Raw genomic sequence first — 50435 nt, forward strand, 5'->3', positions numbered from 1 at the left:
CGCGTTTCCCGCGTGGGCGGCGCTCGCGCCGACCGAGCGCCGCCGGCGGCTGCTCGCGGCGGCCGACCGGATGGACGCGCGCGCCGGCGAATTCATCGAGACCGGCCGCGCGGAAACCGGCGCGATGGCGAACTGGTACGGCTTCAACGTGATGCTCGCGGCGAACATGCTGCGCGAGGCCGCCGCGATGACGACGCAGATCGACGGCGCGGTCATTCCGTCCGACGTGCCGGGCAACCTCGCGATGGCCGTGCGCCAGCCGTGCGGCGTCGTGCTCGGCATCGCGCCGTGGAACGCGCCGGTGATCCTCGCGACCCGCGCGCTCGCGATGCCGATCGCGTGCGGCAACACGGTCGTGCTGAAGGCGTCCGAAGGCTGCCCGGGCGTGCACCGGCTGATCGGCAGCGTGCTGCACGACGCGGGGCTCGGTGATGGCGTCGTCAACGTGATCACGCATGCGCCGCAGGACGCACCGGCGATCGTCGAACGGCTGATCGCGAACCCGGCGGTGCGGCGCGTCAACTTTACCGGGTCGACGCGCGTCGGCCGGATCGTCGCGACGCTCGCCGCGCAGCACCTGAAGCCGGCGCTGCTCGAACTCGGCGGCAAGGCGCCGGTGCTCGTGCTCGACGACGCGGATCTCGATGCGGCGGTCGACGCGGTCGCGTTCGGCGCATTCTTCAACCAGGGCCAGATCTGCATGTCGACCGAGCGCGTGATCGTCGACCGGAACGTCGCCGATGCGTTCGTCGAGCGGCTCGTCGCGAAGGCGCGTACGCTGAAGGCCGGCAACCCGGCCGCACCGGGCGTCGTGCTCGGCACGCTGGAAAGCGCGTCGGCCGCGCAGCGCATCGCGGCGCTGGTCGCCGACGCGCGCGCACACGGCGCGGCGTTGCCGCTCGGCTGCGAAGTCGACGGCGCGGTGATGCAGCCGACGATCGTCGACGGCGTCACGCGCGACATGAAGCTCTATGCGGACGAATCGTTCGGGCCGGTCGTGACCGTGCAGCGCGTCGATGGCGACGAAGCGGCGCTGGCGGCCGCGAACGACAGCGAATACGGGCTGTCGGCCGCGGTGTTCAGCCGCGACATCGCGCGCGCGATGCAGGTCGCGAAACGGATCGAGTCGGGCATCTGCCATATCAACGGCCCGACCGTGCACGACGAGGCGCAGATGCCGTTCGGCGGCGTGAAGGCGAGCGGCTACGGCCGGTTCGGCAGCAAGGCGTCGATCGCCGAATTCACCGACCTGCGCTGGATCACCGTGCAGACCGCGCCGCGCCACTACCCGATCTGAGCGGGCCGCGTCGCGGCAACGACAACGACACAATGAAGTTCCCGCCGCGCGCCGCCAGCGCGCCGGCGGAACCGACTGGAGACAGACCTTGGATGCGGATCCGACCCAACTGCACGGCATCGCCACCGCGCAGCCGGCCCCCGCCGGCTACCGCCCCGTCGCGATCGGCGCGGCGCCGCCCGACATCGCGCAACGCGACGGCTGCTGGACCCTGCGTGCATCGACCGCGCTCGGCGCATATCCGCGCCGGCTGACCGACCGGCTCGTCAGCGGCGCGCAAGCGCACCCGGACCGCTGGCTCGTCGCGCGGCGCGGCCCCGACGGCGCGTGGATCGGCATCAGCTATGCGCAGATGCTCGAGCGCGCACGCGCGATCGGCCAGGCGCTGCTCGATCGCGGGCTGTCGGCCGAGCGGCCGGTCGCGATCCTGTCCGGCAACGATCTCGAACACCTGCAGGTCGCGTTCGGCGCGCTGTGGGCCGGCATTCCATATGCGCCGCTGTCGCCCGCGTATTCGCTCGTGTCGAGCGACTACGGCAAGCTCCGCCATGCGCTGGCGCTGCTGACGCCGGGGCTCGTGTTTGCCGCCGACGGCGATGCGTTCCGCGCCGCGCTCGATGCGACGGTGCCGCCCGACGTCGAGCGAGTAGTCGTGTCGGCGGCGGACGGGATGCGCGGCGTCACGCGCCTCGCGTCGCTGCTCGACACCGCGCCGGGCAGCGTCGACGCCGCGCACGATGCGATCACAGGCGATACGATCGCCAAGTTTCTCTTCACGTCCGGTTCGACGCGGCTGCCGAAGGCGGTGCCGACCACGCACCGGATGCTGTGCAGCAACCAGCAGATGCTGCTCGAAACGTTTCCGCAATTCGGCATCGAGCCGCCGGTGCTGGTCGACTGGCTGCCGTGGAATCACACGTTCGGCGGCAGCCACAACGTGGGGATCGCGCTGTACAACGGCGGCACGCTGTATATCGACGACGGCAAGCCGGTCGCCGGCAAGTTCGACGAGACGCTGCGCAACCTGCGCGAGATCGCGCCGACGGTGTACTTCAACGTGCCGAAAGGCTGGGAGGAACTGACCACCGCGCTCGAAACGGACGCGGCGCTGCGCGCGACCTTCTTCTCGCGTGTGAAGATGTATTTCTTCGCGGGCGCGGGGCTGTCGCAGGCCGCGTGGGACCGGCTCGAACGCGTGACGCTCGCGCACTGCGGCGAGCGCATCCGGATCATGGCCGGCCTCGGGATGACCGAGGCCGCACCGTCGTGCATGTTCACCACCGGGCCGATGTCGGGCGCCGGCTACATCGGCCTGCCCGCGCCCGGCTGCGACGCGAAGCTGGTGCCGGTCGACGGCAAGCTCGAGGCGCGCTTTCGCGGGCCGAACGTGATGGCCGGCTACTGGCGCGCGGGCAGCGACGACGCGCGCGAGGTGTTCGACGACGAAGGCTATTACCGCAGCGGCGATGCGGTGCGCTTCGTCGACCCGCAGCGTCCGGAGATCGGGCTGATGTTCGACGGCCGGATCGCCGAGGATTTCAAGCTGTCGTCGGGGACCTTCGTGAGCGTCGGGCCGATGCGCGCGCGGATCGTGTCGAACGGCGCGCCGTATGTGCAGGACGCGGTCGTGACCGGAATGAACCGCGACGACGTCGGCGCGATGATCTTTCCGCGCATCGACGATTGCCGCCGCCTCGCGGGCGCGGGGCCGGACGCCGACGTGCGCGCCGTGCTGCAGGCGCCGGCCGTGCGCGCGTTTTTTGCGGACCTGCTGCAGCGGTTGAACCGCGACGCGACCGGCAGCGCGACGTTCATCACGCGGCTGTGTCTGCTCGATACGCCGCCGTCGCTCGATCTCGGCGAAATCACCGACAAGGGTTCGATCAACCAGCGTGCGGTGCTGACGCAGCGCGCGGCGCTGATCGAGGCGATGTATGCGCGCGACGCGGCCGATGCGGGCGTGATCGTCGCCGGTGCGGCGCACTGATGTCGAGCGTCGTGCCGCACCGCCATGCGGCGGCGGTGCGGCACGCGGTCAGCACGGCAGCGCGGCGGCGTGCTCCTGGTCGATCAGCGGGTAAACCCCGATCGAAACCGCCGAATCGGGTCTGTGTTGTATACGGTGCTCCGGACGCCGCGATGCGGGCGATGCGAGCGTGCCCGCCATGCGGGCCGCGTGAGGTAAGATGGCCCGCGATCTTCCTCCCGACACCTTCATGAGTTCGACACCCGTCAAACCGGCCGGCGCGAAACGCGCTGCCCGTGCCACCGAGGCCAGGCCGCCCGTGCGTGCCCAGCAGCGGCTGACCTACCTGATCGGCAATCTCGATCGGCTGCTGCGCCGCCTGATGAGCGATGCGCTCGCACCGCTCGGCGTGACGCTCGCGCAATACACGGCGCTGTCGGTGCTCGAGGCGCGCGGCGCGCTGTCCAATGCGCAACTCGCGGTGCGCTCGTTCATCACGCCGCAATCCGCGAACGAGGTGATGGTCGCGATGGCGGCCCGCGGCTTCGTCACGCGCGAGGCCGATCCGAATCATGGCCGCGTGATCCTGCTGCGCCTGACCGACGAAGGTTCGGCGATCCTGCGCGAATGCGAGCGGGTGCTGCGGCCGCTCGAGCGCCGGATGCTCGGCGACGACCTCACCGCTGCCGACGCCGCGCAGGTCCAGCGCACGCTCGAACTGTTCGTGCGCAACCTGCGCGACTGAACGACACTTTCGTTTCATTCGTCGCGCCGCCCGGCCTTGCCCGGCCGGCTTCCGCGCGCGTTGCGGGTTAACACCGGCGCGCAACACACTTGAAATATCAGGTTACCTGTTATTAAATCATTCCATCCTTCGATGGGATGACGGTCCGCACGACCGGCTGGTCGCGCGGATTTTATTTCGGACAATGAATCAGGCTACCTGATAATGTCTGACGCATGGTCCGATCACGACAAAGACACCGCGCATGCGTTTCGGCATGACGCGCAGTACAAGGTTTGGAGACGACATGGACACTTCCGTTGCCGAGAGGCCGGCCGTCGCGACGACGCTCGGTCTGTGTTTCGCGATCGCGCTGCTCGAGGGGCTCGACCTGCAGTCGGTCGGCGTCGCCGCGCCGCGCATGGCTCACGAGTTCGGGCTCACGGTTTCGCAGATGGGGCTCGCGTTCAGCGCCGGCACGTTCGGCCTGCTGCCGGGCGCGATGCTCGGCGGGTGGCTCGCCGACCGGATCGGCCGCAAGCACGTGCTGATCGCGTCGGTCTGCCTGTTCGGGCTGCTGTCGATCGCGACCGCGCACGTGTCGAGTTTCGCGATGCTGGTCGTCGTGCGTGCGCTGACCGGCCTCGGCCTCGGCGGCGCGATGCCGAACCTGATCGCGCTGTCGTCCGAAGCGGCCGACGCGCGCTCGCGCAGCAGCGCGGTCGCCGTGATGTACTGCGGCATTCCGTTCGGCGGCGTGATCGCGTCGTTGATCGGCGTGCTGCTGGCCGGCGACACCGAATGGCGGCACATCTTCTACGTCGGCGGCATCGGGCCGCTGCTGCTCGCTCCGCTGCTGTTCGCGCTGCTGCCGGAATCGCGTGCGTTCCTCGACGTCAGCGCATCGGGCGCCGCGCGCCCGAGCGTCGCGCACACGTTGTTCGGCGGCGCTCGCACGGGCACCACGCTCGCGCTCTGGCTCAGCTATTTCTGCACGCTGATCGTGCTGTATTTCCTGCTGAACTGGCTGCCGTCGCTGATGGCGGCGAAGGGGCTCGCGCGCAGCCAGGCCGGGATCGTGCAGATCTTCTTCAACATCGGCAGCGGCCTCGGCGTGCTCGGCATCGGCATGTCGATGGACCGGATGCGGCCGTCGCGGGTCGTCGGCGGCATGTACGCGGGGATCGTGCTGTCGCTTGCCGCGCTCGCGATCGCGCCCGGGCTCGTATGGCTGTCCGCCGCGGCGTTCGCGGCCGGGATGTTCGTCGTCGGCGGCCAGTCGGTGCTGTATGCGCTGGCCGCGATGTACTACCCGACCGCGATGCGCGGCACCGGCGTCGGCTCCGCGGTCGCGGTGGGCCGGCTCGGCTCCGTGGTCGGCCCGCTCGCGGCGGCCGAGCTGCTCGCGATGGGCCGCAGCGCGTCGGTCGTGATCGGCGCGAGCATCCCCGTCACGCTGGTCGCCGCCGTCGCGGCGCTGGTGCTGATCCGCAGGCCGCAGGCACACGACTGAGTTTGTTTACTTTCACCCACGAGCGCCGGCAGAGCGCGATATCGACGCAGGTCTGGAGACACTAACCATGAAGCACACCAAAGCCTTGCTGGCAGCCGGCGCATGCGCGCTGGCCGCGACGAGCGCGCACGCGCAATCGAGCGTGACGCTGTACGGGATCATCGACACCGGCGTCGAATACGTGTCGCACGCGAACGCGGCCGGCGATCACGTGGTGCGGATGCCGGGCGTGACCGGCGAGATGCCGTCGCGCTGGGGCCTGCGCGGCAGCGAGGATCTCGGCGGCGGCTACCAGGCCGTGTTCGTGCTCGAAAGCGGCTTCAACGTGCGCGGCGGCGATCTCGGCCAAGGCGGGCGGTTGTTCGGGCGGCAGGCATTCGTCGGGCTGAAGGGCGGTTTCGGCACGCTCGCGTTCGGCCGCCAGTACACGATGACCTACCTCGCGCTGCAGGGCGCGGACATCATTGGTCCCGACATCTACGGGCTCGGCTCGTTCGACGCGTACGTGCCGAACGGCCGCGCCGACAACGCGGTGACCTACATCGGCACGTATCGCGGCGTGACGCTCGGCGCCGCCTATTCGTTCGGCCGCGACGGCGCCGGCACCGGCAACTCGCCGGGGCAGGGCACGTGCGCGGGGCAGGTGCCGGGCCACGCGGTCGAGTGCCGCAACTGGTCGGCGATGCTCAAGTACGACAGCGCGTATTTCGGCGCGGCGGCGTCGTACGAGGAGCAGCGCGGCGGCACCGGCGCGGCCGCGAACTTCTTCGACGGCGTCGCGCCGGTCGCCTTCACGAGCAGCGCGGGCAAGGACGCGCGCGTGCACGTGAGCGCGTATGCGCAGGCGGCGGGCGCGCGGATCGGCGCGGGCTGGATCGGGCGGCGCGTGTCGACCGGTTCGCCGGCCGCGCCCGGCGCGCATTCCGACCTGTTCTTCGTCGGTGCGTCGTATGCGGTCAAGCCGGACTTCATCGTCGACGGCGAAGGCTACCGGATCGTCAACAGCGCGCACGACACGCGCGCGACGATGGCGACGCTGCGCGCGACCTACCTGCTGACGAAGCGCACGTCGGTCTACGCGCAATCCTCGTATCTGTGGAACAGCGCGCACGCGCGCTACGCGGTCAGCGGCGGCGGCCCCGGCACGACGCCCGGCGCGGGGATGGGGCAACTCGGCGCGATGGTCGGCGTCAAGCACATGTTCTGATCAGTCAGCCTGACGAACGGGAGATATCTTGAACAGAAAATCTGCATTCCTCTGCATTGCACCGCTGTCCGCGGCGATGCTTGCCGGTTGCGGCGGCGACGATTCGGTCAGCTCCGCGCCCACGCACCTGAGCGCCGCGACGCCGGCCGCGATGGCGCAGACCTGCGACGCGCTCGCCGCGAAGCTCGCGTATGCGAACACGTCGTTCACGTCGGTTGCGACCGCGGCTGCCGGCGCGCTGACGGTGGCCGGCAAGCCGATCGCCGAGCACTGCGTGATCGAAGGCAAGATGAACGAGCGCGTGAGCACGGTCGACGGCAACACCTATGCGATCGGCTTCGAGATGCGCTTGCCGAAGGCGTGGAACGGCCGCTTCTTCTACCAGGCGAATGGCGGCCTCGACGGCAACGTCGTGACCGCGACCGGCGAGATCGGCGGCGGCGGGCCGCTGACCGATGCGCTGAACCAGGGTTTCGCGGTGATCAGCTCGGATTCCGGGCACAGCGGCGCGCAGAATCCGCTGTTCGGCCTCGATCCGCAGGCGCGGATCGACTACGGCTATGGCGCCGTCGATGCGCTGACGCCGATGGCCAAGCAGGTGATCCGTCTCGCCTACGGGAAGGCGCCCGACCGCAGCTACTTCGGCGGCTGCTCGAACGGCGGCCGTCACGCGATGGTCACGGCGGTGCGCAACCCGGGCGACTACGACGGCATCATCGCGGGCGATCCGGGCTTTCATCTGCCGAAGGCGGCGATCGGCGAGATGTACGGCGCGCAGCAGTTCGCGAAGATCGCGTCGGCGACCGGATCGAACGGGCTGCCGGATATCCGCAGCGGCTTCACCGACACGGAGCGCCGGTTCGTCGGCGCGAAGATCCTTGACAAATGCGATGCGCTCGACGGCGCGGCCGACGGGATGGTGCAGGACGTCGCCGCGTGCCAGGCGCACTTCAGCGTCGAGACGGATGTCCCGACCTGCGCGAACGGCACGCGCACCGGCGCATGCCTGACGACCGCACAGAAAACCGCGCTCGAGAACGTATTCGCGGGTGCGCGCAACAGCGCGGGCACGGCGCTCTATGTGAGCTTTCCGTACGACCCGGGCGTGGCCGGCGGCGGCTGGGCCGCGTGGAAGCAATCAAATTCCATCACGCTCGATCCGGTCGCGATGGCGTTCACGTTCATGTCGCCGCCGAAAAGCGCCGCGACGCTTGCGAACCTGCCCGGTTTCGCGCTCGGCTTCGACATGGACAACGACGCGCCGGCGATCTTCGCGACCAGCGGCGTGTACGCGCAATCCGCGTGGTCGTTCATGACGCCGCCCGACGAGACGAACCTGTCCGCGCTGAAGTCGCGCGGCGCGAAGCTGCTCGTCTATCACGGCACGGGCGACCCGGTGTTCTCGTCCAACGACACGAGCGACTGGTACCAGCGGGTCGCGCAGGCGAACGGCGGCGATGCGTCGAGCTTCGCGCGCTACTATCCGGTGCCCGGGATGAACCACTGTGCAGGCGGGCCGGCGGCCGACCAGTTCGACATGCTGACGCCGCTCGTCGCGTGGGTCGAGCAGGGGCAGGCGCCGGCCGCGATCGTGGCTGCCGCGCGCGATGCGACGAACGCGGTGCCGAATGCGGATGTGCCCGCGTCGTGGGGCGCGGGACGCACGCGGCCGCTGTGCGCATATCCGCAGGTGGCGCGCTACAACGGCTCGGGTGACGTGAATTCGGCGGCGAGCTTCAGTTGCCGTTGACGTAGCCGTGGATGGGGTGCGGCCGGCGCATGCAGTCGCGCGCCGGCCGTTTCGTTAGCGTACTCATTCGCCGGGTTCGACCGGCACCTCCAACCCCACCTTCACGCGGCTCATGCTCACCAGCGTCTTGAACCGCTTCACGTTGTTGTTCGCGAAGAACAGCTCGCGCGTGAGCGCGTTGTACTGATCCATGTTGCGCACGGCGAGGATCAGCACGAAATCCCATTCCCCCGTCACGTAGTAGCACTGCTGGATCTGCGGGCAGCGCTCGAAGGTCCGCTTCATCGCGTCGAGCAGGTCGATCTGCTCGCTTTCGACCTCGACGTTCACGACGATCGTCAGCGGATGATCGACCTTCTCCGGCGCGACGACGGCCGTATAGCGCGCGATCACGCCGTCTTCCGCGAGACGCTTCAAACGCCGGTTCACCGCCGCCGTCGACAGATTCACGCGTGCGCCGAGTTCGCTTTGCGGCGTCTGCGCGTCGCGCTGGATTTCCATCAGCAGCTTGCGATCGAACGCATCGAGTGGGGTCGTCATGATGGTGCGTGAAACCTCGAAAGAATGAGAAATTTTTGCGTTCAGGCGGCCAATTCGGCGATTTTATTGACCGGCATGCGCAATATTATTTTTCGGACCGACGGCGAACGCAACCCGCGCTTGCCCGATCCGAACCACCCGACGGACCGCCGGCGCGGTCCTGCTCCAGAGCCTTTCGCCATGCTGATCGCCAACCCCCGCGCATCGCGCGCCGCCTATCCCGACGCGCTGCGCCGCGTGATGAACATCGCGTCGGCCGACGAAAGCGGCGCGTGGCTGTCGCACTGGCCGCTCGTCGGCAACGCGCGTACGCCGCTGCGCGCGTTGCCGGACCTTGCCGCGCGGCTCGGCGTCGCGAGCGTCAGCGTGAAGGACGAGTCGTGCCGCTCGCCGCTCGGCAGCTTCAAGGCGCTCGGCGCGCCGATCGCGCTGGTGCGGCTCGTGAGGCGCCTGCGGCGCACCCACGATCTCGATCCGCAAGGGCTGATCACCGGCCGCTACGCAGCGCAGCTGGCCGACCTGACGGTGATCAGCGCGACCGACGGCAATCACGGCCGTGCGCTGGCCGCCGCCGCGCGCGCGATCGGCTGCGGCTGCGTGATCGTGCTGCACGCGAATGTCGACGCCGAGCGCGAACGCGCGATCTCGGCATACGGCGCGCGGATCGTGCGCATCGCGGGGAACTACGACGAGTCGGTCGTATGCGCGGCGCAGCTTGCGCAGGCGAACGGCTGGTATGTCGTGTCGGATACGTCGTACGACGGCTACGAAGCGATTCCCCGCGACGTGATGCAGGGTTACGGCGTGATCGCCGCCGAGGCCGGCGCGCAGGCGGCGCAACACGACGGAAGGCCGTTCACGCACGTGTTGCTGCAGGGCGGTGTGGGCGGCCTTGCCGCGGGCGTGGCGAGCTACCTGTGGGAGCGCGATGGCGCGCGGCGGCCGCATTTCATCGTCGTCGAGCCGCGCCAGGCCGACTGCCTGTACCAGAGCGCGCTCGCGGGGCGCGCGGCGAAGGCGGCCGGCAGCGTCGATTCGGTGATGGCCGGGCTCGCGTGCGGCGAGGCGTCGCCGCTCGCATGGGATTTCCTCGAGCTGTGCATCGACCATTTCATGCTGATCGACGATGAAGATGCCGTGCGCGCGATGCGCGGCCTCGCGGCCGGCAGCGAACGCGACGTGCCGCTCGTCGCCGGCGAATCGGGCGCGGCCGGCATTGCGGGGCTGGAAGCGCTGATGCGCGACCCTGCGCTCGCGCGGCAGGCGGGGCTCGACGCAAGCTCGCGCGTGCTGGCGATCAATACGGAAGGCGCGACGGCGCCGTCCGTGTACCGGCGCTGCGTCGGCGACACGGCCGACGCCGTGCTCGCGCGGCAGCGCGACTGGCTGAACCGCGCGGCGGTAGCGGCCTGAACGACCAAACGACCGACGAGGCAAGCGCAATGGACGCAATCGACGCAATCGAAGAAAGCACGCTGCAGGGGCAACTGAAGACCTGGCGCCGGCATCTGCACCAGCATCCGGAGACGGGTTTCGAAGAGGTGAACACGTCCGACTACGTCGCGCGCATCCTGACGACGCTCGGGCTCGACGTGCATCGCGGCATCGGCGGCACGGGGCTCGTCGCGAACCTGACGGTCGGCACCGGCACCCGCGCGATCGGCATCCGCGCGGACATGGACGCGCTGAACATCGCCGAGCACGCGCCGGGCCGCGAACATGCGTCGCGCACGCCCGGCAAGATGCATGCGTGCGGGCACGACGGCCACATGTCGATGGTGCTCGGCGCCGCGCAGTTGCTGGCCGAGCGGAAGGACTTCGACGGCACGGTGCGCTTCATCTTCCAGCCGGCCGAGGAGCATGGCCGCGGCGCGAAGGCGATGATGGCCGACGGACTGTTCGAGCGCTTTCCGGTCGACGCGATCTTCGGCGCGCACAACATGCCGGGCATGCGCGCGGGCACGTTCTCGACGCGCTCGGGCGGCATCATGGCGAGCGAGGATAATTTCATGATCCGGATCGACGGGCGCGGCACGCATGCGGCGCGCCCGCACATGGGCATCGATCCGATCGTGATCGGCGCGCAGATCGTGCTCGCGCTGCAGACGATCGTGTCGCGCAATCTCGATCCGGGCCAGCAGGCCGTGATTTCGTGCACGGAGTTCATCACCGACGGGCTGCGCAACGTGCTGCCGTCGACCGTGACGATCAAGGGCGACACGCGCAGCTATTCGCGCGATGTGCAGGCGCTGCTCGAAACGCGGATGCGAGAGATCAGCGAAGGGATCTGCCGCACGCACGGCGCGACCTGCACGTTCGACTACACGCACGAGTTCGCGCCGACGGTGAATTCCCCGGAGTGGGTCGACACGGCCGTGCAGGCCGCCGCGCATATCGCAGGCGCCGGCGCGGTGAACGCCGACGTGCAGCCGATGATGATCTCCGAGGATTTCGGCGCGTTCCTGCAGGCCGTGCCCGGCAACTTCGTGTTCATCGGCAACGGCGACGCGGCCGATCGAGGCGGCGTGCCGCTGCATAACGCGACGTACGATTTCAACGACGAGATCCTGCCGGTCGGCGCGCGTTATTTCGCGGAGGTGGCGCGGCGCGCGTTGCGGGCTGCGTAGCGCACGGCGCGGTGGGTGCGCCGGCCGTGGCCGCTGCGCCGCACCGCGCGTCAGCCCATCACACCAGTTCGCCCAGGCACGCGTCGAACTGCGCGACGAGTTTGTCGACATCGTCGCGCGTCGTCTGCGGGCACACGAGCATCATGTTGTGGAACGGCGTGATCAGCACGCCGCGATTCAGCAGGTACAGGTGCACGATGTGTTCGAGTTCGCTGTCGAGTTGCGCACCGGCAAGCGTGCCGTTGCGCGGCGGCTCGGGTGCGAACTGGAATTCGGTGCGTGCGCCGATGCGCGTCACGCACCACGGCAGCCCGTGTTTCGCGATCGCCTGTTCGAGCCCGGCGGCCAGCCGCGCGGCGAGTTCGAACATGTGCGCATACGCGGCGTCGGTCGCGACTTCGGCCAGCGTCGCGCGCATCGCATGCATCGCGAGCATGTTCGCGCTGAGCGTCGTGCCGATGCCCGAATGGCCGGGCGGCGCGTTCAGCTTCGCCTGCTTCGCGCGTTCCGCGAATTCGGCGCTGAAACCGTACACCGCGCACGGCACGCCGCCCGCGATCGGCTTGCCGACCACCAGCATGTCCGGTTCGAGATCGTGCGCGACCGCGTAGCCGCCCGGGCCGCTGCTGATCGTGTGCGTCTCGTCGATCACGAGCAGCGTGCCGTAGCGGCGCGTCAGTTCGCGCGCCGCATCCCAGAAGCCCGGATCGGGCAGCACCATGCCGATGTTCGTCATCGCGGGCTCGGCGAGCACGCATGCGACGTCGCCGTCCTTCAGCGCCGCTTCGAGCGCGTCCAGATCGTTGAATTCGACGACGCGCGTGTTCGCGAGCAGGTCGTACGACTGCCCGAGCAGGCTGTCGCGCTGCACGGGGCGGCCGTCGACGAGATCGACGAACACATCGTCGACCGTGCCGTGATAACAGCCGTTGAACACGACGATCGTGTTGCGGCCGGTGGCCGCGCGCGCCCAGCGCAGCACGAAGCGGTTCGCGTCGCTCGCGCTCAGCGCGAACTGCCAGACCGGCAGCCGGAAGCGGCGCGCGAGCTCGCGCGCGACCCACACGGCGTCCTCGCTCGGCAGCATCGTCGTGTAGCCGCGCGTGGCCTGCTCGACGAGCGCGCGTGCGACGGGTTCGGGCGCATGGCCGAACATCGCGCCTGTATCGCCGAGGCAGAAATCCACATAGCGATGGCCGTCGACGTCGGTGAAGGTCGCGCCGCGCGCTTCCTTCACGTACAGCGAGAACGGCGTCGACCAGTCCTGCATCCAGTGCAACGGCACACCGAACAGCAGGTGCTCGGACGCTTCCGCGGACAGTGCGCGGGACGCCGGCATGGCTTCGGTGAACGCACGGCGCTCGCGATCGAACAGCGCGCGGGCGTGGATGAGGTCGACTCCGTGGCGGGAAGGCAAGTGGGGCTCCGGGGCAGTGAAGATGAGGAAACGATAGCGCGGGCGGCGGGGGGCTGAACAGGGGCGGAATTACCGAGGCGAACGGAAGCGCGACTATCCGTTGCGACTGACGATGACATTGCCGCGCCTGAAAGCAGGCGTTTTGCGCACGAGTGTTATTTGATTTGGAGATGGCGCTGGTGAATGGAAGTTGAAAAGAACCGTGAAGGTTTCCATGGATATTTATCCGGACTTTCGTGGCCTATCGTTATTGCACGCCGTGGCGCGAGGTGTTCGTCAGAGTCGGTCGTTGCTGGCTGACGGGGGAATCTGATACGCGGTTGAGAATGCATCCGGTCGACTCGATCGGTCGCGCATGCGGCTGGGCATTTCGAATTCCGCGGGGATTTGCTTGTTAATTTCGAGATAAGCGAATATCGGATTTTCCTGCAATGGCGGGATCGTGAGCTCGAAGCAGGCCGGTTTTTCGGCGATCGGATTTCAATCATCCAGAATGCGGAGCAACACAATGAAGATCGGAAAACATCTTGCCGCACTCGCTGCGTGCGGCGCATTGACCGGCATTGCTCACGCAGGCCCGGCGTCGCCGCAAGCGGTCGTCAAGAAGATCACGCTGACGGCGCATATCGGCGACAGCCTGTTCGTGTCGAAGCCGGACAATTCCGCGTGGTACGACGTGGTCGAACTGAACGCGACGGACCGTGCGCGGCAGAACTTCGCCACGACGCTGCCGATCCGCGTGCGTACGACGAACCCCGATATCAACGTCACGCTGCTGCAGCCGCTGCGGCTGTCGAACGGTCGCGACGAGATGGTCAACGCGAAGGTCGTGCTGACGGGCAAGGCAGGCGATGCGGAAATCGCGTCCGGCGCGGCTCGCACGCTCACGCTGGTCAAGCCCGGTCACGACGGCTTTGACGGCTACGACGAAACGCGCAACCTGAAAGTCAGCGCCCATGTGCCGGCCGTCAGTGGGGCAGCCGCGACCAGCGGGAGTTACCACGGCGATCTGGTGCTGATGTTCGAACCGGCCGCTTCGGCCGGGCGTGAGCCGGCAACTGGTGTGGTAGCGGCGACTGGCGAGTAGGTCGTTGCCCCGGCGGCCGTCGTCGGCCGGGGCGTTTCAGTTGAAGTTTTTGCGCATAAACATACGACAACAGATCTCTAGCGACGCATTCTCTGATGTGAGTGGGCGCACACATCAAGGGCATTGGCTCGGTAAAAACAGGGTAAACGACAGATACGTGTGCGGCTTCGATCGCATTTAGACTGCGCGTTGTAGTACGACGACGTATAAATAGCGATCCGCCGTCCGGCGCGTCGATACCCCCATACACTGGAGGAGTGCCCATGGCCGCAAACAGCCGCCGTTCGTCTTCGTCTGCCCGATCGCCGTCGTCGAGGCCGGTGTCGCGCCGCGCATTCATCGGCTGGAGCGGCGCGCTCGCCGGCGGCGCCGTGCTCGGCGGACCGCTCGCGGCGACCCGGGCGTTTGCGGGAGGCCACATGCCCACTGTGTCGGCGGTCGACCTCGTCTGGGGCGAGCATGGCGCGGCGGCGCGCATCGCCGCGTCGCTCGCGCACGTGTCGCGGCTCGCGCTGCGCGGGCGCGACTTCGACGTGACGCACTACGGCGCGCGCCCGTGTGCGACGGTCGCGCAAACGTCGCCGTACACGAACGTCGCGAAATCGCCGGTGAGCCCGGGTTCCGAACTGACGACCGCGCCCGGCGCGTTCGATTCGCGCCCGGCGTTTCTCGCGGCGATTGACGCGTGCCGTCGCGAAGGCGGCGGGCGCGTGGTCGTGCCGTCCGGCAACTGGTACTGCGCGGGGCCGATCGTGCTGCAGAGCAACGTCACGTTCCACCTGAGCGCGAACTGCACGATCTACTTCAGCCCGAACCCGGCCGACTACGCGAAGGACGGCCCGGTCGATTGCGGCGCGAACGGCCGGCTGTACTACAGCCGCTGGCAGGCGAACGATTGCCTGAACTACGGCGCGCCCGTCTACGCGCGCAACGCGACGAACATCGCGCTGACGGGCGAAGGCCCGACGTCGGTGCTCAACGGGCAGGCGATGACGCCGTTCTCCGGCAGCAGGGCCGGCAGCGTCTGCTGGTGGACCTACAAGGGCTCGTCGGGCGCGTACGGTGCAGGCGCGTCGGTGCCGAGCCAGGCCTATGCGAATCCGAACAACGTCGATCTGCGGATCGTCGCGCCCGCGATCCCCGACGCGCTCTACGCGCTGCTCACGTCGCCGGTCACGCCGTGGCGGCAGGACCAGAACTACCTGCCGGCGCTGTCCGAGGCCGGCGTGCCGGTCGAGAAGCGCATCTTCGGCCTCGGCCACTACCTGCGGCCGTGCATGGTCGAATTCATCGGCTGCACGAACGTGCTGATGGCGAACTACCAGACGCAGAACACGCCGTTCTGGCAGCACCATCCGACCGCGAGCCGCAATGTCGTGATTCGCGGCGTGACGACCAATAGCATCGGCCCGAACAACGACGGTTTCGATCCGGACGCGTGCGCCGACGTGCTGTGCGAGGACTGCACGTTCAACACCGGCGACGACTGCATCGCGATCAAGTCCGGCAAGGATCGCGACACCGAATACGGGCCCGCGAAGCGGCACCTGATCCGCAACTGCACGATGAACAGCGGGCACGGCGGCATCACGCTCGGCAGCGAGATGGGCGGCGGCGTCGAGCAGATCTATGCGACCAACCTGTCGATGCTGAACGCGAACTGGCAGATCAACCCGCTGAACATCGCGATTCGCGTGAAGACCAACATGAATCGCGGCGGCTACGTGAAGGACTTCCACGTGAAGGGCGTCACGCTGCCGAACGGCGTGACGCTGAAGGGCGGCGGCTACGGCAGCGCACTGCTCGCGGGCAGCCCGGTCAACGCGAGCGTGCCGCTCGGCGTCGTCACGCCGTCGGCCGGCAACCCGTCGGCCGCGCAGGGCGGCATCGTCACGTTCGATTGCGATTACCAGCCCGCGAACGATGCGGTGCGCACGCGCGCGCCGGTCGTGCAGAACGTGACGATCTCGGACGTGAAGGCGAGCAACGTGACGCTGAACGGCGTGACCGCGTCGTGTTTCCAGGCGATCGTCGCGCAGGGGCCCGTTGCGTTCGACTACAACGGCACGCCGCCCGCGCCGGCCGTGCAGCCGATCTCCGGCGTGACGATCAGCAATTGCGACTTCGGCACGCCGGTCGCGTCGGGCACGCCGACGGTCACGTCGCCCGGGCCGATCTATGCGTTCAACGTGAGCGCGCTGACGCTGACGGACGTGACGATCGCCGGGCAGATCGTCAACACGACGATTACCGACAAGCGGTGACGTGAGGTGAAGTGAAGGGCGTTCGCGTGCGGCGGTCGATGCACGCGAACGCAAGCTTGATTGAACGCGTCAAGCCAGCGTCTTGACCATGTGATGCTCGTCGTAGAACCGCCCGTCGACGAACAGCGAACGCGGTTCCGTTCCGAACCGGACGAACCCATGCGACGCATACAACCGCTCCGCGGTGCCGTTGACCTCGTTCACGCACAGCATCAGCTGCTTGCACTGCCACGCTTGCGCCGCATGCGCGGTCGCGCTTTCGAGCAGCGCTTGCGCGATGCCGCGCCCGCGATACGCGGGATCGACGAACACGCCCCAGATCGTTGCCTTGTGCGCGACCTTCGCGCGCGCATCGCGGCGCACGCCCGTGATGCCGACGAGCGTGTCGCCGTCGAACGCGCCGAACACGGCCTGCGCGTGCGTCGGCGTGATGCGCGCTGCGAATTCGCCGACCGGCACTTGCGATTCTTCGTCGAGCGTGGGCAGGAAAGACGTAGGCGCGGTGTCGACCGCGCGCAGGCGAAGGGTCTGGAAACGGGCGGCATCGGCCGCGTCGAGCAGGCGGGTCGTGATCGTCATCGAGAGGATTCCGGTGGCGGGGGCTGTGCATGCCGGCGCGGGTTGCCGCGGCCGCGCGATGCATCGTGCCTATGCTAATCGGAATCCGGATGACGTGTGGCGGCGTTCGATGCGTCGTGCATCCCGGCCGCGCCTTGGTCTCCAGATCGCGTCGCGCGGTTAACGCGCATCGCGTTCGGTGCGGAGCGCATGTGATTGCGACGCGATTGAACCGTGCCGGCGAGCGGTGAAACTGCCGTGCGACGTGCCCCGGAGGCGGACGCGAATGTGGACGGACTGCGAAAGTACCGGCGGCGCGTCATGCGCGCCGCGTCGACACGAGAAGGATGAGGATGACGTAAAACAGGCGCGCCGTCGCGCCGCACCGGCACACGACATCGAGCGCACCGGATGCGCCCGCTCAGGTCAGGCGCACCGAATCGGCATCAATACCGCGACAACTGATTGCCGTTGATCTGCACGCGATCGCCCGGCCGCAGGTTGCCCGGCGACTGCACGTCGAACGAGCGCGTCGAGCCGTCGCTGACCTGCACGTCGATCCGGTAGCTGCTCGGCGGTTGCGCCGCGCCCATCTGCTGGCCGATCTGGTTGCCCGCGACCGCGCCGCCGAGCGCGCCGATCACGGTGGCCGCCTCGCGGCCGTGACCGCGGCCGACCTGGTTGCCGAGCACGCCGCCGATCAGCGCGCCGACGACGGTGCCGGCGACGCCCGACGGGCCGACCGAGCCGCTGACCGGCCGGATGTTCGCGACCGTGCCGTACTGCGTGCCGTAGCCGTTGCCATACTGATTGCCGTATTGCTGCTGATTGCCGTATTGATCATACGGCTGCGACCCGTATTGCGGCTGGTTGCCGTACTGGTCGTACGGCTGCTGCTGCACGTAGCCGGGTTGCGAATACGCGGGCTGCGCATAGCCAGGCGTTGCGTATTGCTGCTGCGGATAACCCGGCTGCGCGCCGTAATAGCCGGGCGCGACGCAGGCGGTCAGCGGAAGCGCCGCCACGGCGACGAGCGAGGCGAACAGAACGGTCTTCGTGGAAGGTATGCGCATCATGATGGTTCCTGCATCGGCAACGTGTTCGCCGACGGATTCCGGGACGGGTGGCGAACTCGGCGTGAGTATAAGGAATGGCCGGATGCGCGTCCGGTGCGGCCGGGTAACAACGTGTAAAGTCTGTTGCCGCGTAAATCGCGGCTTGCGCGGGGCGGTCGCGCAATGGCCGGCAAGGGCGGCGGCGCTCGTTCGGCAGCTTCGACGGCGCGCATCGGTAGCGGTCCGGCGGAGTGTCTTTCGACGCAGTCGGCGCTTCGATGCAGGCGCCCGAAACCTCGGCTTCCGCGACGTCGCCTGACGGGCCAATGCAGGTCGTCTCCGACGAGATCGGACCCCGCCGCCGCACCTTGCCGGCGTGGCGTCTGCGCCGCCCATCGCGAAATCGAATGCGCGGCATCGCGACATTTAATTGGCCCCGGGCGGTGGCGTCCGATATCGTGACCGGATTCCCTGCCAACGGTCGCGCCGCGCTGGCTGCGGTGCCTTCCCCTGTCCGCGCCGGTGTCGCGCAGCGACCGCCCCACAGACTCCGAGCCATGACCGATCGTATCTTCATCAACGCCGTCGACGCCGGCGGACAGCCCATCAACCTCGTCGTCCGCGACGGCCGCTTCACCGCAATCGGTACCGATTGCGCGCCCGCGCCCGGCGCACAGACGATCGACCTCGACGGCCGCGTCGTGCTGCCCGGCTTCGTCGATGGCCACATCCACCTCGACAAGAGTTTCGTCGGCGATCGCTGGGTGCCGCACGAATCGGTCGGCTCGCTGCGCGAGCGGCTCGCGGTCGAAAAGCGCCAGCTCGCGGCCGCGCCGCCGATCGTCGAGCGCGCGAACGCGCTGATCGCGCAGGCCGCCGCGTTCGGCACGGTCGCGATGCGCAGCCACGTCGACGTCGATGCGACGACCGGCCTGTCGAACCTGCAGGCCGTGATGGCCGCGCGCGAGCAATGGCGCGGGATCGTCGACATCGAACTCGTCGCGTTCCCGCAGGCCGGCGTCGTGTCGTGCCCGGGCACCGCCGACATCCTCGACGCGGCCGTGCGCGAAGGTGCAGACGTGATCGGCGGGATCGACCCGACGACGCTCGACGGCGACGCGGACGGCCAGCTCGACATCGTGTTCGGCATCGCCGAGAAGCGCGGCGCGAAGATCGACATCCACCTGCACGAGCCGGGCGAGACGGGCATCGCGCAACTGCTGCGGATCGCGGCGCGCACGCGCGCGGCGGGGCTCGGCGGGCGCGTAAACGTGAGTCATGCATACGCGCTCGGCGAAGTAGGCTACGACGATGTTCAACGCACGGCGGCGGCCCTCGCCGAAGCCGGCGTGTCGATCCTGACGAACGCGCCGGGCGACTGCGCGTTTCCGCCGGTGCGGCAGTTGCGCGACGAGGGCGTGCACGTGTTCGCGGGCAACGACAACATCCGCGACGCGTGGTGGCCGTACGGCAACGGCGACATGCTGCAGCGCGCGATGATGGTCGGCTATCGGTCGGGCTTCTACACCGACGAAGCGCTCGGCATCGCGCTCGACATGGCGACGCACGCCGGCGCGCGCGTGATCGGCAAGGAGAACTACGGAATCGCGGTCGGCTGCGACGCGACGTTCGTCGCGGTGCGTGCGCCGAATGCGGCGGCGGCCGTCGCAGGCGTGCCGGCCGAGCGCTGGGTGTTCCGCCGCGGCGAAAGCGATACGGGCGCACCGTTCGCCCCCGCGCTGCGCTTCACGCGCTGACCGACCCGACCGCGGGCAGCGCGTGAAGCGCCGTGCCCGCCTCGCACTGACCGACCACACCGGAACCGACATGACGAACCTGCTGATCCGCAATGTCCGCACGAGCGCCGACGCTGCGCTCGACATCCTGATCGAAGGCGATCGCATCGCGCGCGTCCGCCCGTCGCTCGACGCGCCCGCCGGCTGCGCGATCGAGGACGGCGCGGGCGCGCTCGCGCTGCCTGGCCTCGTCGAAGGCCACACGCACCTCGACAAGACGCACTGGGGAATGCCGTGGTATCGCAACCAGGTTGGGCCGCGCCTCGTCGACCGCATCGAGAACGAACGGCACTATCGCGCGACGAGCGGCCATGACGCGGGCGCCGCATCGCTCGCGCTGGCGCGCGCGTTCCTCGCGGCGGGCACGACGCGCATCCGCACGCACGTCGACGTCGATACCGAGGCCGGGCTGCGGCACCTGCACGGCGTGCTCGCGACGCGCGAGACGCTGCGCGGGCAGGTCGACATCCAGATCGTCGCGTTTCCGCAATCGGGCGTGCTCAAGCGGCCGGGCACCGACGCGCTGCTGTCCGACGCGCTCGGCGCGGGCGCCGATCTGCTCGGCGGGCTCGACCCGTGCGCGATCGAAGGCGATCCGGTCGAGGCGGTGGGCGTGCTGTTCGCGATCGCCGAGCGCCACGGCCGCGGGCTCGATATCCACCTGCACGAGCGTGCGTCGATGGGCGCGTACTCGCTCGACCTGATCCTGCAGCGCACGGCCGCGCACGGCATGCACGGGAAGGTCGCGATCAGCCACGGGTTCTGTCTCGGCGATATCGCCGAACGCGAGCGCGATGCACTGCTCGCGCGGATGGCCGAACTCGGCGTCGCGATCGTCACGACCGCGCCCGCGGCGGTGCCGGTGCCGCCGGTGGCCGCGTGCCGCGCGGCGGGCGTGACCGTCATCGGCGGCAACGACGGCGTGCGCGACACGTGGACGCCGTACGGCTCGCCCGACATGCTCGAGCGCGCGATGCTGATCGGCATGCGCAACGATTTCCGCCGCGACGACGCGCTCGAAGTCGCGCTCGACTGCGTGACGCACAGCGCGGCGCGCGGTTGCGGTTTCGCCGACTACGGGCTGCAGCCGGGCAGCCGTGCGGACGTCGTGCTCGTCGATGCGCTGACGTTCGCCGAGGCGGTCGTCGCGCGGCCGGTGCGGCGTCTCGTCGTGTCGTCGGGGAAGATCGTCGCGCGCAACGGCGCGCTGGTCTGAGCGTAGCGTCGCGCCGGTATGATCCGGTTTTCAGCCGGATTTCCCGGGAGACGACGATGCGACGCACGACAGCGGCACGGGCCGCACGATGGATGGCGGCGGCCCTGTTCGCCGTGACCGCCGCGCATGCGGTGGCGGCCGGCCCGAACGACGCGCAGCAGGAAGCCAATCGGCGGACGGTGCTCGCGTTCTACGAAAAAGGCCTGAACGAGAAAGACGCGGACGCCGCGCTCGCGTATGTCGGCGAGCGCTACGTGCAGCACAACCCGAACGCGGCCGACGGCCGCGACGGTTTTCGCAAGTTCGTCGCATTCCTGCGCGACAAATATCCGCAATCGCATAGCGAGATCAAACGCTCGTTCGTCGACGGCGACTACGTGATCCTGCACGTGCACGCGGTGCGCGAACCCGGCACGCGCGGCAGCGCGATCATGGACATCTTCCGGCTGGAGAACGGCAAGATCGTCGAGCACTGGGACGTCAACCAGCCGGTGCCAGAACAGGCCGCGAACGGGAACACGATGTTCTGAGTTGTCCGGAGCGTGCAGCCCCCTTCCTCGTTCCTGAACGAACCCCGCCGCGCGACTATTCCTCGTGCTCCAGCATCGCCGCGAGCGACTTCGTCAGTTCGCTGACCATCGGGTCGGCCGTCGGCCGATGCAGGATGGCGATGTCCATGTGCTCGATCGGCGCGAAACCCTGCTTCGCGGTCAGCACGGTGTGCTCGTCCGTCACCACGCGCGCCGGCAGCACGCTGATGCCGAGCCCGTCCGCGACCGCGGCCTGGATGCCGCTCAGGCTCGACGTCGTGAAGCTGATCCGCCAGCGGCGGCCGCGCTCCTCGATCGCCTTGATCATGTCGTCGCGATAGAGCCCGCGCGGCGGAAACACGACGATCGGCACCGGGTCGAGATCGATCGACGGATGCTTCGCGCTGTCGATCCAGCGCAGCTTCTCGGGCCATCGCACGACGGCCTCGCGGCTGTCGCGCCGTTGCTTGATCAGTACGAGATCGAGCTCGCCGCGGTCGTATGCCGCGCTGACGTCGCGGCTCAGCCCGCACGTCACTTCGAGCTTGACCTGCGGATGCGTGCGATTGAACGCGGCGAGCGCATGGGTCGTGCGGCCCGCCGCGAAATCGTCGGGCACGCCGAGCCGGATCGTCAGCGCGACCGTCGCACCCGACAGCGCTTCCAGCATCTCGTCGTTCAGCGCGAGCATGCGCCGCGCGTAGCTGAGCACCGTCACGCCCGCGTCGGTCGGCCGCACGTCGCGCGTGCCGCGGTCGAGCAGACGGTGCCCGGCGATTTCCTCGAGCCGGCGCACCTTCTGGCTGACCGTCGACTGCGTCGAGTGCAGGCGCGCGGAGGCGGTCGTGAAACTGCCGCAGTCGGCGACCATCACGAGCGCACGCAGCAGGTCGAGGTCGAACAGGGGTCTATTCATTTATGCACTTTTGCGGATCCGAGCATTTCATTTCCTAATGCGTGCGACGACTTTTAACATGGCCGGACGCCGCGGGCAATCGCGGTTTCGCCGGACCCCGCGTGGCGCCGCGTGGACGCCTGACGCATCGCATCGGCCGCGCATCGGCGAGCGCGGCGGCGCGGGTATGGGGAGATCGAGCGGGTGCTGGTGGGGGCGGGGGCGCGGTAGGTTTTAGTGCGAGATGGTGTCGCGGCCGAGTTGTGGATTCATTGGCACCGATGCGGTATAGGACGCGTCGCCAATACTGGTCAAGCAGTGCCGGACAAGGCTTTGCTTCGCTTACCTGTATAGACATTGCCATCTCGTAGATATCCGTAAAAACACACTCTGTGGCAGGCGTGCGTCGCGCAGGGTAAACACCAAAAAAACCGCGAAAATCCCGCCACGAAGCCGTATTTCAAGTGCCATCCCTTCCTTTTCGCCCCCACCTGGCCTCACCCCACCTCGTCCCCGCGTGTTCCCGCTTGCGCTTGAAAATTGAGCAGTCTAGACTGCATCGCAGTTTCAACGAAGTCCCCGTCTTTCGCGCACCGCACCACGCCGCCATCCCGGCACCGTGCCATCCACCGGACGCCGGCGCTCGCCCGCCGCGTCGAGACCTTCAAGGACACGTCATGAACCGCACTGCAAAGCTCCTCGTTACCGCGCTGGCGTTCGCGCCGCTCGTGTCGTTCGCGCAGGACACGTCGACGATCCGCTGGGGCATCGATCCCACGTATCCGCCGTTCGAGGCGAAGCAGCCCGACGGCTCGCTCGCCGGCTTCGACATCGACCTGCGCAATGCGATCTGCGAGGAACTGCGTGCGAAGTGCGTGTGGGTCGAGCAGGGCTTCGACGGGATGATTCCGGCGCTGCGCGCGCGCAAGTTCGACGTGATCATGTCCGCGATGACGGCCACCGACGAGCGGCTCAAGCAGATCGACTTCTCGAACAAGCTGTATGCGTCGCCGGCCGCGCTCGTCGCGCCGGTCGGCTCGAAACTGCTGCCGACAGCGGCGTCGCTCGCGGGCAAGCGCATCGGGATCGACCAGGGCACGACGCAAGAGGCGTACGCGAAGGCCGAATGGGCGACCAAGGGCGTGACGATCGTCTCGTACCAGAACCAGGACCAGGTGTACCAGGATCTCGTCAACGGCCGCCTCGACGCGACCTTCCAGGACAAGACGCAGGCCGGCTACTCGTTCCTGAAGACGCCGCGCGGCAAGGGCTACGCGTTCGCGGGCCCCGACGTGACCGACGCGCGCATCACCGGCTACGGCGTCGCGATGGGGCTGCGCAAGGGCGACGCCGACATGAAGAAGCGGCTGAACGACGCGATCGTCGCGATCCGCGCGAACGGCACGTACCAGAAGATCGCCGCGAAATACTTCGACTTCGACATCTACGGCGCGAAGCCGTGAGCGCCGCACCGTGACCCCGTGATCCATTCAATCGACAGGCAAACCATGACGAGTATCCAGGACCGCGTCGCGCAAGCCGTGACGCCCGAACTGATCGCCGCGTTCCGCGAGGAAGGCGCGGTCTGCATCAAGGGCATCTTTTCGCCCGACGAAGTGGCCGCGCTCCGGGCCGGCATCGACGCGAATCTCGCGCAGCCGAGCGAGCGCGCGAAAGTCGCGAGCCGGCCCGACGATCCGGGCTGGTTCTTCGAGGATTTCTGCAACTGGCAGCACAACGACGCGTACCGCGACTTCATCGTGCGTTCGCCGGCGCCGTCGGTGGCCGCCGCGCTGATGGGCACGGAGCACGTGCGGCTGCATCACGACCACCTGCTCGTGAAGGAACCCGGCACGCGGCAGCGCACGCCGTGGCACCAGGACCAGCCGTACTACAACATCGAAGGCGACGACAACGTCAGCATGTGGATTCCGGTCGACCCGGTGCCGCTCGAATCGACGCTGGAATTCGTCGCGGGCTCGCATCGCGGGCCGTGGCTGATGCCGCGCACGTTCATGGACAAGGAGGCGAAGTGGTTCCCGGAAGGCAGCCTCGCGGACCTGCCCGACATCGAAGCCGATCGCGCGGCGTTCCCGATCCGCCACTGGGCGCTCGAGCCCGGCGACATGGTGTGCTTCCGGATGCTCACGCTGCATGCGTCGGGCGGTACGCAGAACCGCCGGCGCGCGTTCTCGATCCGCTTCGTCGGCGACGATATCCGTCACGCGCCGCGCCGCTGGAAAACGTCGCCCGATTTCCCCGGGCTCGCGGAGCAACTGCTCGACGGCGCGCCGCTCGAACACCCGCTGTTTCCGGTCGTGTGGTCGCGCGGCGCGGGGCAGGCCGGCGCGATCTGACCGGCGCATGTAACGAGCGCGGGGGGCTTTTCCGGACGAACCGGCCGCCGCGCGTTTTTGTGCGTGTCTGCGTGTGACGAAGGTTCAGGTCGGGTGGCGCCCGGCGCCCGGCTTGAAGCGCGAGCCGAGCCGGTAGCGGTTGCCCGGATGCAGGAAATGCACGAACGTGACGGGCAGCCCGTCCGTCCAGGTGCGGCGCGTGAGCGTGAGGCACGGCTCGTCGGCGCGCATGTCGAGCAGCCGCGCCTGTTCGCCGGTCGGCAATGATGCGTCGACGACGTGCTCGATTTCCAGTTCGTAGTGCGACACGTTGTTGTACAGGTACTCGGACGGCGGCTCGACCTGGAAATCCTGGTCGATGAAACCGGGCGCGGCGGCCGGGTTCACGTAGCGGTCCTCGAGCTGGATCGGGCGGCCGTTTTCCTCGTGCACGCACACCACATGAAAGACCGGCGTGTTGACCGGCAGGCCGAACGCGGCCGCGACGTCGAACGATGCGGGCTCGCTCGACCGGCTCAGCACGCGGCAGCGGTATTCGTGCCCGCGCGCGCGGATTTCGTCGCGGATATGCGCAATCATCAACAGGTTCGACTGCGGCTTCGCCTCGGCGACGAAGGTGCCGACACCCGCGATGCGCTTCAGCACGCCTTCCTCGGTCAGTTCGCGCAGCGCGCGGTTGACCGTCATGCGCGCGACGCCGAACTGCGCGGCGAGATCGAGCTCGGACGGAATGCGGTCGCCGGGGCGCCAGTCGCCCGATTCGACGTTCTGGCGAACGAGCGTCTTGATCTGCTGGAACGGTGCGGTGGCCTTTGTGACCATCGGAAGATCCTTGCGCGGAAAAGTGACGAGTCTAGTCGTCGTGGCTGACGATGACCAGGATCTCCGCCTGCGCGACGCCGAGGCTGCGCGTGCGGTGCGGGATGAGTGCGTTGAAATAGACTGAATCGCCGGTCTTGAGTTGCACCGTCTCGTTCGGAAACTCGATTTCGACGCGCCCCTTGTGCACGAACAGGAATTCCTCGCCTTCGTGCTCGCGGAACGTCGACGCGACGAACTCGTGCGGCGGATGCACGGCGAACGGCAGCATCTTCTTCGGCGCGACGCCGGCCGCGATGCTTTCGAAGCGGTGCGCGTGGCTGTCGGCCGCAGCGCCCATCGCCGTGCGCTCGCCGGCGCGCGTGACGGTGATCAGCTCGCGATTGCGGCTTTCCGAGAACAACTGCTCGACGTCGACATTCAGCGCCTTCGACAGCTTCAGCGCGACCGCGATCGACGGCACGCTCAGGCCGCGCTCGACTTTCGACAGATAGCTCTTGGTGAGGCCGGTCTCGTCGGCAAGCACATCGAGCGTCCAGCCCTTCTGTTTTCTGAGCAGCTTCAGGCGAATCGTCATGGGGCGCCAGGTGTCCTTCGAAAAACCGATTGTAACGCATGACACAATGTGTCATATAATGGATCGAGTGTCACGGATCCGGCGGAAACGGCTGCGGACGACGCGATACATCCGACCCATTCAGGAGGCGAACATGGCGGAAACGCTGAATTTGACGAAAGAGGCGCTGGTCGCGCTGGCGGAGCGGCGTCTTGAAAACGAGGTGGGCGACAGCGGCTGGTCCGCGCGGCAGAAGCTCGCACTCACGTGCCGGATCCTGTTCGACGCGGGCCACGATTCCGGCCTGGCCGGGCAGATCACCTGCCGTGCGGGCGACGCCGGCACGTACTACACGCAGCGGCTCGGGCTCGGTTTCGACGAGATCTCGGCCGCGAACCTGCTGCGCGTCAACGAGGATCTCGACGTCGTCGACGGCGCAGGCATTCCGAACCCGGCCAACCGGTTCCATACATGGATCTATCGCGAGCGCCCGGACGTGAACTGCATCATCCACACGCATCCGGCGCATGTCGCGGCGCTGTCGATGCTCGAGCAGCCGCTCGTCGTGTCGCACATGGATACCTGCCCGCTGTACGACGATTGCGCGTTCCTGAAGGACTGGCCCGGCGTGCCGGTCGGCAACGAGGAAGGCGAAATCATCTCGAAGGCGCTCGGCAGCAAGCGCGCGATCCTGCTGTCGCATCACGGCCAGCTCGTGGTCGGCAAGACGATCGAGGAGGCGTGCATCCTCGCGCTGCTGATCGAGCGGGCCGCGAAGCTGCAACTGCTCGCGATGTCGGCCGGCGAGATCAAGCCGGTACCGCCGGCGCTGGCGCGGGAAGCGCACGACTGGATTTCGAAACCGAAGCGCGATGCGGTGACGTTCGACTATTACGCGCGCCGCGCATTGCGCACGCATCGCGACTGCATCGCTTGAACGAGCGCATCGTTTTCGTCGCGTTCACTCATCATTGAGGAATACACATCATGTCTATCCTGCTGCAAGGCATCATTGCCTACCCGGTCACGCCGTTCTCCGTCGACGGCGGCGTCGACCTGAAAACGCTCGATGCGCTGATCGAGCGCCTGATCGCCGACGGCGTTCATGCGATTGCCCCGCTGGGCAGTACCGGCGAGAGCGCGTACCTGTCCGACGCCGAATGGGAGGCGGTTGCCACCGGGTCGATTCGCGCGGTGCGCCGGCGCGTGCCGACCGTCGTCGGCATCTCCGATCTCACCACGGCGGGCGCGGTGCGCCGCGCGCGCTTCGCCGAACAGGCCGGCGCCGATGCGGTGATGGTGCTGCCGGTGTCGTACTGGAAGCTCGGCAACGACGAGATCGTCGCGCACTACCGCGCGATCGGCGACGCGATCGGCATTCCGATCATGCTGTACAACAACCCTGCGACGAGCGGCGTCGACATGTCGCCCGACCTGATCGCGACGATCTGCCGGACCGTCGACAACGTCACGATGGTCAAGGAGAGCACCGGCGACATCGGCCGGATGCACCGGCTCGCGCAGTTGAGCGACGGCACGATCCCGTTCTACAACGGCAGCAATCCGATGGCGCTCGCCGCGCTGGCCGCGGGCGCGGCCGGATGGTGCACGGCCGCGCCGAACCTGAACGCCGCGTTGCCGCTCGCGCTGGTCGACGCGATGCGCGCGGGCGACCTGACGCGCGCCAGGTCGGCCTTTCATGCGCAGTTGCCGTTGCTGCAGTTCATCGTCAACGGCGGGCTGCCGGTGACCGTGAAGGCAGGATTGCGCCTGCGCGGCTTCGACGCCGGCGAACCGAGGAAGCCGTTGCTGCCGCTTGGCGAAACGCGCGCGCGCGAACTCGAACGCCTGCTGGCGGCACTGCAGGATGGTGTACCGGCATGAGCGATGAAGCACGGCCGGCGATCGCGGTTGCCGTCGGTGCGGTGCGGATCGGCACGAGCCGACCGCTGGCCGGCACGCCGCACGCGAGCGCGATCGACAAGCGGCCGGTCGATTCGCGTCTGTGGCTGGGCGCGCTCGGCTTTGCCGGCGACGAGCATGCCGATGCGCGGCATCACGGCGGGCCGGACAAGGCGGTCCACCACTATGCGCACGATCACTATGCGTGGTGGTCCGCGCAGATCGGCGCGCGCGACGTGCTCGCTCGACCGGGCGCGTTCGGCGAGAACCTGTCGACGCATGGCGTGACCGAGCACGACGTGTGCATTGGCGACGTGTTTGCGCTGGGCGGCGCCGTGCTTCAGGTGACGCAATCGCGGCAGCCGTGCTGGAAGCTCAACGCGCGCTTCGATCATCCGCGGATGGCCGCGCTCGTGCAGCAAAGCGGCCGGACCGGCTGGTACTACCGCGTGTTGCACGAAGGCTGGGTGGCGCCTGGCGACGTGCTGGCGCTGCATGAGCGCAGCTTTCCGCGATGGCCGCTGTCGGCGGTGCTCGATGTGCTGTACCGACGCACACTCGACATGGCCGCGCTCGATGCGCTGTGTGACGTCCCGGTGCTGCCGCCCGGCTGGCGCAAGATGCTTGAAAAGCGCCGGACGGAGCGGCAGGTCGAAGACTGGACGAAACGGCTCGAGGGATGACGGGCCGTGGCCCGCGGCTCACGGCTTATCCGGCCGGCAATTCCCGCACGTCGGCCGTCGGCGTGGAGCCGAACGCATCGCTCAGCGCATAGCCGATCAGTTGACGTGCGGCCGCTTCGGGCGTCGCGAGCGCGCCGCTCGACTTCAACTGGTCGAACTTCTCGCGCATCGGGAAGTTGTCTTCGCTGGTCGAGCGGATCGTCGCCTGCATGCCGGTGTTGACGACACCCGGCGCGACGCTGCAGATCCGCAGCGCTCGGTTCGCATCGAGCGCGACCGCGCGCGCATGGTGATCGAGTGCGGCCTTGGTCGCGCAGTAGATGCTCCAGCCCGCGTACGCGTTGCGCGCCGCACCGCTCGACAGGTGCAGGATCCGGCATTCGGTCGTGGCGGATGCCGCCTGCGCGAGCGCGGCCGACAGCATCAGCGGCGCCGCGACGTTCAGGCCGACCGCGCGCGCGACGATCGCCGGGTCCTGCGCGGCGAGCGGGCCGATCGGATCGACAATGCCCGCGTTGTTGAACAGCAGCACGATCGACGCGCCGTCGACGAAGCTGCGCAGCGTGTCGCCGGCCAGCCAGGTCGCGACGGCCGACGTGTCCGACAAGTCGAGTTCGACTTCGGCGAAGCGGCCGCCGGCTTGCGACGCGAGCGACGGATGGCGGCTGCGCGACACGCCGAGCACGGCGATGCCTTCCTGCAGCAGTTGTTCGGCGAGCGATGCGCCGAGACCGCGCGTGTGTCCGGTGACGATGGCGCGCACGTGCGGCGAGGTTGAGGATGCAGTCATGGTGGCGAACGGGTGATTGGGTGAAAAGGTGAACGGTGTCGACGAGCGGCGCGCAGGCGCGGCGGCAGTGTGTGTTGGGCGGGTGATGCGTGGTATTGATGTGCAGAGGTGTGCAGAGGCGGTTGCGCGCGGCGCCGCGGATGTCCGCATGAACGCATATCGTAGCGTCGGCATGCGTGCCGCGCAAACGCGGGCATGATTCCGCCGTGCATGCGCCGCAGGGTGCAGCGTGTGTGAAGTGCGAATTCGCGAGTGCCGTGCGCGTGCATCGCCGCGCGGCATCGGGCGGCAGATACGTTGGACGAAAGGCAACTGCGGCAAGTGCGCGCCCCGGCACGGCGAGTAGCGCCGGGCCATGCGTCGCGAGCTATCATATGGCTCGCCCGTGCGCGATGCCGGACGGGCCGCGACCGTTTCCCCTCACCTGCTGCACGCTGCGAAGCCACCATGAACACCACGCCGGATACGCCCACGCCACGCGCCCTTCGCGAACTCACGCCTCTCGAGGCTCGCATTCTCGGTGTGCTCGTCGAGAAACAGCACACGGTGCCGGACACCTACCCGCTGTCGCTGAATGCGCTGACCGCGGGCTGCAACCAGAAAACCGCGCGCTCGCCGGTGATGAACGTCAGCGAGGACGAAGTCACGACCGCGCTCGACGGGCTGAAGCACCTGAGCCTCGTGATGGAAGGCAGCAGCAGCCGTGTGCCGCGCTTCGAGCACAACATGAACCGCGTGCTCGGCATCCCGAGCCAGGCGATCGCGCTGCTGACGATCCTGCTGCTGCGCGGCCCGCAGACGGCCGCCGAGCTGCGCCTGAACAGCGCGCGCCTGCACGGCTTCGCGGATATCTCGTCGGTCGAGGCGTTTCTCGACGAACTCGCGGCGCGCGCGCAGGCGCTCGTCGTCCGGCTGCCGCGTGCGCCGGGCGCGCGCGAGAACCGTTGGATGCACCTGATGTGCGGCGAGGTGAACGTGGCCGACTTCGCGAGCGCGGACGGCGGCGGCGCGGATTCCGTGCCGCCTTCCGAATTCGAGGCGCTGAAGGCCGAACAGAAACGCCTCGCTGATGAAGTGGCGCGACTGAGTGAGCTGGTTCAGCGGATGGCCAGCGAACTGGGGATCGACGTCGACGCGCAGGGCGGCGCGGGCTGATCCACGGCGCGATGCGACGCGGTGCCGGCGCGTGCACGCGCGCCGTGCAGCGGGCATCAGTCGCCGCGACGCCATCGCTACCAGCGGCACCCCGATTGCGGCGAAACGTCGACATCCAGCGCCCTGCCGAACGCGGTTTTCTTGCCGGTGCGCGCATTGGTGTAGGTCATCGAATAGATGTTGGCGCCCTGGGACATCATTTCGTATCTCCCGTTGATCTTGCCGTCGACCATTTCGACCCAGGTTGTCGTGTACTGGTGCGGACGGTCTTCGGCGAGCACTTCGTCCTCTTCGTGTTCGATCACCAACGGCAGGGCCGTTTTCGATTTCGCGTACCGGACCATGCCGCCCGTCCAATTGACCGCATCGTCGTAGTAGGTGCGCATCTCGAAGCGCACGGGTTTGTCGCCATCCGATGTGAAGCAGAACACTTCGGTGGAAACCTTGGCGAGCGCCGGCAACGAAATGCAGAGCAGTACCGCGGCAAGAGCTTTTTTCATGATGGTGATGTGCAAGAGATAAAGCGGCCTTTCAACCGACACTGATCCGCGTAGCCCCCGCATCGACGAGCCGGAACAGCAGATCCTCGACGGCCGTCTCGGGCGCGGAACCGAGATCCGCATTGACGCGCCACCCCTGTTCCGTGCGAACCGGTTCCGACAGGTAGTGAACGATGCCATGCAGCCCGTCTTCGGCCGGCGCGTTCTCGTCGTCCACATCGAACCACGCGAAGAACCATGTCTTGAGCGCGTCGACCGCCGCGCTTTCGTCGAGACCATCGGCCTCGATCGCGGCCCAGTCCCACACGAACGGGCGGATCGATACGGCCGCCGTTTCGAGGTCGAACGCGAACGGTTCGAAATCCAGTTGCGAGGTCGAATCGACCATCGACGGCTGCCCGGCCGCGTCGCCTTCGGCCGGGATCGTGTCGGCCCGGCACGGCAGCGCGAGCGGCCCTTCGGTGGCCAGCGCGCCGTCGGCCTGCCGGTAGGCCGGTTCGACGATCACCGCCGGTTGCGCTGCCGCTTTCGCGAGCAGGTCGATATAGGGTTGGCGGATGGCACGGAGCAGTTCGGATACGGTCATCGTGGCGTGTCGGTTGGGCAGGAAACGATCGGTCACAGGCAGGCGGTGCGCCGCGCGGCCCGCATCGCACGACGGGCCGCTTCGGTAACGGACAGCCGTGATCGTACGGCACTTCATCCGGGTGCGGGCAGTCGGCCGAACGGCCGTGGCTCTACAACCGCTTCAACGGGAAAGCCGCGCCGAGCAATTGCTGGCTGACGGCGCTGCTGCCGAGCAATTCGCTGGCGCCCGAGACGCCGCACTAGACGCGTCGGGCGACGCGGCGAAGGGCAGGGCGATCCGCCGCGGATCGCCCTTGTTCCATTCCGTGTCCGGCCGTCTGTCGCACGACCCTGACTCCCGTCACCCGCATTCCCCCGCCGCGACCGGCTGCCGCCTCTCCTGGGTGCCATAATCGAGCCTGCACATCATTCCAGACGTCCCCCGGAGAATCACCATGCAGAACCTCGACAATCCTTCCCACGATCGCGAGGTAGGCAGCGCCGACGCGACGCAGGACACCACGCGCATCGACGATGTCCGCATCGGCGCCGTGCGTCCGCTGATTTCGCCGGCGCTGCTGCTCGACGAATTGCCGGTGCCGGCCGCCACGCAGACGCTCGTCGAGGATACGCGCCGTGCGATAGGCGACATCCTGCACGGCCGCGACGACCGGCTGCTGCTCGTCGTCGGCCCGTGCTCGATCCACGATCACGACCAGGCGCTCGACTACGCGCGCCGCCTGAAAGTTGCGGCCGATGCGCTGAAGGACGACCTGCTGATCACGATGCGCGTCTACTTCGAGAAGCCGCGCACGACGGTGGGCTGGAAGGGCTACATCAACGATCCGCGCCTCGACGGCAGCTTCCGCATCAACGAAGGGCTGCGCGCCGCGCGGCAGCTGCTGCTCGACGTCAACGCGCTCGGCCTGCCGGCCGCGACCGAATTCCTCGACCTGTTGAGCCCGCAGTACATCGCCGACCTGATCGCGTGGGGCGCGATCGGCGCGCGCACGACCGAGAGCCAGAGCCACCGCCAGCTCGCGTCGGGGCTGAGCTGCCCGATCGGCTTCAAGAACGGCACCGACGGCGGCGTGCAGGTCGCGTCGGACGCGATCGTCGCCGCGGCCGCGAGCCATGCGTTCATGGGGATGACGAAGATGGGGATGGCCGCGATCTTCGAGACGCGCGGCAACGACGATGCGCACGTGATCCTGCGCGGCGGCAAGAGCGGCCCGAACTACGACGCCGCGCATGTCGAGGCGTGCTGCGCGGTGCTGCGCAAGGCCGGGCTGCGTGAGCAGGTGATGGTCGACTGCTCGCATGCGAACTCGAACAAGTCGCACGAGCGGCAGATCGATGTCGCGCAGGATCTCGCGCGGCAACTGTCGCAGGGCGAGCACCGGATCGTCGGCGTGATGGTCGAGAGCCATCTCGAGGCCGGGCGGCAGGATCTGAAGCCGGGGGTGCCGTTGCAGTACGGCGTGTCGATCACCGATGCGTGCTTGAGCTGGACGCAGACGGAGCCGGTGCTCGATGTGCTGGCGGAGGCGGTGCGGCATCGCAGGGTGTATTCGCGGAATGCGTGACAGGGGCGGCGCCGATATGAGTGCTGCGTTGTCGCGTTCGATGCAGCATCTCGCGAGTGGCGCTAACATGGCGCCGGTGCGATGTGTCGCGCGCACGGAGGCGGCGAGGCCGGCCGCCGATATCGACAACCATTCACCGGAGTGCATAAAAACATGGCGTTCTACAAAACCCTCATCGCAGCAACCGTCCTCGCATCGAGCGTCAGCGCACACGCGCAGATCGCCGGCGCGCAGCCGCTCAGCGTGACCGTCGAGCAATCGCAGGCACTGCTCGAAGGCTGGAGCGTGAAGAAGAGCGTGCTCGGCAAGACCGTGTACAACGACGCGAACCAGAAGGTCGGCACCGTGCGCGACCTGATCGTCGCGCCGGACGGCTCGGTATCGGCGGCGATCGTGTCGGCCGGCGGCTTCCTCGGCGTGGCCGCGCACGACGTCGCGGTGCCGATCGCGTCGCTCGACGTGCGCAACGGCAACATCTACCTGCCGGGCGCGACGAAGGATGCGCTGAAGGCGACGCCGGCGTTCCAGTACGCGAAGGTGCCGTCGCCGCCGAAGCCGAAGAAGGTCGACGACAAGCACTGATCCGCCCTCTCGCGGCGTCCGTCGCGCGAAGCGCCGGCGCCGCATCCGCGGTCAGCTGCTCGAAGCATCGTCCGGCGGCGCGAGCGCGACGACGTGGCTGATTCCTTCGTGCGCCATCTTCGTATAAGGGCAGAAGCGCTCCGTATTGCGCACGAGTTCCTCCGCCACCGCGCGTTCGACGCCCGGCAACCGGACGCGGATGTTCGCGTTCAGCATGAATAGCCCGTCCATCGGATCGCGGCAGAAGTCGATCGATGCGGACACCGACGCGCCGGCGATCGACACGCCCGCCTGCGCGGCCAGCAGGCTGAGCGCACCGTGAAAACATGCCGCATAGCTCGCGGCGAACAACTGCTCGGGGTTCGGCCCGTCGCCGGGCCCGCCGAGCGCGGACGGCAGGCGCAGCTCGATGTCGAGGCGTCCGTCGTCGGAACGCGCGATGCCCGACGCGCGGCCGTGCTGCGCCGCGCCGCCCGTGACGGTTACCGTCGTCGAGTACAGCGTCTGCGGTTCCCGTCCGCGATACCTGTCGAGCAGCGAGAGCGGCGGCGGACGCAGCGGAGTCATGGCGCGTGTGATCGTGCTTCGGCGTTCAGCGTGCGGCCTGGCCTTGGCGGAACCACGCGTCGAAGGTCGTCGCGCCGAGGCGCGCGCCGGGCCCGGGAACGAGCGTGTCGTCCTGCACCGTCGCGCCGAAGTAGCCGGCGCCCGCATCCCGGACCACCGTGCGCGCGTCGTGCGTGACCGACAGGAAATGCTCGACCAGATCGGCGAGCCGCACGCGATTCGGGCCGCCGATTTCGGCGATGCCGTTGCGCGGCGCATCGAGCGCGAAATCGGCGACGGCGGCCGCGACGTCGTCCGATGCGATCGGCTGGAAGTGCGCGGTGCTCAGCCGGATCGTGTCGCCTTCCGCACCGGATTGCGCGATCGCGCCGAGGAATTCGAAGAACTGCGTCGAACGCACGATCGTATACGGCACGCCCGCCTCGCGGATCAGGTTCTCCTGGATGATCTTGCCGCGGAAATACGCGCTCTGCTGCAGGCGGTCGGTGCCGACCACCGACAGCGCGACGTGATGGCGCACGCCCGCCGCGCGCTCGGCCGCGAGCAGGTTGCGCCCCGACGTCTCGAAGAACGCCTTCACGGCCGCTTCCTCGAACGACGGCGAGTTCGCGAGATCGACCACGACGTCCGCGCCCGCGAGCGCGTCGGTCAGCCCCGCGCCCGTGATCGTATCGACGCCCGTCGACGGTGCTGCCGCAACGGCCTCGTGACCGCGCGCGATCAGGTTCCTGACGACCTTGCCGCCGATCAGGCCGGTACCACCAATCACGATGATTTTCACGATTGCTCTCCTTGAACGGGCGCGCGACATGCGCGCCGCTTGAATCTGTCGAATCCGGGGCGCATCGCGTTCGCGCGATCGCGCCGGCATGTTGCCGAAAGGCGCGCAACCGGATGCGCGCGTTTTTCGACCAGCACGCATCGTAAGCATGCGCCGCTTGATCCGGTAGTGCGCTGCGAGTGCTCACCGTGTTGCGTCGAATGCATCAATCGACCGTCTCCAGCGGCGCCATCGTCGTCATCGTCGTCAGGCACTGCAGGTCGCGCGCACGCGTCTGTTCGATCATGTAGTCGATGAACGCGCGAATGCGCGTGGGCAGGTGCTTGCGGCTGAGATAACACAGGTAATGGCCGCCGTCGTCCGGCGCGTGCTGGCCGAGACAGCTCACCAGTTGCCCGTCGGCGAGCAGGTCGCACACCTGGTACGCCGGCAGCTGCGCGATGCCGAGCCCGTCGAGCACCGCGCGGACGACGAGGTCCAGATCGTTGAACGTATGGTGCGCGGCGAGCTGGCGCTGTTGCGCGAGCCCGTCGATCTTGAATTCCCATTCCGTCACGCGCCCCGATGCGGTGCGCAGGTTGATGCAGCGATGCCGCGCGAGCTCGTCGACGTGGCGCGGCAGCCCGTGCCGATGCGCATACGCCGGCGACGCGCAGACGATCATCTGCATCGGAATCAACTGGCGCGCGACGATTGCACTGTCCTCCATGCGCCCGTCGCGGAACGCGACGTCGATGCGGTCGGCCGAGAAGTCGGCCGGGCGGTCGTTCAGCAGCAGTTCGAGCGTGATGTCCGGATACTGCGCGTGGAAATCGCGCAACAGCGGTGCGATGATCTTGCGTCCGAAGCCGGGCGTCGAGCCGATGCGCAGGTGTCCGCTCGGCGGCCCGCTGCGTAGCTCGCGCATGTCCTCGAGCGCCTGCGCGAGATGTTCGATGCCGGGCCGGCAATTCTCGTAGAAGAGCTCGCCCTCGCGCGTCAGCGACATGCTGCGCGTCGTGCGCTGGAACAGGCGGGCATCGAGCCGGTCCTCCAGCTTCTGCACGTGGCGGCTGACCGACGAGCGACCGACGCCGAGGCGGTCGGCGGCGCGGGCGAAGCTGCCTTCGGTGACGACGGCGAGGAAGGTGACGACGCCGGCGTAGCAGGTCGAGAAGCTGCGTGCGTATGGATCGTCGGCGTCGGGGCGGTGGATGGCGGTGTCTGACATGGAGGCGCGGAAGTCGTAGTGTCCGTATGCGACTAGACGTTTCGGCGCTGCCGCCTGTGACACCGTCCGTCGCATTTTTCAAGAAAGGCGGCGGCGGCGGGCGAGCGGGTTATCGCTCAGGCACGAGCACCGGCGCGCCCTTGTCCTTCAGCAGCAGCACGATGAACTTCGCGGGTTTCGTGCGGCTCGCGTTACGGCCGACCGTGTGCAGGTCGTTCGGGCCCTCGTAGAACGTCTGGCCTGGCTTCAGCGTGACGGGCTCGCCGCCCTTCACCTGCATCACGATCGAGCCCTCGACCACATAGACGAACGCAGGCGCATGGTGGCGGTGGACGGGGTCGACCGCGCCGGGCGGGTATTCGACGGAGATCATCAGCGCTTCCTTGCCCGGATACGCGTCGAGCGGCTTCGTCATGAGCGGCGTGACGATGGCGGAGGGCGCCGCATGGGCAGCGCCGGCGGTTGCGCCCGCGACGACGAGCGCGGCCGCGTATGCATGTTTCAAGCGAATCATGGGGAGGGTTTCCGGTGAGTGCCGCCGGCGGGCGGCCGGCGGCGAAGGCGGGCGGTGGCCCGGGCCGGGCGCGGGCGTCAGGCGAGATTCGCCTTGTCGAGGCCGAATGCCTTGTCGGCCGAGCCCGGTGCGGTGCGGAATGCCACGTTCGCGCGGTTCCAGCCGTTGATCGCCATGACTTCGAACGTCAGGTCCGACAGTTCCTTCTCGGACAGTTGGCCGCGCACCCGGTCGTAGACGTCGTCCGGCACGCCATGCTCGGGCAGCTTCGTCAGTACTTCGGCCCATGCAAGCGCGGCCCGCTCGCGCGGCGAGAAGAGCGTCGATTCGCGCCACGTCGCGAGATGATGAAGGCGCAGTTCGCGCTCGCCGTGGAGGCGCGCTTCCTTCACATGCATGTCGAGACAGAATGCGCAGCCGTTGATTTGCGATACGCGCGCGGACACGAGATCGCGGATCGATTCCTCGATCGTGCTGTCGCGCAGCAGGTTGCTGAACTCGAGGAATTGCCTGAACAGCTCGGGCGATTGATGCATGTAGTTGAGACGTTGCGTCATGATTTCTCCTGGCGACGAAGAGAATCGCCCGCGGTTCGCGGGCGTCGGAGGCGGCATTGCGCCGCGCCGAATCATCTTAGGAGTACGGCGTCCGTCCCGGTAGACACGCAAGGTGACGCATCGTGTTGCCGGCGGCGCACCAATCGGCGAGCGGGGCGTGCGTCACGCGCACGCGGCAGCGATCCGCGCAAGCTTGTCGGGGTTGCGCTGCACGAGGATCCGGACGATCCGCGTGCCGTCCGTCTCGAACGACATCGCGGATTCGAGCTGCCCGGCGATGAAGCGCAGCATCGCCCATTCGTCGTTCAGCACGACCGTTCGCATCTCGACGCCGCTGCCGCAGCGCAGCCATGTCGCGTAGAACAGCTGTGCGATGCGGCGGCCGCCGACCATCGGTTTCGGGAAACTCTGGACCTTGCCGCCGCCGTCGCCGATCAGCATCGAGTCTTCCGCGAGCAGCGCCTGGATCGACGGGAAGTCGCCTTGCGCGAGCGCGTGCGAGAACGTCTGCAGCAATTGCCGGTGCGTTTCGCGAGGCACCGCGTAACGCGGCCGGCCGTCGTCGCGCAACTGGGCCTTCGCGCGGCTGACGAGTTGCCGGCACGCGGCTTCGGATTTGCCGATTGCATCGGCGATCTGGTCGTAGTCGACGTCGAACACTTCGCGCAGCAGGAAGGCCGCGCGCGCTTCCGGCGTCAGGCGCTCGAGCAGCAGCAGGAACGCGACCGACACGTCGTTCGCGCGCTCCGTCAATTCCTCGGGCGTCGCCGGCGATTCGCCGAGCTCGGGCTCCGGCAGCCAGATACCCGTGTATTGCTCGCGCCGGATTTTCGCCGCTCGCAGGCGGTCGATCGCGATCCGCGTCGTGACCGCGACCAGCCACGCCTCGCCGTTCTCGATTTCGTCGCGTGCCGCTTCGTGCCAGCGCAGCCAGACGTCCTGCACGATGTCCTCCGCGTCCGCGACGGAGCCGAGCATCCGGTAGGCGATCTTCTGCAGGCGCGGGCGCAGCGCGTCGAAGGTTCGGGTGTCGTCGTTCATGCAGTCCACACCCCGTCGAAACCGAACGAGACCGGCCCGCTCAGGAACACGCTGCCGGTGCCGTCCCATTGAACGGCGACGTCGCCGCCGTCGCATTCCACCCGCACCGTGTGGTCGAGCAGCCCGCGCCGGATGCCGTTGACCGCCGCGCCGCACGAACACGAGCCCGAACCGAGCGGCACGCCGCCGCCGCGCTCCCAGATGCGCAGGCGGATATGCGAGCGGCTGACGACCTGAACGAAATGCACGTTGGTCTTCAGCGGAAACAGCGGATGCGTTTCGATTGCCGGGCCGAGCGCTTCGACATCGACCGTACCGAGATCGTCGACGAAGAACGTGCAGTGCGGATTGCCCATGCTGCACGCGGCCGGTGCGCCGGGCAGCGGAAGGGCGAGCGTGTCGACGGCTTCGGCGACGGGCACGTCCTGCCAGCCGATGCGCGGTGTGCCCATCTCCACCGTGATCAGCCCATGCGCATCGTGCGAACAGAGCAGGCGCCCGCGGTTGGTGCGCAGCACGACCGACGCCGCGCCGGTTTCCCGCATCACCTTCCACGCGACGCCGCGCGTCGCGCTGCCGCAGGTATCGAGCATCGAGCCGTCGGGGTTCCAGAACGCGACGCGGGCCGCCGCGTCGTCGCAGTCCGATAGCACCGCGAGCTGGTTGAAGCCGATGCCGCGATGCCGGTCGCCCATGTGCCGGACGAGGTCGCGGTCGATCGCGTGTGCTTGAGCCTGATCCTGGCCGCGCAGGTCGACGACGACGAAGTCGTCGCCATTCGCGTTCATCTTCTGAAATCGGATCGGCATGGCGGTTCCGGAATCGAGGCACGCCAACACTGTACGTGGCTTGCCGGGCGCGATCAATCGCGGACGGTGCGCGCGTCTACGTAATTTTACGTAGCCCCGCATACGTAGTTATCCGCTTGTAAGCCGCCCCCGTCGCACGGAATACTACGGCCCATTGTCGCGGCCTTTGCAAGACCGTGGCACGACGCATCGACGTCACGCGTGTGCGGCCACTTCGCCGCATGCCATCAAAACCACATTGGAGACCAGGAGACGCCATGAATCGGGCTTCCAGTACCCTGCTCTGGATCGCGGTCGCGCTGCTCGGCGCGTTCTCGTTCGGAACGATCGCACTCGCGCACGGCGAGCGCGTGAGTGCCCTCTGGATCGTGATCGCAGCTGTCTGCGTGTATCTGATCGCGTATCGCTTCTACAGCCGTTTCATCGCCAGCAAGGTCATGCAGCTTGACGGGCTGCGGATGACGCCGGCGGTCAAGTACAACGACGGCCTCGACTACGTGCCGACCAACAAGTACGTGCTGTTCGGCCATCACTTCGCCGCGATCGCCGGCGCGGGGCCGCTCGTCGGGCCCGTGCTCGCCGCGCAGATGGGCTACACGCCTGGCATGCTGTGGATCCTGGCCGGCGTCGTGTTCGCCGGCGCGGTGCAGGACTTCATCGTGCTGTTCATCTCGACGCGCCGCGACGGCCGCTCGCTCGGCGATCTCGTCAAGATGGAGCTCGGTACGGTGCCCGGCGTGATCGCGCTGTTCGGCGCGTTCCTGATCATGGTGATCATCCTCGCGGTGCTCGCGCTGATCGTCGTGAAGGCGCTGACCAATTCGCCGTGGGGCACGTTCACCGTCGCCGCGACGATTCCGATCGCGCTGTTCATGGGCGTCTATACGCGCTACATCCGTCCGGGCCGCATCGGCGAAGTGTCGATCATCGGCTTCGTGCTGCTGATGGCGTCGATCGCGTTCGGCCAGACCGTGCACGATTCGCCCGCGCTCGCCGCATGGTTCACGTTCAGCGGCACGCAGCTCACGTGGATCCTGATCGGCTATGGCTTCGTCGCATCGGTGCTGCCGGTGTGGCTGCTGCTCGCGCCGCGCGACTACCTGTCGACGTTCCTGAAGATCGGCACGATCCTGGGCCTCGCGATCGGCATCCTGGTCGTCGCGCCGGAACTGAAGATGCCCGCGCTGACGAAGTTCGTCGACGGCACGGGCCCGGTATGGTCGGGCAACCTGTTCCCGTTCCTGTTCATCACGATCGCGTGCGGCGCGGTGTCGGGCTTCCACGCGCTGATCTCGTCGGGCACGACGCCGAAGCTGATCGACAACGAAACCAACGCGCGCTTCATCGGTTACGGCGCGATGCTGATGGAATCGTTCGTCGCGATCATGGCGCTGGTCGCCGCGTGCGTGATCGAGCCGGGCATCTACTTCGCGATGAACGCGCCGGCCGCCGTGCTCGGCTCGACGCCGGAAGCCGTCGCGAACACGGTCACGCAGTGGGGCTTCGTGCTGACGCCCGACATGCTGACGCAGACCGCGAAGGCCGTCGGTGAAACGACGATCATCGCGCGCGCGGGCGGCGCGCCGACGCTGGCCGTCGGCATGGCGCACATCCTGCACCAGGTGATCGGCGGCGAAGCGATGATGGCGTTCTGGTATCACTTCGCGATCCTGTTCGAGGCGCTGTTCATCCTGACGGCCGTCGATGCCGGCACGCGCGCGGGCCGCTTCATGCTGCAGGATCTGCTCGGCACGTTCCACCCGGCGCTCAAGCGCACCGAGTCGCTGCCCGCGAACCTGGTCGCCACCGGGCTGTGCGTGGCCGCGTGGGGCTACTTCCTGTACCAGGGCGTGGTCGATCCGCTCGGTGGCATCAACACGCTGTGGCCGCTGTTCGGCATCTCGAACCAGATGCTCGCCGCGATCGCGCTGGTGCTCGGCACCGTCGTGCTGTTCAAGATGAAGCGCGAGCGCTATGCATGGGTGACGATCGTGCCGACGGCATGGCTGCTGATCTGCACGCTGACGGCCGGCTGGCAGAAGATTTTCGATGCGAACCCGAAGGTCAGCTTCCTCTCGCACGCCGCGAAGCTGCAGGCCGCGGTGGACGAAGGCAAGGTGCTCGCGCCGGCCAAGTCGATCGCACAGATGAAGCGGATCATCTTCAACGACTACATCGATGCGGCGCTGGCCGGGCTGTTCATCTTCGTCGTCATCAGCATCGCGGTGTACGGCGTGATCGCCGTGCTGCGCGCGCGCCGCGAGTCGAAGCCGACCGTGCGCGAGACGCCGTACGAAGCGATGCCGGCCGCGCAGGCGCTCGGCAGCGGACGTTAAGGGGAGGCCGCGATGTTCAGCGATCTTGGCGGCGACCTGCGCAGCGCGGGGCGTTACCTCGGGCAGGCGTTGCGGCTGATGGTCGGCCTGCCCGACTACGACACCTACGTCGCGCACATGCGCGAAACCCATCCGGACCGCGCGCCGATGACGTACGAGGAATTTTTCCGCGAGCGTCAGAATGCGCGGTACGGGTCGGGAGCAGGGAAGTGCTGCTGAACCGGGCCGGTGAAACGGTTCGGTGATTTACAAGGAAGCGCCGCGATGGATTTCGCGGCGCTTTTTCTTTGGCGGGGCAGACGGCGCGACTGTCGCGGATATCGCCGCGTCGTTTGCCGGCGCGCAGCACGGCAACGTCCGGCGGCCGGTATCATAGAACTCATTTTTCCCCGATGGACCCGCAGGAGAACACGTCGTGCATGTCGGTGAGCGTTTCAACAGCATTTCCCATCTCGTCGGCGCGGTGCTGTCGGTGGCGGGCCTCGTGGCGCTCGTGACGATGGGCGCGCTCGAAGGCGACCCGTACAAGGTGGTGAGCTTCAGCGTGTACGGCGCGATGCTGATCCTGCTCTACGCGATCTCGACGCTGTACCACAGCGTGCGCAACCCGCGCCTGAAAGCGATCCTGCAGAAATGCGACCATTCGGCGATCTACCTGCTGATCGCCGGCAGCTACACGCCGTTTACGCTGGTCACGTTGCGCGGCCCGTGGGGCTGGTCGCTGTTCGGCGTGAGCTGGGGGCTCGCCGTGCTGGGCATCGTGCAGGAACTGACGCTCGGGCGGCGCACACGCATGCTGTCGATGATCCTGTACGTGCTGATGGGCTGGCTCGCGCTCGTCGCGGTGCGCCCGCTGATCCATGCGCTGCCGCCGGTGGGCACCGCGTGGCTCGTGGCCGGCGGCGTGATCTACAGTGCCGGGATTTACTTCTTCATCAACGACGAACGCATCCGTCACGGGCACGGTATCTGGCACCTTTTCGTGCTGGGCGGCAGCCTGTGCCAGTTCGTCAGTGTCGCGATGTATGTGGCGTGAGCGGAAGGCGGCGTTGACACGGTGACGACGCGCAACGGGCGCGTCCGGGGAATGCGCTGTCGGCGCGCGGCGGTCATGGCCGCGGCCCGCTCGCCGGCGGCCGTCAGGCGCGGTCGGGCGTCGGCGTTGCGGCTTGCAGCGCGAGAAAGCCGACCCATCCCCAGTAAACGCGATGATGCGCGATCAGCCCGTCGCGCAGATCCATCACCTCGACGAGATCGACCTGGTCGCCTTCCGGCGTTTCGCGCGGATATTCCCATGTGAGCTGGCGGCCGTTCGAGAAGAACAACCCGGTCCGGTACCAGCGTCCGAGCCTGTTGCCCGGATTGCGCAGGCCGGCCGCGAAGAACTCGCCGATCGCGGCCTTGCCATGCAGCACGCCCGAGCCGTGGTCGGGCAGCGTGACGACGGCGAGCGGCGTTTCGAGCACCGCGTCGTCCGCGTACAGCGACATCAGCGCATCGAAGTCGCGAGCGACGACGGCGGCGTGCCAGCCTTCATGGATGCGCCGGGCATCGGCGTCGGCGTGTGTCATGGCGGATTCCCTGAAGTGTCGATAACGGAACCCACTGTATGGGCGCGACGCCGCAAGACGTTTCACGTCGGCCCGAAACGTGGATGCGGCCCTGGTTGAAGGCGGCCGCGCGTCAGACCTTATCCGGCCAGCGCGTCGAGATTCAGCACATAGGATTTGCCGATCCACACCGCGCAATCGCGATGGTCGCGCAGGTCGTCGCCGGTATTCGGATGCAGGAAGATATCGAGCGCGCCGTGGTTCAGCACGAGCCACGGCACGATGTCGTCGAATCGCGCGGCGTCGAATGCGATCTGGTACGACCAGGCCGGATGCGGGCCGACGAGGCGTTCGTGAAAGCGGCCGAGTTCGATGACCGCGCCGAACCGTTCGTCGACGACCTGGCGAAACGCCCAGGCCGCGTCGCGGCTGGCTGCATCGAAATAGACGTGTGCGTGCCAACTGTCGATGGCGGTAGTGTCGAGGGCAGCCATGGAAGGACTCGATAAAAAAGGGGAATGCATGAGGCGCCGTGCGAAACGGCCGATGCGTGATTATCGCGCGTCCTTGCCGTGTGCGTCGTGTCGCGATCCGGCAATCCGAAGCGGATGATTTGTCCTGTATCAGAAGAACCGTTTGATCCGATGAAACCGGGCTTGAGGTATCGGCATGCGCGATGTCACGCCGGAAGCCGCGCCGGCACGTGCGCTGGCCGGGGTGGCACAGGCAACACGTCATTTCGGAAATTGAAAAAGCGGTGCGAGCGTGCTTTGAGGCAACCGGAAAAATGCAATCAGGCAGTTGAATGAAATAAAGAAATTCCGTTTCGGCGGGATGGGGGAATGACGCAGATCGCACGCCGAATGCAAGGCTGAAAATATCAATTGCGAAATCGGCTATTCAAGCGGAATGCGGCGCGACATACGATGGTTTCAACGCATCGACGATCGCGATCGATGCGGGGACAACCATCTGGAGGCCACCATGCGATCCCTCGTTCCCGTTGCTGTTCTTTCCTGCGCACTCGTTGCGCTGCCCGCCGTCAGTTTTGCGCAGTCGGCCGGTTCCGACTGGCAGTCGAATGCCGCGCGGCTGAGTTGGTCGGCGGCGCGCGCCGAAACCGACGCGCAACTGATGCAGATGACCCGTGCCGGCTATCGCGCGACGACGGCCGGCAACCAGAACTATCCGCTTGCGATGCAGCGTGCGCTCGAACGTGTCCGCAATCCGGTGCCTGACCGGTCGCGCGAAGAGCGGGCCGCGATGGAAGCGCGCGTCGCGCGCGACGTGCAGGGCGGCCATCCGGTCAAGGCGTTCTTCGTGAAGACCGCGTACTACCTGAAGGGCGAGAACACGTTCTGATGCGGCAGACGAGCATGGCTTGCCAGCTTCGATCCGCCAACGTCGCGCGCGCGTCGGCACCGCGCCGGTTGCCGGATGCGCGAGCGACGCCGCGACGCAACGACGGGCACGGCGCGCGGCGCCGTGCGAAGGACAACCGCACTGCGGGGCGCGGCACGACCGCGTGTCGCGCCGCGTGGCCGGATTTCGCGGCGAGCGATGCTGCCGAGGGCGAGCGCGAATCATGAAGGCCACCCGGAAGAAACGTCGCCACGTGCCGCTGACCCGCGAGTGGCTGCTGCCGCTGCCGCCCGTGCATGCACGCGACATCTCGCTGAAATGCCACATGGCGCTCGTCGCGCTGCGCGGAGAACACGGCAACGAGGCGCTGCTGATGCGGTTGCGCACGAGCGTCTATCTGGTGTTCCTGTCGATCGACGATGCGGTGCGCGGGGGCGCGGACATCGACCTGTGCGTCGACGCGGAGCGCGCGCTCGATGCGGGCGTGGCACGCGCGGCGCAAAGCGGTGCATGGGTGCTGCGCGACGACGAATGCGCGGTGCTCGAGCGCGTGCTTGCGGCACACGACACCTGCGTCGCGACGCTCACGCGGCATCGGCTCGCCGAGCTGTGGCGTCATGTCTGCGTGTTCGCGTCGAGCGGCCAGCTGGCACTCGTGGCGAGCGCGGCGGAGAAGATGCGTCTGAACGCGGCCGAATCGCTGGTCGCGTAGTGCCACGCGCCGGTTTTGCAGGGAGAGTGGAGGAGACAGGGCCGGCCGTACCGGCGCGGCCGATGCCATCGTGTCGCGTCGACGATTGCATGGCTGTCGCGACCATACAGTACCGGCAAAACGCGGCTCGAAAGCGCCACCTAAAACAAAAGCGCGACGGAGCGGTTCAGAGGACAGACTTTGCGTGAAGGGCGATGTCCATCAGTCAAGTGGCTTGGTGAACTGTCCTGCGTAGCTGATCTTTCCGATATCGATCGAGAAACGGAACTTGGCCATCTCCCAGTCCCTCAGGACATTGATCACGGTTTTTCGTGCGTCGTTCGGATCGGATTGGCTTTTCAGTAACTCCACTATCGAACCTACGCCGTTTTTGTAGCGTACCAGGGCGGCGCGGTAGGCCAGATATGCATTCGCATTGATTCTGTCCTCGATCTCGATCTTCTTGCAGTGGCGCGCGCCGAGATATGAGGAATTTCTCGAGATGGCGACGGAGGATGACGTTCGGTCACATTTTCTTGGTTTCGGAGGCTTCCCGCAGATCGAGGAATTCATCCATCGAATAGAGTGACAGCATGATGGAGAAACTGCTTAGCATGGTATTTCCTCGGAAGACATAAAGCGTGGTCAGAGCGATTCCCGTGATAGTAGCAATTGGTAAAATGAGTTGAGTCGGGAATCCGAATATCGTATTTCCGAGTTTTCGATTCCAGCCGGCCCATCTCCCAATCAGAGACCAAATGGGAGCGGAAAATATGTAGTGCAGCGTCGCTGATAGGTAGGCTGCTGTCAGCGTTGAGTTCCTGAGACCAATGATGCCAGCCGCTACCAGCAATAAGCCGAAGTACCAGGAAAGTCGGGTTCTAATGGACACAATAATCTCCCGGGGCTGCTTTTAGCCGTCGCCATTGCTGGAATCATTGATCCCGGTCATGACAGCCTTGCGGCCTCGTGAAACAAGGAAATTTTCAACGTTCCAACCCGTTGAGCACGATAGTTGCACCTGAAGATAAAAGGTGCGTCACGCGATCAATGAGCAGGCGATATTTTACGATATCCAAATCTTGATATTTTTCAGCATACTGGATGAACGGCACCTGGTCATTCATGAAAATCCGAATTTCTGATGATTGATCCGGATTGGATGCGTAAACGATATCGCCGAGTTTCGACCATCCTATGATCTCATTGGTTATTGCTCTTCGTGCGAGGTAAGGGTATTTCTCAAAATAGTCCTTATAGAAGTCGTCTTTTGATATGGATAGATCGATCGACTTTTCGGATTTGTCTGGGTACATATCTTGGCGGTATGGATGGTTTCTGGAATGGCATGCGCTTAATTAATTTGACTAAGTAATCCTAAGTAGCTGGATGTTTTTTGTCAACATGTTTTTTTTGAAATGTTGCGGAATGTGAATGTGTGAAGCTGGCCCGAACGAGCGATATTTTTGTTTTATTTGCGTTGCGAGGATTGGATCGCGAGAGAATTGAGCGGACGGGATCGTTATCAAATAATAGGGGCGAATCGTCTGGATCGACCTGCGGCATCGGCAATCTATAGGACCCGGCTTAAATGTATGAGGCGAGCGATCGCTTGTGACTTGTCCGATATGGGCATTGATAATGCGCGGATTATTGGCGACGTCGTTGCTCGTCGAGGTGGATTCGACCTACTTCACGAAGGAGCAGACAGCCTTTCATGGACCGATTGCGTGAGCGGGAAGTGCGCTTACGGCGCCGATTGACTGGCTTTTGGTACAAACGGGGAGCACGTATCCGCTTGCTCCCTTATTACGTTTCAGCGAGCGAAATCGGCACGTTGCGCAAAGCCCGACCGCCGATTGTTCCGGTGACAGCTTTATGAATTCCCGATGAAGGGCGGGCTGGTAGTTCGGCGGAAGTGGAGCGTAAGGTGATTGGCGGCGTACGCAGTTGCAGCACCGATGCCCCTGACGCGCAGCAGCGCATCCCTTCGTTCAATCGTTCAAGCCAGCCAGATAATGCGTATGGGTTTGCCCGATTCCGATTACAGTCGCGACGATCGCGAAGTTCATCGTCGGTATTCAGGGGCAGGAAGATATCGAGTCGCGGGTTCAGTACGAGCCAGGCCACGATGTCATTGAAGCGTTCGGGCGCGCGATCTGATATGACCAGACGGGATGCGGGCCGGCCGGGTGCTCATGAAAGCGGCCGGGTTGCACGGTCGCGCCTGCTGGTCGACGAACAGGCAGAAGGCCCACGCGGCCTCGCGTTAGACGGCATCGAAATAAGCGCGCGCGTGCCAGCTTTCGATGGCGGCGGGATCGAGCAGGGACATGGCGGTTCTCTGACGTGAAGGACGCGCCCTGCTTGCCCGCCTCAGAAAAAAACGGGCGTCACGGAACGAATCCGTGACGCCCGTTGCGGCGGTCAGGCCGTGACGGCGCGCGCTTAAGCCGCCGTTGCCGGCTTCGCCGGCTTCTGCAGCTTGCCCTTGCCGGCGCGCTGGATTTCCTCGAGCTTGATCTCGACGTGGCGCGAGAATACGTACTCGGCCGGACGCTGCTTCGCGATCGAGATGTCCGGTGCGAACGGGCCGTCGGTCTTGATGCCCTTCGTGCTCACGCGCAGCGCCTTCAGCGGATGTGCGATCGTGTCCATCACGGCCGTGGCCTCGAAGCCGCAGTGGACCATGCAGTCCGCGCACTTCTCGTAGTTGCCGACGCCGTAGTTGTCCCACTCGGTCGTTTCCATCAGTTCCTTGAAGGTCTTCACGTAACCTTCGCCGACCAGGTAGCACGGCTTCTGCCAGCCGAACACCGTACGCGCCGGGTTGCCCCACGGCGTGCACTTGTACGTCTGGTTGCCGGCCAGGAAGTCGAGGAACAGCGACGACTGGCTGAACGACCAGCGCTTGCCGCCTTCGCCGCGCTTCAGGATTTCGCGGAACAGGTTCTTCGTCTTGTCGCGGTTCAGGAAGTGCTGCTGATCCGGCGCGCGCTCGTACGCGTAGCCCGGCGACACCGTGATGCCGTCGACGCCGATCGGCCCCAGCGTGTCGAAGAACTTCGCCACGCGCTCGGGCACCGCATCGTTGAACAGCGTGCAGTTGATGTTCACGCGGAAGCCGCGGCGCTTCGCTTCCTTGATCGCCGCGACGGCCTTGTCGTACACGCCTTCCTGCGACACCGAGTGATCGTGCGCCTGCTGGTCGCCGTCGAGGTGGACCGACCAGACGAAATACGGGCTCGGCTCGTAGTCGTCCATCTTCTTTTCCATCAGCAGCGCGTTCGTGCACAGGTACACGAATTTCTTGCGCTTCATGATGCCCTTGACGATTTCCGGCATCTCCTTGTGGAGCAGCGGTTCGCCGCCGGCGATCGACACGACGGGCGCGCCGCACTCGTCGACGGCCTGCAGGCATTCCTCGACGGACAGGCGCTGGTTCAGGATCGGGTCCGGATAATCGATCTTGCCGCAGCCGTTGCACGCGAGGTTGCAGCGGAACAGCGGCTCGAGCATCAGCGCGAGCGGATAGCGTTTGTTGCCGGACAGGTGCTGGCGCACGATATACGCGCCGACACGGACTTGCTGGAGCAGCGGAATAGACAAGGGATGTCCTCCTTAAACTTCGCGGGCGACAGCTTGCGTGAGCTTCGCCGGCAGCTTGAATTCGACTTTTTCCTCACGGCCCGCCATCGTCGCGACATCGACGGGCCCCAGCGCGCGCAGCGCGCCGATTACATCCTCGACCATCTCTTCGGGCGCCGACGCGCCGGCGGTCAGGCCGACCGTCTGCACGCCCGCAAACCATTCGGCTTTCACTTCCGAGCCGTCGGCGACGAGATAGCTCGGCACACCGCTTTCGGTGCCGATCTCGCGCAGGCGGTTCGAGTTCGAGCTGTTCGTCGCGCCGACGACGAGCAGCACGTCAACCTGTTCGCTCAGCTCGCGCACGGCGGCCTGGCGATTCTGTGTGGCATAGCAGATGTCGCGCGTGTCCGGGCCGACCAGGTCGGTGAACCGGCGCTGCAGCGCTTCGATGATGCCGCGCGTATCGTCGACCGACAGCGTGGTCTGCGTGATGTACGCGACCGGCGTATCGACGGGCAGCGTCAGCGTCGCGACTTCGGCTTCGCTCTGCACGAGGATCACCTCGGCCGGAATCTGGCCGATCGTACCCTCGACTTCCGGGTGGCCCGCGTGGCCGATCAGGATCAGCCGGCGGCCCGCCGCGACATACTGGCGGCCCTGCACGTGCACCTTCGTGACGAGCGGGCAGGTCGCGTCGAGCACGTCGAGCCCGCGCGTTTCCGCGTCGCGCTCGACCGTCTGGGCGACACCGTGCGCGCTGAAGATCGCGACAGCGCCGTGCGGCACCTCGTCGAGTTCCTCAACGAATCGTGCCCCTTTATTACGCAGGTTTTCGACGACATGCCGGTTATGAACGATCTCATGACGCACATAGACCGGCGCGCCGTGCTGTTGCAGCGCGCGATCGACGATCTCGATCGCACGGACAACCCCCGCACAAAAGCCGCGGGGCTGGGCAAGGATGACTCGCATAAGTGAGCGAACTCCGACGACAGACGCCGGGGTTCGAAGAGCTGGCACCAACTCGATCGCCCCGGCTTGAAGTTATGAAGGCAGGAACGAACCGGCCAGACCAGGCCCCGGAACCCCGAATTAATCGCGCATTTTAACCCTATCGGGCAGTCCTTGCTCTGGTACCGTATCTTCCGTGTTGCAATTGCGTGAGAGCCGCGTCGGCGCTGGCGCGCGCGGAACCCAGTAAACTACGCGGTTTCGCGGGCGGCCGCCCCGGCTGCCCGGCGTCGCGCTCATTTCAAGGCCATTCGATGACCGTCGATTCTTACGCGTATTGCCCGGCCGCCCGAGCGGTTTCGGGCGTTTTGTTCCTGACCCCCATTCAAAACGCCGGCGTCCGGCCGGAGGCGCGCCGATGATGCTGGCGATCGCTTTCCTGGTGTCCGGCCTGTCGCTGATGATCTGGATCGTGCTGCTCGTCGCGCGCGGCGGCTTCTGGCGCGCGGTGCCGGCGCGGCCGCTGCCGCCCGACG

At 67.0% G+C, this 50435-nt stretch carries 49 protein-coding genes and 1 pseudogene; 26 read left to right on the plus strand and 24 right to left on the minus strand.

Annotated elements, in window-relative coordinates; translation table 11 throughout:
* The 6 genes from ACPUER_RS23785 to ACPUER_RS23810 all read left to right on the plus strand — a co-directional run.
* Window positions 1–1297, plus strand: a 1297-nt coding sequence (locus tag ACPUER_RS23785) for an aldehyde dehydrogenase (RefSeq protein WP_425132285.1), incomplete at its 5' end; no start/stop codon positions are given.
* A gap of 88 nt (window positions 1298–1385) precedes the next feature.
* The gene (locus ACPUER_RS23790; RefSeq protein WP_425132286.1) at window positions 1386–3284 is read left to right on the plus strand and encodes a feruloyl-CoA synthase; all 1899 of its coding nucleotides are present in this window, start codon (window positions 1386–1388) and stop codon (window positions 3282–3284) included.
* A gap of 229 nt (window positions 3285–3513) precedes the next feature.
* The gene (locus ACPUER_RS23795; RefSeq protein WP_072439955.1) at window positions 3514–4008 is read left to right on the plus strand and encodes a MarR family winged helix-turn-helix transcriptional regulator; all 495 of its coding nucleotides are present in this window, start codon (window positions 3514–3516) and stop codon (window positions 4006–4008) included.
* A 286-nt stretch (window positions 4009–4294) separates the two neighbouring features.
* Window positions 4295–5500 carry a 3-(3-hydroxy-phenyl)propionate transporter MhpT gene (mhpT, locus tag ACPUER_RS23800; protein ID WP_425132287.1) on the plus strand — a complete coding sequence of 402 codons (1206 nt, stop codon included), beginning with the start codon at window positions 4295–4297 and terminating at the stop codon, window positions 5498–5500.
* A gap of 67 nt (window positions 5501–5567) precedes the next feature.
* Complete coding sequence (locus ACPUER_RS23805; protein WP_347063416.1) at window positions 5568–6707, plus strand: porin; 1140 nt, start codon at window positions 5568–5570, stop codon at window positions 6705–6707.
* 28 nt (window positions 6708–6735) lie between these two features.
* Window positions 6736–8457 carry a tannase/feruloyl esterase family alpha/beta hydrolase gene (locus ACPUER_RS23810; protein ID WP_425132288.1) on the plus strand — a complete coding sequence of 574 codons (1722 nt, stop codon included), beginning with the start codon at window positions 6736–6738 and terminating at the stop codon, window positions 8455–8457.
* Window positions 8458–8520: 63 nt separating this feature from the next.
* Here ACPUER_RS23810 and ACPUER_RS23815 read toward each other — a convergent pair whose 3' ends face one another.
* Window positions 8521–8997: an Lrp/AsnC family transcriptional regulator gene (locus tag ACPUER_RS23815; RefSeq protein ID WP_425132289.1), complete on the minus strand. Its 477-nt coding sequence runs from the start codon at window positions 8995–8997 to the stop codon at window positions 8521–8523.
* 180 nt (window positions 8998–9177) lie between these two features.
* Between ACPUER_RS23815 and ACPUER_RS23820 the strand changes: the two genes are divergently transcribed.
* Window positions 9178–10410 (plus strand): diaminopropionate ammonia-lyase, encoded by a 1233-nt coding sequence (locus ACPUER_RS23820; RefSeq protein WP_425132290.1) that lies wholly within the window; start codon window positions 9178–9180, stop codon window positions 10408–10410.
* A gap of 29 nt (window positions 10411–10439) precedes the next feature.
* Entirely contained in the window at window positions 10440–11624 is a 1185-nt protein-coding gene (locus tag ACPUER_RS23825; RefSeq protein WP_425132291.1) for a M20 aminoacylase family protein, read from the plus strand.
* 58 nt (window positions 11625–11682) lie between these two features.
* On the opposite strand, the gene ACPUER_RS23830 is transcribed toward ACPUER_RS23825, so the two are convergent.
* Complete coding sequence (locus ACPUER_RS23830) at window positions 11683–13041, minus strand: aspartate aminotransferase family protein (protein ID WP_425132292.1); 1359 nt, start codon at window positions 13039–13041, stop codon at window positions 11683–11685.
* A gap of 508 nt (window positions 13042–13549) precedes the next feature.
* Here ACPUER_RS23830 and ACPUER_RS23835 point away from each other — a divergent pair.
* Entirely contained in the window at window positions 13550–14128 is a 579-nt protein-coding gene (locus tag ACPUER_RS23835) for a CS1 type fimbrial major subunit (RefSeq protein ID WP_425132293.1), read from the plus strand.
* Between the two features lie 263 nt (window positions 14129–14391).
* Window positions 14392–16392 (plus strand): glycoside hydrolase family 28 protein, encoded by a 2001-nt coding sequence (locus tag ACPUER_RS23840; RefSeq protein ID WP_425132294.1) that lies wholly within the window; start codon window positions 14392–14394, stop codon window positions 16390–16392.
* Between the two features lie 69 nt (window positions 16393–16461).
* On the opposite strand, the gene ACPUER_RS23845 is transcribed toward ACPUER_RS23840, so the two are convergent.
* Together ACPUER_RS23845 and ACPUER_RS23850 are read right to left on the minus strand one after the other, a co-directional pair.
* The gene (locus ACPUER_RS23845; protein ID WP_175959925.1) at window positions 16462–16971 is read right to left on the minus strand and encodes a GNAT family N-acetyltransferase; all 510 of its coding nucleotides are present in this window, start codon (window positions 16969–16971) and stop codon (window positions 16462–16464) included.
* A 425-nt stretch (window positions 16972–17396) separates the two neighbouring features.
* A complete protein-coding gene (locus ACPUER_RS23850; RefSeq protein ID WP_310136752.1) occupies window positions 17397–18026 on the minus strand; it encodes a glycine zipper 2TM domain-containing protein in 630 nt (209 codons plus the stop codon).
* A 536-nt stretch (window positions 18027–18562) separates the two neighbouring features.
* On the opposite strand from ACPUER_RS23850, the gene ACPUER_RS23855 reads away from it, so the two are divergent.
* The 3 genes from ACPUER_RS23855 (at window position 18563) to ACPUER_RS23865 (ending at window position 21547) form a co-directional block, all read left to right on the plus strand.
* The gene (locus tag ACPUER_RS23855) at window positions 18563–19762 is read left to right on the plus strand and encodes an amidohydrolase family protein (protein ID WP_425132295.1); all 1200 of its coding nucleotides are present in this window, start codon (window positions 18563–18565) and stop codon (window positions 19760–19762) included.
* Window positions 19763–19832: 70 nt separating this feature from the next.
* Window positions 19833–21017, plus strand: a complete 1185-nt coding sequence (locus ACPUER_RS23860; RefSeq protein WP_425132296.1) for an amidohydrolase family protein — start codon at window positions 19833–19835, stop codon at window positions 21015–21017.
* Between the two features lie 56 nt (window positions 21018–21073).
* A complete protein-coding gene (locus ACPUER_RS23865) occupies window positions 21074–21547 on the plus strand; it encodes a nuclear transport factor 2 family protein (protein WP_425132297.1) in 474 nt (157 codons plus the stop codon).
* Window positions 21548–21602: 55 nt separating this feature from the next.
* Here the strand turns inward: ACPUER_RS23865 and ACPUER_RS23870 are convergent, their stop codons facing one another.
* Window positions 21603–22463 (minus strand): LysR family transcriptional regulator, encoded by an 861-nt coding sequence (locus ACPUER_RS23870; RefSeq protein WP_425132298.1) that lies wholly within the window; start codon window positions 22461–22463, stop codon window positions 21603–21605.
* Between the two features lie 656 nt (window positions 22464–23119).
* On the opposite strand from ACPUER_RS23870, the gene ACPUER_RS23875 reads away from it, so the two are divergent.
* A complete protein-coding gene (locus ACPUER_RS23875) occupies window positions 23120–23905 on the plus strand; it encodes an ABC transporter substrate-binding protein (RefSeq protein WP_425132299.1) in 786 nt (261 codons plus the stop codon).
* A 45-nt stretch (window positions 23906–23950) separates the two neighbouring features.
* On the plus strand, window positions 23951–24799 hold the full coding sequence (locus ACPUER_RS23880; RefSeq protein WP_425132300.1) for a phytanoyl-CoA dioxygenase family protein: 849 nt from the start codon (window positions 23951–23953) through the stop codon (window positions 24797–24799).
* Between the two features lie 84 nt (window positions 24800–24883).
* Here ACPUER_RS23880 and hutC read toward each other — a convergent pair whose 3' ends face one another.
* Complete coding sequence (gene hutC, locus ACPUER_RS23885) at window positions 24884–25621, minus strand: histidine utilization repressor (protein ID WP_034181575.1); 738 nt, start codon at window positions 25619–25621, stop codon at window positions 24884–24886.
* Window positions 25622–25652: 31 nt separating this feature from the next.
* Window positions 25653–26195 (minus strand): helix-turn-helix domain-containing protein, encoded by a 543-nt coding sequence (locus tag ACPUER_RS23890; protein ID WP_425132301.1) that lies wholly within the window; start codon window positions 26193–26195, stop codon window positions 25653–25655.
* 133 nt (window positions 26196–26328) lie between these two features.
* Between ACPUER_RS23890 and ACPUER_RS23895 the strand changes: the two genes are divergently transcribed.
* Genes ACPUER_RS23895 through ACPUER_RS23905 form a run of 3 tightly spaced genes read left to right on the plus strand, consistent with a single transcriptional unit; the run spans window position 26329 to window position 28759 of the window.
* A complete protein-coding gene (locus ACPUER_RS23895) occupies window positions 26329–27111 on the plus strand; it encodes an aldolase (protein ID WP_425132302.1) in 783 nt (260 codons plus the stop codon).
* Window positions 27112–27161: 50 nt separating this feature from the next.
* A complete protein-coding gene (locus ACPUER_RS23900) occupies window positions 27162–28058 on the plus strand; it encodes a dihydrodipicolinate synthase family protein (RefSeq protein WP_425132303.1) in 897 nt (298 codons plus the stop codon).
* Window positions 28055–28759, plus strand: a complete 705-nt coding sequence (locus ACPUER_RS23905; RefSeq protein WP_425132304.1) for an MOSC domain-containing protein — start codon at window positions 28055–28057, stop codon at window positions 28757–28759. Before ACPUER_RS23900 ends, ACPUER_RS23905 begins: the two co-directional genes overlap by 4 nt.
* 25 nt (window positions 28760–28784) lie before the next feature.
* Here ACPUER_RS23905 and ACPUER_RS23910 read toward each other — a convergent pair whose 3' ends face one another.
* Window positions 28785–29549: an SDR family oxidoreductase gene (locus ACPUER_RS23910; protein WP_425132305.1), complete on the minus strand. Its 765-nt coding sequence runs from the start codon at window positions 29547–29549 to the stop codon at window positions 28785–28787.
* Window positions 29550–29996: 447 nt separating this feature from the next.
* Here ACPUER_RS23910 and ACPUER_RS23915 point away from each other — a divergent pair, with 447 nt between their 5' ends.
* Window positions 29997–30704, plus strand: a complete 708-nt coding sequence (locus ACPUER_RS23915) for a YceH family protein (protein WP_425132306.1) — start codon at window positions 29997–29999, stop codon at window positions 30702–30704.
* A 77-nt stretch (window positions 30705–30781) separates the two neighbouring features.
* Here ACPUER_RS23915 and ACPUER_RS23920 read toward each other — a convergent pair whose 3' ends face one another.
* Both ACPUER_RS23920 and ACPUER_RS23925 read right to left on the minus strand, forming a co-directional pair.
* Complete coding sequence (locus ACPUER_RS23920) at window positions 30782–31204, minus strand: hypothetical protein (RefSeq protein ID WP_425132307.1); 423 nt, start codon at window positions 31202–31204, stop codon at window positions 30782–30784.
* 31 nt (window positions 31205–31235) lie between these two features.
* The gene (locus ACPUER_RS23925; RefSeq protein ID WP_175959939.1) at window positions 31236–31790 is read right to left on the minus strand and encodes a hypothetical protein; all 555 of its coding nucleotides are present in this window, start codon (window positions 31788–31790) and stop codon (window positions 31236–31238) included.
* Window positions 31791–32226: 436 nt separating this feature from the next.
* On the opposite strand from ACPUER_RS23925, the gene ACPUER_RS23930 reads away from it, so the two are divergent.
* Together ACPUER_RS23930 and ACPUER_RS23935 are read left to right on the plus strand one after the other, a co-directional pair.
* Window positions 32227–33357: a 3-deoxy-7-phosphoheptulonate synthase gene (locus ACPUER_RS23930; protein ID WP_072440005.1), complete on the plus strand. Its 1131-nt coding sequence runs from the start codon at window positions 32227–32229 to the stop codon at window positions 33355–33357.
* A gap of 153 nt (window positions 33358–33510) precedes the next feature.
* A complete protein-coding gene (locus ACPUER_RS23935; RefSeq protein ID WP_175959940.1) occupies window positions 33511–33939 on the plus strand; it encodes a PRC-barrel domain-containing protein in 429 nt (142 codons plus the stop codon).
* Between the two features lie 51 nt (window positions 33940–33990).
* Here the strand turns inward: ACPUER_RS23935 and ACPUER_RS23940 are convergent, their stop codons facing one another.
* The 7 genes from ACPUER_RS23940 to dapF all read right to left on the minus strand — a co-directional run bounded on the left by ACPUER_RS23940 (window position 33991) and on the right by dapF (window position 39418).
* Window positions 33991–34506 (minus strand): Ohr family peroxiredoxin, encoded by a 516-nt coding sequence (locus ACPUER_RS23940; protein WP_175959941.1) that lies wholly within the window; start codon window positions 34504–34506, stop codon window positions 33991–33993.
* 25 nt (window positions 34507–34531) lie between these two features.
* Window positions 34532–35287, minus strand: a complete 756-nt coding sequence (locus ACPUER_RS23945) for an SDR family oxidoreductase (protein ID WP_175959942.1) — start codon at window positions 35285–35287, stop codon at window positions 34532–34534.
* 205 nt (window positions 35288–35492) lie between these two features.
* On the minus strand, window positions 35493–36497 hold the full coding sequence (locus ACPUER_RS23950) for a LysR family transcriptional regulator (RefSeq protein ID WP_175959943.1): 1005 nt from the start codon (window positions 36495–36497) through the stop codon (window positions 35493–35495).
* Window positions 36498–36606: 109 nt separating this feature from the next.
* Complete coding sequence (locus ACPUER_RS23955) at window positions 36607–37011, minus strand: cupin domain-containing protein (RefSeq protein WP_175959944.1); 405 nt, start codon at window positions 37009–37011, stop codon at window positions 36607–36609.
* A gap of 77 nt (window positions 37012–37088) precedes the next feature.
* Window positions 37089–37568 carry a carboxymuconolactone decarboxylase family protein gene (locus tag ACPUER_RS23960; protein ID WP_425132308.1) on the minus strand — a complete coding sequence of 160 codons (480 nt, stop codon included), beginning with the start codon at window positions 37566–37568 and terminating at the stop codon, window positions 37089–37091.
* 162 nt (window positions 37569–37730) lie between these two features.
* The gene (locus tag ACPUER_RS23965) at window positions 37731–38609 is read right to left on the minus strand and encodes an RNA polymerase sigma-70 factor (RefSeq protein ID WP_425132309.1); all 879 of its coding nucleotides are present in this window, start codon (window positions 38607–38609) and stop codon (window positions 37731–37733) included.
* Entirely contained in the window at window positions 38606–39418 is an 813-nt protein-coding gene (dapF, locus tag ACPUER_RS23970; RefSeq protein WP_175959947.1) for a diaminopimelate epimerase, read from the minus strand. Before dapF ends, ACPUER_RS23965 begins: the two co-directional genes overlap by 4 nt.
* A 257-nt stretch (window positions 39419–39675) precedes the next feature.
* On the opposite strand from dapF, the gene ACPUER_RS23975 reads away from it, so the two are divergent.
* The 3 genes from ACPUER_RS23975 (at window position 39676) to trhA (ending at window position 42790) form a co-directional block, all read left to right on the plus strand.
* Window positions 39676–41754 carry a carbon starvation CstA family protein gene (locus tag ACPUER_RS23975; protein WP_175959948.1) on the plus strand — a complete coding sequence of 693 codons (2079 nt, stop codon included), beginning with the start codon at window positions 39676–39678 and terminating at the stop codon, window positions 41752–41754.
* A 12-nt stretch (window positions 41755–41766) separates the two neighbouring features.
* Window positions 41767–41973, plus strand: coding sequence for a YbdD/YjiX family protein (locus ACPUER_RS23980; RefSeq protein WP_425132310.1), 207 nt, complete (start codon window positions 41767–41769; stop codon window positions 41971–41973).
* A 196-nt stretch (window positions 41974–42169) separates the two neighbouring features.
* Entirely contained in the window at window positions 42170–42790 is a 621-nt protein-coding gene (trhA, locus tag ACPUER_RS23985) for a PAQR family membrane homeostasis protein TrhA (RefSeq protein ID WP_175959949.1), read from the plus strand.
* A 103-nt stretch (window positions 42791–42893) separates the two neighbouring features.
* On the opposite strand, the gene ACPUER_RS23990 is transcribed toward trhA, so the two are convergent.
* Together ACPUER_RS23990 and ACPUER_RS23995 are read right to left on the minus strand one after the other, a co-directional pair.
* The gene (locus tag ACPUER_RS23990; protein ID WP_175959950.1) at window positions 42894–43325 is read right to left on the minus strand and encodes a nuclear transport factor 2 family protein; all 432 of its coding nucleotides are present in this window, start codon (window positions 43323–43325) and stop codon (window positions 42894–42896) included.
* Between the two features lie 119 nt (window positions 43326–43444).
* On the minus strand, window positions 43445–43798 hold the full coding sequence (locus ACPUER_RS23995) for a DOPA 4,5-dioxygenase family protein (RefSeq protein ID WP_072440019.1): 354 nt from the start codon (window positions 43796–43798) through the stop codon (window positions 43445–43447).
* A 490-nt stretch (window positions 43799–44288) separates the two neighbouring features.
* On the opposite strand from ACPUER_RS23995, the gene ACPUER_RS24000 reads away from it, so the two are divergent.
* Together ACPUER_RS24000 and ACPUER_RS24005 are read left to right on the plus strand one after the other, a co-directional pair.
* Complete coding sequence (locus ACPUER_RS24000) at window positions 44289–44666, plus strand: hypothetical protein (protein WP_310136732.1); 378 nt, start codon at window positions 44289–44291, stop codon at window positions 44664–44666.
* A gap of 223 nt (window positions 44667–44889) precedes the next feature.
* A complete protein-coding gene (locus ACPUER_RS24005) occupies window positions 44890–45378 on the plus strand; it encodes a hypothetical protein (RefSeq protein ID WP_425132311.1) in 489 nt (162 codons plus the stop codon).
* Window positions 45379–45579: 201 nt separating this feature from the next.
* On the opposite strand, the gene ACPUER_RS24010 is transcribed toward ACPUER_RS24005, so the two are convergent.
* The 5 genes and pseudogenes from ACPUER_RS24010 to ispH all read right to left on the minus strand — a co-directional run bounded on the left by ACPUER_RS24010 (window position 45580) and on the right by ispH (window position 49920).
* On the minus strand, window positions 45580–45930 hold the full coding sequence (locus ACPUER_RS24010; protein ID WP_310136730.1) for a TolC family protein: 351 nt from the start codon (window positions 45928–45930) through the stop codon (window positions 45580–45582).
* A gap of 413 nt (window positions 45931–46343) precedes the next feature.
* Window positions 46344–46484, minus strand: coding sequence for a hypothetical protein (locus tag ACPUER_RS24015; RefSeq protein ID WP_425132312.1), 141 nt, complete (start codon window positions 46482–46484; stop codon window positions 46344–46346).
* 886 nt (window positions 46485–47370) lie between these two features.
* Window positions 47371–47692, minus strand: a pseudogene (locus tag ACPUER_RS24020) (DOPA 4,5-dioxygenase family protein); the annotation flags it as partial.
* 113 nt (window positions 47693–47805) lie between these two features.
* Complete coding sequence (gene hpnH / locus ACPUER_RS24025; RefSeq protein WP_174379472.1) at window positions 47806–48966, minus strand: adenosyl-hopene transferase HpnH; 1161 nt, start codon at window positions 48964–48966, stop codon at window positions 47806–47808.
* 12 nt (window positions 48967–48978) lie between these two features.
* Window positions 48979–49920 carry a 4-hydroxy-3-methylbut-2-enyl diphosphate reductase gene (ispH, locus tag ACPUER_RS24030; protein ID WP_034181594.1) on the minus strand — a complete coding sequence of 314 codons (942 nt, stop codon included), beginning with the start codon at window positions 49918–49920 and terminating at the stop codon, window positions 48979–48981.
* Window positions 49921–50435 lie beyond the last annotated feature (515 nt).

It is taken from the genome of Burkholderia sp. DN3021 (genome assembly GCF_049805555.1).
GTDB classification, from domain to species: domain Bacteria; phylum Pseudomonadota; class Gammaproteobacteria; order Burkholderiales; family Burkholderiaceae; genus Burkholderia; species Burkholderia pyrrocinia_C.

Coding starts and splice junctions, on each gene's coding strand:
- ACPUER_RS23920 (WP_425132307.1), bottom strand. CDS start 31,204: ATGAAAAAAGCTCTTGCCGCGGTACTGCTCTGCATTTCGTTGCCGGCG.
- ACPUER_RS23990 (WP_175959950.1), bottom strand. CDS start 43,325: ATGACACACGCCGACGCCGATGCCCGGCGCATCCATGAAGGCTGGCAC.
- ACPUER_RS23925 (WP_175959939.1), bottom strand. CDS start 31,790: ATGACCGTATCCGAACTGCTCCGTGCCATCCGCCAACCCTATATCGAC.
- ACPUER_RS23840 (WP_425132294.1), top strand. CDS start 14,392: ATGGCCGCAAACAGCCGCCGTTCGTCTTCGTCTGCCCGATCGCCGTCG.
- ACPUER_RS24010 (WP_310136730.1), bottom strand. CDS start 45,930: ATGAATTCCTCGATCTGCGGGAAGCCTCCGAAACCAAGAAAATGTGAC.
- ACPUER_RS23950 (WP_175959943.1), bottom strand. CDS start 36,497: ATGTCAGACACCGCCATCCACCGCCCCGACGCCGACGATCCATACGCA.
- ACPUER_RS23805 (WP_347063416.1), top strand. CDS start 5,568: ATGAAGCACACCAAAGCCTTGCTGGCAGCCGGCGCATGCGCGCTGGCC.
- ACPUER_RS24015 (WP_425132312.1), bottom strand. CDS start 46,484: ATGAATGACCAGGTGCCGTTCATCCAGTATGCTGAAAAATATCAAGAT.
- ACPUER_RS23975 (WP_175959948.1), top strand. CDS start 39,676: ATGAATCGGGCTTCCAGTACCCTGCTCTGGATCGCGGTCGCGCTGCTC.
- ACPUER_RS23795 (WP_072439955.1), top strand. CDS start 3,514: ATGAGTTCGACACCCGTCAAACCGGCCGGCGCGAAACGCGCTGCCCGT.
- ACPUER_RS23940 (WP_175959941.1), bottom strand. CDS start 34,506: ATGACTCCGCTGCGTCCGCCGCCGCTCTCGCTGCTCGACAGGTATCGC.
- ACPUER_RS23980 (WP_425132310.1), top strand. CDS start 41,767: ATGTTCAGCGATCTTGGCGGCGACCTGCGCAGCGCGGGGCGTTACCTC.
- ACPUER_RS23895 (WP_425132302.1), top strand. CDS start 26,329: ATGGCGGAAACGCTGAATTTGACGAAAGAGGCGCTGGTCGCGCTGGCG.
- ACPUER_RS23820 (WP_425132290.1), top strand. CDS start 9,178: ATGCTGATCGCCAACCCCCGCGCATCGCGCGCCGCCTATCCCGACGCG.
- ACPUER_RS23850 (WP_310136752.1), bottom strand. CDS start 18,026: ATGATGCGCATACCTTCCACGAAGACCGTTCTGTTCGCCTCGCTCGTC.
- ACPUER_RS23995 (WP_072440019.1), bottom strand. CDS start 43,798: ATGGCTGCCCTCGACACTACCGCCATCGACAGTTGGCACGCACACGTC.
- ACPUER_RS23930 (WP_072440005.1), top strand. CDS start 32,227: ATGCAGAACCTCGACAATCCTTCCCACGATCGCGAGGTAGGCAGCGCC.
- ACPUER_RS23835 (WP_425132293.1), top strand. CDS start 13,550: ATGAAGATCGGAAAACATCTTGCCGCACTCGCTGCGTGCGGCGCATTG.
- ACPUER_RS23825 (WP_425132291.1), top strand. CDS start 10,440: ATGGACGCAATCGACGCAATCGAAGAAAGCACGCTGCAGGGGCAACTG.
- ACPUER_RS23855 (WP_425132295.1), top strand. CDS start 18,563: ATGACCGATCGTATCTTCATCAACGCCGTCGACGCCGGCGGACAGCCC.
- dapF (WP_175959947.1), bottom strand. CDS start 39,418: ATGCCGATCCGATTTCAGAAGATGAACGCGAATGGCGACGACTTCGTC.
- ACPUER_RS23915 (WP_425132306.1), top strand. CDS start 29,997: ATGAACACCACGCCGGATACGCCCACGCCACGCGCCCTTCGCGAACTC.
- ispH (WP_034181594.1), bottom strand. CDS start 49,920: ATGCGAGTCATCCTTGCCCAGCCCCGCGGCTTTTGTGCGGGGGTTGTC.
- ACPUER_RS23845 (WP_175959925.1), bottom strand. CDS start 16,971: ATGACGATCACGACCCGCCTGCTCGACGCGGCCGATGCCGCCCGTTTC.
- ACPUER_RS23960 (WP_425132308.1), bottom strand. CDS start 37,568: ATGACGCAACGTCTCAACTACATGCATCAATCGCCCGAGCTGTTCAGG.
- ACPUER_RS23955 (WP_175959944.1), bottom strand. CDS start 37,011: ATGATTCGCTTGAAACATGCATACGCGGCCGCGCTCGTCGTCGCGGGC.
- ACPUER_RS23870 (WP_425132298.1), bottom strand. CDS start 22,463: ATGAATAGACCCCTGTTCGACCTCGACCTGCTGCGTGCGCTCGTGATG.
- ACPUER_RS23880 (WP_425132300.1), top strand. CDS start 23,951: ATGACGAGTATCCAGGACCGCGTCGCGCAAGCCGTGACGCCCGAACTG.
- ACPUER_RS24005 (WP_425132311.1), top strand. CDS start 44,890: ATGAAGGCCACCCGGAAGAAACGTCGCCACGTGCCGCTGACCCGCGAG.
- ACPUER_RS23890 (WP_425132301.1), bottom strand. CDS start 26,195: ATGACGATTCGCCTGAAGCTGCTCAGAAAACAGAAGGGCTGGACGCTC.
- ACPUER_RS23815 (WP_425132289.1), bottom strand. CDS start 8,997: ATGACGACCCCACTCGATGCGTTCGATCGCAAGCTGCTGATGGAAATC.
- ACPUER_RS23965 (WP_425132309.1), bottom strand. CDS start 38,609: ATGAACGACGACACCCGAACCTTCGACGCGCTGCGCCCGCGCCTGCAG.
- ACPUER_RS24000 (WP_310136732.1), top strand. CDS start 44,289: ATGCGATCCCTCGTTCCCGTTGCTGTTCTTTCCTGCGCACTCGTTGCG.
- hutC (WP_034181575.1), bottom strand. CDS start 25,621: ATGGTCACAAAGGCCACCGCACCGTTCCAGCAGATCAAGACGCTCGTT.
- ACPUER_RS23860 (WP_425132296.1), top strand. CDS start 19,833: ATGACGAACCTGCTGATCCGCAATGTCCGCACGAGCGCCGACGCTGCG.
- ACPUER_RS23935 (WP_175959940.1), top strand. CDS start 33,511: ATGGCGTTCTACAAAACCCTCATCGCAGCAACCGTCCTCGCATCGAGC.
- ACPUER_RS23905 (WP_425132304.1), top strand. CDS start 28,055: ATGAGCGATGAAGCACGGCCGGCGATCGCGGTTGCCGTCGGTGCGGTG.
- ACPUER_RS23865 (WP_425132297.1), top strand. CDS start 21,074: ATGCGACGCACGACAGCGGCACGGGCCGCACGATGGATGGCGGCGGCC.
- mhpT (WP_425132287.1), top strand. CDS start 4,295: ATGGACACTTCCGTTGCCGAGAGGCCGGCCGTCGCGACGACGCTCGGT.
- ACPUER_RS23875 (WP_425132299.1), top strand. CDS start 23,120: ATGAACCGCACTGCAAAGCTCCTCGTTACCGCGCTGGCGTTCGCGCCG.
- ACPUER_RS23910 (WP_425132305.1), bottom strand. CDS start 29,549: ATGACTGCATCCTCAACCTCGCCGCACGTGCGCGCCATCGTCACCGGA.
- ACPUER_RS23900 (WP_425132303.1), top strand. CDS start 27,162: ATGTCTATCCTGCTGCAAGGCATCATTGCCTACCCGGTCACGCCGTTC.